The sequence below is a fragment of the Streptomyces sp. NPDC045026 genome (assembly GCF_056432625.1).
This window is the reverse complement of record NZ_JBWKIS010000004.1, coordinates 451,656-506,205: the sequence shown is the minus strand read 5'-3', so window position 1 is coordinate 506,205 and position 54,550 is coordinate 451,656. Positions and strand designations below refer to the sequence as shown.

Annotated in this window: 69 protein-coding genes, 1 other RNA gene and 2 pseudogenes (2 of these 72 only partly in view); 64 read left to right on the top strand and 8 right to left on the bottom strand. The window is 66.3% G+C overall.

Going from position 1 to position 54,550, the window contains the following annotated elements; all coding sequences use genetic code 11:
- The 35 genes from AC07EJ_RS12945 to AC07EJ_RS12775 all read left to right on the top strand — a co-directional run.
- Positions 1-400, top strand: the 3' portion of a protein-coding gene (locus AC07EJ_RS12945) for a DNA primase (protein WP_478884249.1). Its footprint begins 113 nt before the window's first position; only the last 400 of its 513 coding nucleotides appear in the window; the start codon falls outside the window, past its left edge; the stop codon is at positions 398-400.
- A 1,244-nt stretch (positions 401-1,644) separates the two neighbouring features.
- The gene (locus AC07EJ_RS12940; protein WP_478884248.1) at positions 1,645-2,106 is read left to right on the top strand and encodes a phage terminase small subunit; all 462 of its coding nucleotides are present in this window, start codon (positions 1,645-1,647) and stop codon (positions 2,104-2,106) included.
- Between the two features lie 22 nt (positions 2,107-2,128).
- Positions 2,129-3,823, top strand: a complete 1,695-nt coding sequence (locus AC07EJ_RS12935; RefSeq protein ID WP_478884247.1) for a terminase — start codon at positions 2,129-2,131, stop codon at positions 3,821-3,823.
- 13 nt (positions 3,824-3,836) lie between these two features.
- Positions 3,837-5,363, top strand: a complete 1,527-nt coding sequence (locus AC07EJ_RS12930; RefSeq protein WP_478884246.1) for a phage portal protein — start codon at positions 3,837-3,839, stop codon at positions 5,361-5,363.
- The gene (locus AC07EJ_RS12925) at positions 5,344-6,153 is read left to right on the top strand and encodes a hypothetical protein (RefSeq protein ID WP_478884245.1); all 810 of its coding nucleotides are present in this window, start codon (positions 5,344-5,346) and stop codon (positions 6,151-6,153) included. Before AC07EJ_RS12930 ends, AC07EJ_RS12925 begins: the two co-directional genes overlap by 20 nt.
- 40 nt (positions 6,154-6,193) lie before the next feature.
- Positions 6,194-6,736 carry a hypothetical protein gene (locus AC07EJ_RS12920; RefSeq protein ID WP_478884244.1) on the top strand — a complete coding sequence of 181 codons (543 nt, stop codon included), beginning with the start codon at positions 6,194-6,196 and terminating at the stop codon, positions 6,734-6,736.
- A gap of 22 nt (positions 6,737-6,758) precedes the next feature.
- The gene (locus tag AC07EJ_RS12915) at positions 6,759-7,157 is read left to right on the top strand and encodes a head decoration protein (protein WP_478884243.1); all 399 of its coding nucleotides are present in this window, start codon (positions 6,759-6,761) and stop codon (positions 7,155-7,157) included.
- A gap of 10 nt (positions 7,158-7,167) precedes the next feature.
- Complete coding sequence (locus AC07EJ_RS12910; RefSeq protein ID WP_478884242.1) at positions 7,168-8,184, top strand: major capsid protein; 1,017 nt, start codon at positions 7,168-7,170, stop codon at positions 8,182-8,184.
- A 23-nt stretch (positions 8,185-8,207) separates the two neighbouring features.
- A complete protein-coding gene (locus AC07EJ_RS12905; RefSeq protein WP_478884241.1) occupies positions 8,208-8,426 on the top strand; it encodes a hypothetical protein in 219 nt (72 codons plus the stop codon).
- A complete protein-coding gene (locus tag AC07EJ_RS12900; protein WP_478884240.1) occupies positions 8,427-8,807 on the top strand; it encodes a hypothetical protein in 381 nt (126 codons plus the stop codon). It abuts the gene before it with no gap.
- The gene (locus tag AC07EJ_RS12895) at positions 8,804-9,157 is read left to right on the top strand and encodes a hypothetical protein (RefSeq protein WP_478884239.1); all 354 of its coding nucleotides are present in this window, start codon (positions 8,804-8,806) and stop codon (positions 9,155-9,157) included. Before AC07EJ_RS12900 ends, AC07EJ_RS12895 begins: the two co-directional genes overlap by 4 nt.
- Positions 9,158-9,517 (top strand): hypothetical protein, encoded by a 360-nt coding sequence (locus tag AC07EJ_RS12890; protein ID WP_478884238.1) that lies wholly within the window; start codon positions 9,158-9,160, stop codon positions 9,515-9,517.
- A complete protein-coding gene (locus tag AC07EJ_RS12885) occupies positions 9,510-9,875 on the top strand; it encodes a hypothetical protein (protein WP_478884237.1) in 366 nt (121 codons plus the stop codon). Before AC07EJ_RS12890 ends, AC07EJ_RS12885 begins: the two co-directional genes overlap by 8 nt.
- Positions 9,876-9,938: 63 nt before the next feature.
- Positions 9,939-10,538 carry a phage tail tube protein gene (locus AC07EJ_RS12880; RefSeq protein ID WP_478884236.1) on the top strand — a complete coding sequence of 200 codons (600 nt, stop codon included), beginning with the start codon at positions 9,939-9,941 and terminating at the stop codon, positions 10,536-10,538.
- A 106-nt stretch (positions 10,539-10,644) separates the two neighbouring features.
- Positions 10,645-10,968, top strand: coding sequence for a hypothetical protein (locus AC07EJ_RS12875; RefSeq protein ID WP_389942033.1), 324 nt, complete (start codon positions 10,645-10,647; stop codon positions 10,966-10,968).
- A 44-nt stretch (positions 10,969-11,012) separates the two neighbouring features.
- On the top strand, positions 11,013-11,381 hold the full coding sequence (locus AC07EJ_RS12870; RefSeq protein ID WP_478884235.1) for a hypothetical protein: 369 nt from the start codon (positions 11,013-11,015) through the stop codon (positions 11,379-11,381).
- Positions 11,381-16,321: an aggregation-promoting factor C-terminal-like domain-containing protein gene (locus AC07EJ_RS12865; protein WP_478884234.1), complete on the top strand. Its 4,941-nt coding sequence runs from the start codon at positions 11,381-11,383 to the stop codon at positions 16,319-16,321. Before AC07EJ_RS12870 ends, AC07EJ_RS12865 begins: the two co-directional genes overlap by 1 nt.
- A 1-nt stretch (position 16,322) precedes the next feature.
- Positions 16,323-16,514: a hypothetical protein gene (locus tag AC07EJ_RS12860; RefSeq protein WP_478884233.1), complete on the top strand. Its 192-nt coding sequence runs from the start codon at positions 16,323-16,325 to the stop codon at positions 16,512-16,514.
- Positions 16,514-18,709: a hypothetical protein gene (locus tag AC07EJ_RS12855; protein ID WP_478884232.1), complete on the top strand. Its 2,196-nt coding sequence runs from the start codon at positions 16,514-16,516 to the stop codon at positions 18,707-18,709. The genes AC07EJ_RS12860 and AC07EJ_RS12855 overlap by 1 nt, the downstream gene beginning before the upstream one ends.
- A 62-nt stretch (positions 18,710-18,771) precedes the next feature.
- Complete coding sequence (locus tag AC07EJ_RS12850) at positions 18,772-19,815, top strand: DUF5047 domain-containing protein (protein ID WP_478884231.1); 1,044 nt, start codon at positions 18,772-18,774, stop codon at positions 19,813-19,815.
- Positions 19,812-20,390: a hypothetical protein gene (locus AC07EJ_RS12845; RefSeq protein ID WP_478884230.1), complete on the top strand. Its 579-nt coding sequence runs from the start codon at positions 19,812-19,814 to the stop codon at positions 20,388-20,390. The genes AC07EJ_RS12850 and AC07EJ_RS12845 overlap by 4 nt, the downstream gene beginning before the upstream one ends.
- A 39-nt stretch (positions 20,391-20,429) precedes the next feature.
- Positions 20,430-21,035 (top strand): hypothetical protein, encoded by a 606-nt coding sequence (locus AC07EJ_RS12840; protein WP_478884229.1) that lies wholly within the window; start codon positions 20,430-20,432, stop codon positions 21,033-21,035.
- A 67-nt stretch (positions 21,036-21,102) separates the two neighbouring features.
- Positions 21,103-22,017 carry a peptidoglycan-binding protein LysM gene (locus tag AC07EJ_RS12835; RefSeq protein ID WP_478884228.1) on the top strand — a complete coding sequence of 305 codons (915 nt, stop codon included), beginning with the start codon at positions 21,103-21,105 and terminating at the stop codon, positions 22,015-22,017.
- Complete coding sequence (locus tag AC07EJ_RS12830) at positions 22,014-22,313, top strand: hypothetical protein (protein WP_478884227.1); 300 nt, start codon at positions 22,014-22,016, stop codon at positions 22,311-22,313. Before AC07EJ_RS12835 ends, AC07EJ_RS12830 begins: the two co-directional genes overlap by 4 nt.
- Complete coding sequence (locus tag AC07EJ_RS12825) at positions 22,314-24,533, top strand: SGNH/GDSL hydrolase family protein (protein WP_478884226.1); 2,220 nt, start codon at positions 22,314-22,316, stop codon at positions 24,531-24,533.
- Between the two features lie 534 nt (positions 24,534-25,067).
- The gene (locus AC07EJ_RS12820; RefSeq protein WP_478884225.1) at positions 25,068-25,649 is read left to right on the top strand and encodes a deoxynucleotide monophosphate kinase family protein; all 582 of its coding nucleotides are present in this window, start codon (positions 25,068-25,070) and stop codon (positions 25,647-25,649) included.
- A gap of 12 nt (positions 25,650-25,661) precedes the next feature.
- Positions 25,662-25,907: a hypothetical protein gene (locus AC07EJ_RS12815; protein ID WP_478884224.1), complete on the top strand. Its 246-nt coding sequence runs from the start codon at positions 25,662-25,664 to the stop codon at positions 25,905-25,907.
- Positions 25,908-26,028: 121 nt separating this feature from the next.
- Positions 26,029-26,655 carry a hypothetical protein gene (locus tag AC07EJ_RS12810; RefSeq protein ID WP_478884223.1) on the top strand — a complete coding sequence of 209 codons (627 nt, stop codon included), beginning with the start codon at positions 26,029-26,031 and terminating at the stop codon, positions 26,653-26,655.
- Positions 26,656-26,748: 93 nt separating this feature from the next.
- Entirely contained in the window at positions 26,749-27,498 is a 750-nt protein-coding gene (locus AC07EJ_RS12805) for a hypothetical protein (RefSeq protein WP_478884222.1), read from the top strand.
- A 241-nt stretch (positions 27,499-27,739) separates the two neighbouring features.
- Positions 27,740-28,543, top strand: coding sequence for a PD-(D/E)XK nuclease family protein (locus AC07EJ_RS12800; protein WP_478884221.1), 804 nt, complete (start codon positions 27,740-27,742; stop codon positions 28,541-28,543).
- Positions 28,540-28,842: a hypothetical protein gene (locus AC07EJ_RS12795; RefSeq protein WP_478884220.1), complete on the top strand. Its 303-nt coding sequence runs from the start codon at positions 28,540-28,542 to the stop codon at positions 28,840-28,842. The genes AC07EJ_RS12800 and AC07EJ_RS12795 overlap by 4 nt, the downstream gene beginning before the upstream one ends.
- Positions 28,839-29,045: a hypothetical protein gene (locus AC07EJ_RS12790; protein WP_478884219.1), complete on the top strand. Its 207-nt coding sequence runs from the start codon at positions 28,839-28,841 to the stop codon at positions 29,043-29,045. The genes AC07EJ_RS12795 and AC07EJ_RS12790 overlap by 4 nt, the downstream gene beginning before the upstream one ends.
- Positions 29,046-29,350: 305 nt before the next feature.
- Positions 29,351-29,548: a hypothetical protein gene (locus AC07EJ_RS12785; RefSeq protein ID WP_478884218.1), complete on the top strand. Its 198-nt coding sequence runs from the start codon at positions 29,351-29,353 to the stop codon at positions 29,546-29,548.
- The gene (locus AC07EJ_RS12780; protein ID WP_478884217.1) at positions 29,545-29,736 is read left to right on the top strand and encodes a hypothetical protein; all 192 of its coding nucleotides are present in this window, start codon (positions 29,545-29,547) and stop codon (positions 29,734-29,736) included. Before AC07EJ_RS12785 ends, AC07EJ_RS12780 begins: the two co-directional genes overlap by 4 nt.
- Positions 29,736-29,918, top strand: a complete 183-nt coding sequence (locus tag AC07EJ_RS12775; RefSeq protein WP_478884216.1) for a hypothetical protein — start codon at positions 29,736-29,738, stop codon at positions 29,916-29,918. Before AC07EJ_RS12780 ends, AC07EJ_RS12775 begins: the two co-directional genes overlap by 1 nt.
- A 131-nt stretch (positions 29,919-30,049) precedes the next feature.
- Here AC07EJ_RS12775 and AC07EJ_RS12770 read toward each other — a convergent pair.
- Positions 30,050-30,592, bottom strand: a pseudogene (locus tag AC07EJ_RS12770) (hypothetical protein); the annotation flags it as partial.
- Between the two features lie 921 nt (positions 30,593-31,513).
- Between AC07EJ_RS12770 and AC07EJ_RS12765 the strand changes: the two are divergent.
- The 22 genes from AC07EJ_RS12765 to AC07EJ_RS12660 all read left to right on the top strand — a co-directional run bounded on the left by AC07EJ_RS12765 (position 31,514) and on the right by AC07EJ_RS12660 (position 46,301).
- Positions 31,514-32,083 (top strand): hypothetical protein, encoded by a 570-nt coding sequence (locus AC07EJ_RS12765; protein ID WP_478884215.1) that lies wholly within the window; start codon positions 31,514-31,516, stop codon positions 32,081-32,083.
- 259 nt (positions 32,084-32,342) lie between these two features.
- Positions 32,343-33,089 carry a recombination directionality factor gene (locus AC07EJ_RS12760; protein ID WP_478884214.1) on the top strand — a complete coding sequence of 249 codons (747 nt, stop codon included), beginning with the start codon at positions 32,343-32,345 and terminating at the stop codon, positions 33,087-33,089.
- Positions 33,090-33,188: 99 nt separating this feature from the next.
- Positions 33,189-33,692 (top strand): DNA cytosine methyltransferase, encoded by a 504-nt coding sequence (locus AC07EJ_RS12755; protein ID WP_478884213.1) that lies wholly within the window; start codon positions 33,189-33,191, stop codon positions 33,690-33,692.
- Positions 33,693-33,753: 61 nt separating this feature from the next.
- Complete coding sequence (locus AC07EJ_RS12750; RefSeq protein ID WP_478884212.1) at positions 33,754-34,278, top strand: DNA (cytosine-5-)-methyltransferase; 525 nt, start codon at positions 33,754-33,756, stop codon at positions 34,276-34,278.
- Positions 34,256-34,531, top strand: coding sequence for a hypothetical protein (locus AC07EJ_RS12745; RefSeq protein WP_478884211.1), 276 nt, complete (start codon positions 34,256-34,258; stop codon positions 34,529-34,531). Before AC07EJ_RS12750 ends, AC07EJ_RS12745 begins: the two co-directional genes overlap by 23 nt.
- On the top strand, positions 34,531-35,265 hold the full coding sequence (locus AC07EJ_RS12740; protein WP_478884210.1) for a phiSA1p31-related protein: 735 nt from the start codon (positions 34,531-34,533) through the stop codon (positions 35,263-35,265). Before AC07EJ_RS12745 ends, AC07EJ_RS12740 begins: the two co-directional genes overlap by 1 nt.
- Positions 35,266-35,346: 81 nt before the next feature.
- On the top strand, positions 35,347-35,520 hold the full coding sequence (locus AC07EJ_RS12735) for a hypothetical protein (protein WP_478884209.1): 174 nt from the start codon (positions 35,347-35,349) through the stop codon (positions 35,518-35,520).
- Entirely contained in the window at positions 35,517-35,714 is a 198-nt protein-coding gene (locus tag AC07EJ_RS12730) for a hypothetical protein (RefSeq protein ID WP_478884208.1), read from the top strand. The genes AC07EJ_RS12735 and AC07EJ_RS12730 overlap by 4 nt, the downstream gene beginning before the upstream one ends.
- Positions 35,711-36,205 (top strand): HNH endonuclease signature motif containing protein, encoded by a 495-nt coding sequence (locus AC07EJ_RS12725; protein WP_478884207.1) that lies wholly within the window; start codon positions 35,711-35,713, stop codon positions 36,203-36,205. The genes AC07EJ_RS12730 and AC07EJ_RS12725 overlap by 4 nt, the downstream gene beginning before the upstream one ends.
- Positions 36,189-36,593: a hypothetical protein gene (locus tag AC07EJ_RS12720; RefSeq protein ID WP_478884206.1), complete on the top strand. Its 405-nt coding sequence runs from the start codon at positions 36,189-36,191 to the stop codon at positions 36,591-36,593. The genes AC07EJ_RS12725 and AC07EJ_RS12720 overlap by 17 nt, the downstream gene beginning before the upstream one ends.
- Before the next feature lie 49 nt (positions 36,594-36,642).
- On the top strand, positions 36,643-37,125 hold the full coding sequence (locus tag AC07EJ_RS12715) for a hypothetical protein (RefSeq protein ID WP_478884205.1): 483 nt from the start codon (positions 36,643-36,645) through the stop codon (positions 37,123-37,125).
- Positions 37,126-37,219: 94 nt separating this feature from the next.
- Positions 37,220-39,715: a phage/plasmid primase, P4 family gene (locus tag AC07EJ_RS12710; RefSeq protein ID WP_478884204.1), complete on the top strand. Its 2,496-nt coding sequence runs from the start codon at positions 37,220-37,222 to the stop codon at positions 39,713-39,715.
- Positions 39,712-41,634: a DNA polymerase gene (locus AC07EJ_RS12705; protein ID WP_478884203.1), complete on the top strand. Its 1,923-nt coding sequence runs from the start codon at positions 39,712-39,714 to the stop codon at positions 41,632-41,634. The genes AC07EJ_RS12710 and AC07EJ_RS12705 overlap by 4 nt, the downstream gene beginning before the upstream one ends.
- Positions 41,631-42,026, top strand: coding sequence for an HNH endonuclease (locus AC07EJ_RS12700; RefSeq protein ID WP_478884202.1), 396 nt, complete (start codon positions 41,631-41,633; stop codon positions 42,024-42,026). Before AC07EJ_RS12705 ends, AC07EJ_RS12700 begins: the two co-directional genes overlap by 4 nt.
- 245 nt (positions 42,027-42,271) lie before the next feature.
- Complete coding sequence (locus tag AC07EJ_RS12695) at positions 42,272-42,856, top strand: DUF7169 domain-containing protein (protein ID WP_478884201.1); 585 nt, start codon at positions 42,272-42,274, stop codon at positions 42,854-42,856.
- A gap of 182 nt (positions 42,857-43,038) precedes the next feature.
- Positions 43,039-43,812 (top strand): RNA polymerase sigma factor, encoded by a 774-nt coding sequence (locus AC07EJ_RS12690; RefSeq protein ID WP_478884200.1) that lies wholly within the window; start codon positions 43,039-43,041, stop codon positions 43,810-43,812.
- Positions 43,813-43,840: 28 nt separating this feature from the next.
- Positions 43,841-43,987, top strand: a complete 147-nt coding sequence (locus AC07EJ_RS12685) for a hypothetical protein (protein WP_478634192.1) — start codon at positions 43,841-43,843, stop codon at positions 43,985-43,987.
- Positions 43,988-44,035: 48 nt separating this feature from the next.
- The gene (locus AC07EJ_RS12680; protein ID WP_478884199.1) at positions 44,036-44,566 is read left to right on the top strand and encodes a hypothetical protein; all 531 of its coding nucleotides are present in this window, start codon (positions 44,036-44,038) and stop codon (positions 44,564-44,566) included.
- 258 nt (positions 44,567-44,824) lie between these two features.
- A complete protein-coding gene (locus tag AC07EJ_RS12675; protein ID WP_478884198.1) occupies positions 44,825-45,004 on the top strand; it encodes a hypothetical protein in 180 nt (59 codons plus the stop codon).
- An RNA gene (locus tag AC07EJ_RS12670) (hammerhead ribozyme type II) lies at positions 45,003-45,066 on the top strand. Before AC07EJ_RS12675 ends, AC07EJ_RS12670 begins: the two co-directional genes overlap by 2 nt.
- Positions 45,067-45,075: 9 nt before the next feature.
- Positions 45,076-45,207 (top strand): hypothetical protein, encoded by a 132-nt coding sequence (locus AC07EJ_RS12665; RefSeq protein ID WP_478884197.1) that lies wholly within the window; start codon positions 45,076-45,078, stop codon positions 45,205-45,207.
- Between the two features lie 107 nt (positions 45,208-45,314).
- Positions 45,315-46,301, top strand: a complete 987-nt coding sequence (locus tag AC07EJ_RS12660; protein ID WP_478884196.1) for a hypothetical protein — start codon at positions 45,315-45,317, stop codon at positions 46,299-46,301.
- An 11-nt stretch (positions 46,302-46,312) separates the two neighbouring features.
- Here the strand turns inward: AC07EJ_RS12660 and AC07EJ_RS12655 are convergent, their stop codons facing one another.
- Positions 46,313-46,483: a hypothetical protein gene (locus AC07EJ_RS12655; protein WP_478884195.1), complete on the bottom strand. Its 171-nt coding sequence runs from the start codon at positions 46,481-46,483 to the stop codon at positions 46,313-46,315.
- Positions 46,484-47,165: 682 nt separating this feature from the next.
- Here AC07EJ_RS12655 and AC07EJ_RS12650 point away from each other — a divergent pair.
- Together AC07EJ_RS12650 and AC07EJ_RS12645 are read left to right on the top strand one after the other, a co-directional pair.
- Positions 47,166-47,702, top strand: a complete 537-nt coding sequence (locus tag AC07EJ_RS12650; RefSeq protein ID WP_478884194.1) for a hypothetical protein — start codon at positions 47,166-47,168, stop codon at positions 47,700-47,702.
- Positions 47,703-47,774: 72 nt separating this feature from the next.
- On the top strand, positions 47,775-47,990 hold the full coding sequence (locus tag AC07EJ_RS12645) for a hypothetical protein (protein ID WP_478884193.1): 216 nt from the start codon (positions 47,775-47,777) through the stop codon (positions 47,988-47,990).
- A gap of 102 nt (positions 47,991-48,092) precedes the next feature.
- On the opposite strand, the gene AC07EJ_RS12640 is transcribed toward AC07EJ_RS12645, so the two are convergent.
- Positions 48,093-48,383 (bottom strand): hypothetical protein, encoded by a 291-nt coding sequence (locus AC07EJ_RS12640; protein ID WP_478884266.1) that lies wholly within the window; start codon positions 48,381-48,383, stop codon positions 48,093-48,095.
- Between the two features lie 278 nt (positions 48,384-48,661).
- Here AC07EJ_RS12640 and AC07EJ_RS12635 point away from each other — a divergent pair, with 278 nt between their 5' ends.
- Entirely contained in the window at positions 48,662-49,333 is a 672-nt protein-coding gene (locus AC07EJ_RS12635; protein ID WP_478884192.1) for a DUF2637 domain-containing protein, read from the top strand.
- A gap of 23 nt (positions 49,334-49,356) precedes the next feature.
- Here the strand turns inward: AC07EJ_RS12635 and AC07EJ_RS12630 are convergent, their stop codons facing one another.
- Positions 49,357-49,761 carry a hypothetical protein gene (locus AC07EJ_RS12630; protein WP_478884191.1) on the bottom strand — a complete coding sequence of 135 codons (405 nt, stop codon included), beginning with the start codon at positions 49,759-49,761 and terminating at the stop codon, positions 49,357-49,359.
- A gap of 197 nt (positions 49,762-49,958) precedes the next feature.
- On the opposite strand from AC07EJ_RS12630, the gene AC07EJ_RS12625 reads away from it, so the two are divergent.
- The 3 genes from AC07EJ_RS12625 to AC07EJ_RS12615 all read left to right on the top strand — a co-directional run bounded on the left by AC07EJ_RS12625 (position 49,959) and on the right by AC07EJ_RS12615 (position 51,242).
- On the top strand, positions 49,959-50,204 hold the full coding sequence (locus AC07EJ_RS12625) for a hypothetical protein (RefSeq protein ID WP_478884190.1): 246 nt from the start codon (positions 49,959-49,961) through the stop codon (positions 50,202-50,204).
- Between the two features lie 52 nt (positions 50,205-50,256).
- Entirely contained in the window at positions 50,257-50,841 is a 585-nt protein-coding gene (locus AC07EJ_RS12620) for a hypothetical protein (protein WP_478884189.1), read from the top strand.
- A gap of 62 nt (positions 50,842-50,903) precedes the next feature.
- Entirely contained in the window at positions 50,904-51,242 is a 339-nt protein-coding gene (locus tag AC07EJ_RS12615; RefSeq protein ID WP_478884188.1) for a DUF6233 domain-containing protein, read from the top strand.
- A gap of 8 nt (positions 51,243-51,250) precedes the next feature.
- Here AC07EJ_RS12615 and AC07EJ_RS12610 read toward each other — a convergent pair whose 3' ends face one another.
- Together AC07EJ_RS12610 and AC07EJ_RS12605 are read right to left on the bottom strand one after the other, a co-directional pair.
- Complete coding sequence (locus AC07EJ_RS12610; RefSeq protein ID WP_478884187.1) at positions 51,251-52,102, bottom strand: helix-turn-helix domain-containing protein; 852 nt, start codon at positions 52,100-52,102, stop codon at positions 51,251-51,253.
- Positions 52,103-52,121: 19 nt separating this feature from the next.
- Positions 52,122-52,850, bottom strand: coding sequence for a DUF6879 family protein (locus tag AC07EJ_RS12605; protein ID WP_478884186.1), 729 nt, complete (start codon positions 52,848-52,850; stop codon positions 52,122-52,124).
- Between the two features lie 380 nt (positions 52,851-53,230).
- Here AC07EJ_RS12605 and AC07EJ_RS12600 point away from each other — a divergent pair, with 380 nt between their 5' ends.
- Positions 53,231-53,449, top strand: a complete 219-nt coding sequence (locus tag AC07EJ_RS12600; protein ID WP_478884185.1) for a hypothetical protein — start codon at positions 53,231-53,233, stop codon at positions 53,447-53,449.
- Between the two features lie 584 nt (positions 53,450-54,033).
- Here the strand turns inward: AC07EJ_RS12600 and mug are convergent.
- Both mug and purB read right to left on the bottom strand, forming a co-directional pair.
- A pseudogene (mug, locus tag AC07EJ_RS12595) lies at positions 54,034-54,438 on the bottom strand (G/U mismatch-specific DNA glycosylase); the annotation flags it as partial.
- On the bottom strand, positions 54,435-54,550 hold the final stretch of the coding sequence (gene purB, locus AC07EJ_RS12590; protein ID WP_362908886.1) for an adenylosuccinate lyase. The gene runs 1,327 nt beyond the window's last position; 116 of the gene's 1,443 nt are visible here — the last part of the coding sequence; its start codon lies off the right edge, out of view; the stop codon is at positions 54,435-54,437. The gene purB and the pseudogene mug, both read right to left, overlap by 4 nt.

The following is a 54,550-nucleotide window of genomic DNA, read 5'->3' as shown; positions in this document are numbered from 1 at the left end:
AGCGAGCAGCACCAACCCGCGGACCTGGAGCACGCACAAGGAAGCCGCCGCTTCGACGGCCGGCGTCGGTCTGGGCTTCGTCCTCTCGGACGTCGACGACATCGCCTGTCTCGACCTGGACCACTGCTTGAATCCGCTCACCGGGCAACTTGCCCCGTGGGCCGCAGCCATCGTCCGCGACGCAGGCGCCACCTACGTAGAGGTGTCTCCGTCCGGCGATGGACTGCACATCTGGGGTCGCGCTGACGTCCGCCATGGACGGAAGATCCGGCGCCCCGACGGTACGGCCGTAGAGATCTACGGAACCGGCCGCTACATCGCGATGACGGGGCGCCGACATGGCAACGCCCCATCTGTGTTTGCTGACTTGTCCGCGGCTATTCAGGCTTTCGGGGCCTAGGCTCCAGCTCCGGCGGACTACTACGAAGCTCCTGCCTCAGTGCGCGAACCGAGCGCACGGCCTTCGCTGCCTTACGGCAGATCACGGGCACCTGATCAAGTGCATGCCCTACAACCCACGTTGCTCCACTGAGAACGCCGATGATCGCGGCTGCCCAGCCAACGGTCTCCATGTGCTTGGTCCGCTCCCCAATTATGTGGACAGACCAAGCAAAGAGAAGGCGCAGCTCGGCCCAACCACGTTCGCGCAGTTGAGTACGAGAGGCCCCCACCTCTATGTGACGAACCCTAGCAGTGAGGAAGTGGGCGCCCAAATCGCTGCATGTAAGGGCTAGTTGGGCCCCTGAGGAGCAGGAGTGTCGATTGTGGGGTAAGGGACTGTCCCGCCTGAGGTTGCGCTTCCTAGCGACTCGTCCACCATGCGACGCCGGAGCCGGCAGCGGTAGTGATGAGCGTGAGGAGCCATGCGGGAATCCGCTGCACGGTTAGGTGCAGTCCACCGCAACGAACTTCGAGTTGTGGTGGACGAGTTGAAACCTCGGAATCTGGCGTCATAGCACCCCAGCATGCCGAAGAGTACCGTCTGCTTTCAGCAGTTTGCGCCGAATAACAGAAGCTGTTCGCATGAGTGGCCGAAGTGCGGTAAGTAGGCCCGCCGACCTGCGGATATGCACGACGAAAGGTGCCCCGTGGCCGGACGAGGCCCCGCCCCGAAGGACCCGACCAAGCGCCGCCGGCGCAACACCACGGCGGTGCTTGCTTGTGTTGCAACGTTGGCGGGTTGGCTCATCGCGCTTCCGTAAGGGACTTGCGCAGGCACAGGGTTGATGCATGTTCATCGCGTTGTGATCCATGCCGTGAGCGCAGATCCAGCGCAGGTGATCAACGCCGTCAGCAGGCGCACGGGGACGCGCTGAAGGGTCATGCGGAACCCGCCGATTCGGATGTCGAGTGCGGGGGCTGTTCGTTCGATCTCCATGGGCTGACCCTCCATCAAGTCCCTTGCTCTGCCTGGCCAATCTGGTTTCGTGCGACGTCCTCAGCATGCCCCAGTTGGCCCAGCAGAGTGCACTAGGGGTCGACCGTTGGGCCTATTGGCGGCACTGAGTGCCGTCAACCTGCTCATGGTGTCCCTGAATATCCCCAATGGGATGACGTTGGTTGAGGTTTCACACCCGCCAACCGTCACCGGAATTACCAACTCCAGTTCAGGCCCGAGACGTCGTAGCGGTGAGAGGAGGCCCCATGGCCGGACGAGGTCCCGCCCCGAAAGACCCCGCGAAGCGCCGTCGGCGCAACGCCGGTGACCCAGAGACCGTGATCACCCCAGACGACGAACTCCGCGGCCCTGAACTCCCTGCGGGCGTTCTCGGTGACGAAGACGGCGTCCCCGTCGAGTGGCACCCCATGACTCAGCTGTGGTGGGACTCCTGGCGCACGTCGCCGCAGGCTCAGACGTTCGTTCAGACGGACTGGCTCTTCCTGATTGACACCGCCCTCATGCACCACACGATGTGGGCAAAGGGCCGATGGGAGTTCGCCTCCGAAGTGCGGCTCAGAGCGGCCAAGTTCGGCGCCACGCCGGAGGACCGGGCGCGCCTGAAGCTGAAGGTCGATGAATCCCCAGCGAGTAGGAAGAACGTAGGCCCCAGCCCTACGGGCAACGTATCGGACATCAACTCGCGGCGAGCCCGCCTCACAGGTTAGGAGACCGATGCCGCGCGCAATCGTGCGCGCCCCCGGTCATGACCGCTCCCGCTCGCTTGGGTGGATGGCGGTCGCATGGATGGAGTATTTCGTCGTGCACGGCCCTGGCGACGTCCAGGGCGAGCCGGTACGCCACGGCGACGAGTACACAGGCTTTGTCGTGGACTGCTACGCCGTCGACGACGCTGAGGGCCGCCTCCTCTACGACTCCGCTTTCTTCAGCCGCCCGAAGGGCTGCGACAAGAGCGGACTAGGCGCCCGCATTGGCCTCTTCGAAGCCTTCGGCCCTGCGCGCTTCGCCGGCTGGGCGGAGGGCGGAGAGGTCTACCGCGACCCGTGGGGGCTGGGCTTCGAGTACGTCTATGAGCCTGGCGAGCCGATGGGCCGTCCGGTCAAGGTCCCTTACCTCCGCATCATGGCGACGGAGGAGGGCCAGACCGGCAACGTCTTCGACACCATCCACTTCAACCTGACCGACGAGGCGTCGCCGCTGAGTCAAGTCCCCAACGTCGACGTGGGACTTACCCGAATCATCCTCCCTGACGGTGGAGAGATCACGCCGTCGACCGCCTCGTCCTCGTCGAAGGACGGCGGTAAGGAAACGTGGGTCTGCTTCGACGAGACCCACCTGTACAACACGCCTGAGCTGCGGCGCATGTACGCGACCGTGACTCGTAACCTCCGCAAGCGCAAGCGCGGCAGCGAAACGTGGTATTTGGAAACAACGACCATGTTTGCCCCGGGGCAGGACTCCGTGGCGGAGCGCACTTACGAGGAAGCCGAAGCCATACGCGACGGCCGTAAGAAGCGCGGTCGCGCCCGCCTCATGTACGACCACCGATGGGGCGAGTGCAAGAACCTGAAGGACGAGCAAGAACTCCGAGCCGCACTCCTGGACGCCTACGGCGACGCAATGGAGTGGATGGACCTGGAGTCGCTCGTCGATGACTTCTACGACCTGCGCAACGACTCCGCGGACGGACGGCGCTACTTCCTGAACTCCCGTACCGTCGCCTCCGATGCGTGGATGGACCCCGACGCGTGGGCACTGTGCCGGCGCTCCGAAGAGATAGCCGCGGGCGAACTCGTGACGCTGGGCTTCGACGGATCCATCCGCGACGACGCGACGGCGCTCACTGCCTGCCGTGTCTCCGACGGCCACTTGATGCTGCTCGGGTGCTGGGAGAAACCGGAAGGGCCCGAGGGCGACGGCTGGCAGGTGGACCGTGAATCGGTTGACGCAGCTGTTGCCCGAGCCTTCGACCGCTTCGACGTCTGCGGTTTCTACGCCGACCCGCCGCACTGGCAGGACTACGTGGACCGCTGGACTGCGGATTTCGGCGAGCAGCTCCAGGTACGCGCCACACAGGCCCGTCCGCTGGAGTGGTGGACCAACCGCCCTACGGCCATGGAGTCGGCGCTAGATCGCTTCATGGAAGCCGTCGACGACAAAGCGCTTTCACACACGGAGACGCTGGACCCCGACGAGGTGTCGCACTTCCTGACGCTGGGCTCCACGCTCTCCCGTCACGTGAAGAACGCGCGCCGCCGGCCAATGGGCCGCAATCACATGGGCATCGGCAAGGAACACGCGAAAAGCCCAAAGAAGATCGACGCTGCCATGTCCGCCGTACTCGCCTACGAGTGCCGCGCTGACGCCGTGGCGGCAGGCATCACCAAGCGTAAGAAGAAGTCTGGCCGTCTAGTTGCCTTCTGAGGGAGGTCCATAAGTGCCTATCGATGCAACGAAGGTGGAGTCTCCCGGTTGGTGGCTTCAGCGACTCGGGAAAAAGCTCCTAGACGAGCGCCCCGACAGTCGACCCGACTGCGACAACGAGGTGACGCCAGGTCTCAACACCCTGCGCCGCTACGCCGAAGGGAAGGCGCCGCTTCCGCACGTTCCCGGCATCGACCCGCGAGAGATCGCGGAGTGGATGAAGGACGCGCGCACGAACTGGACGTCACTCGTCCTGGACTCGCCTGTCGAGCGTCTCGGTGTCGACGGCTTCCGCTTCGGAGGAGCCGACGGCGACGGGGACAGCGTCAAGGCTGACGAGGACGCGCACCGCATCTGGCGTGAGAACGGTATGAAGGCGGACTCTGGCCTCGTCCACTACGGCGCACTCTCGCAGCGACGTGCCTTCGTCCTCGTGGAGCGTGGCGACGACGGCAGACCAGTCCTGACGCATGAGACGCCGCGACAGTTGGTCGTCGAGCACGCGCAGGGCAGTCGCCGGAAGCTGGCCGCCGGCCTGAAGATGTGGCGCGACGACTGGACTGGCCACACCCGCGCAACGCTCTGGACGCCTGACCAGATCTACGACTTCACGACGAAGTCTGAGGCTCCGGTCTTCTCCGGTCGTACGGCGACGCTCCGCGGATGGGACGCCTTCGCCCTCCCGACCACGCCCGACGGTGTCCGCCCGAACGACCTGGCGGCCGTCCCTCTCGTCCCCTTCATCAACCGGCGCAACCGCCGGCCGGAGGGCTTCGCCGAACACGAGGACGTTCTAAGTGTTCAGAACCGCATCAACCTCTCGCTGATCAACCTGATAGCCGCCATGAAATACGGCGCGTTCCGGCAGCGATGGGCCGCGGGTCTACAGGTCGACGAAGACCCTGTCACCGGCGCCAAGATCCAGCCCTTCCAGCTCGATATCCGCAGGCTCTGGACGACGGACGACGCAGACGTGAAGTTCGGCGAGTTCGCCGCTACGGATCTGGCTCCGTACGTCCGCGCCGTAGAAGCCGCCGTGCAGGATCTGGCAGCCATCAGCCGGACGCCGCCTCACTACCTGATCGGCGCCGTGGTCAACGTTTCCGGCGACGCACTGAAGGCCGCGGAGACGGGCCTCGTGGCGAAGGTGAAGGACCGTCAAGCGGGCTTCGGTGAGAGCTGGGAGAACGTGATGCGCCTTGCCTTCCGCGTCATCGGCGACACGGCGAAGGCCGACGCCTACGACCTGGAGACCGTGTGGCGTGATCCTGAGTCCCGCACCGTGTCCGAGCTGGCTGACGCTGCCGTGAAGAAGTCTTCCGCCGGCGTCCCTTGGCGTCAGCGCATGGAGGACATGGGTTACACCCCGTCGCAGATCTCCCGCATGGAGATCGACCGTGCAGCGGACGCGATGAACGCCACGCCAGTGACGGACCCGCAGTCCGCCTCTCTTCCGGCAGCGCGCGACGCACGTAATCAGCCGCCGCAGGACCCGCGGCCCGTGATCGGACGGAGCACGGATGAGCCTGTCGCCGCTTGACCGTCGCTACGGCACGGCAGTGCGCGTCGTGTGGACGGGCGTTCTCGGGCGTGTGGGCAGCTCCTGGACCGATCTCGGTTCATGGCGCGGCTCCGACGTGAAGGCGTTCCAGCGCAAGGCGCTCCCGGTCATCCTGGCCGGCGAACGTCAGGTAGCGACGCTCACGGCGTCCTACCTGGAGCAGCTCTACAAGGACGTTGACGGTGGCGCACGCCGCGTGAAGCTGGACCTTGACGCCGTTACGGGCAACGCCCTGCGCGACGTGCACCCCGCTGAGGTCTACGAGCGTCCGTTCAAAGAGGTGTGGACGGCGCTCTCGAATAGTGAGTCCGTGGACGCCGCAGTCGGTCGCGGAGGTCACCGTCTGGAGACCATCGCGAAGACGGACCTCCAGCTAGCCCGCACGCACACCGTGCGCCAAGTCGCCGCGGACATGCCGCGCTTTGAGTACACGGTGCGCGAGCTACAGGGCGAGTACGACTGCGCTCTCTGCATGATCGCCTCCACGCAGCGCTACCACAAAAGGGATCTCGCCCCGATCCACCCTGGCTGTGACTGCCTCGTCAAGACGGTCACGGCCGACTACGACCCGGGGCAAGTCGTCGACGAGCAGCGGCTAGAGCAGATTCACGACCTCGTGGAGGAGGCCCTAGGCAGGGCCGACCGCGGAGGCCGCGCAGTCGACTACCGAAAGATCATCATCGCCCGGGATCACGGGGAGATTGGCCCGGTCTTGGGCTTCGCAGGGCAGAGGTTCATGGGCCCTGACGACATTCACCTTCCGACCTGACGCCCGCCATGGGCCGACGACTCCCGACAGGGGAACACACATGCCTGAGCCAGCGACCCCGCCTGCCGTCAACGAGCATGGCTACCCGGACAACACTCCAACTGCGGAGATGACGCCCGAACATCAGGCGGCGTACTGGAAGTTCCAGTCCCGCAAGCACGAGCAGCGGGCCTCGCAGGCTCCTGACGCTGCGGAACTGGAGCGCCTGCGAGCCGCGGAGGCGGAACTCACCACCCGCAAGACGGCTGAGCTTTCCGAGACACAGCGACTCCAGAAGGAGCGCGACGACGCGGCGGCTCTCGCTGCGACGAACGCGGCGCAGGCTGCGGCTGTGACCGCGGAGCTTCTGAAGCTCCAGGTGATCGGCGAGAAGGAGCTGACGCCGGCGCACGCCGCCTTCCTGACCGGGAGCACCCGCGACGAGCTGGAGGCCAGTGCCGACGCGCTGAAGTCGCTCACGGCTCCGGGCACTCCTCCGCCCGCTCCTCGCTCCGGTGGCAACCGGGGGAGCGACGCAGGCGGCGAAACGAAGACCGTGAGCGCGGGCGCGGACCTGTACCGCGAGCGCCACGCGAAGAACTGACCATCCCCTCACAGGAGGATCCATGAACCTCGGCCTCATCACTGAGAGCTTCTCTCAGGACAAGCGCGATTGGCTCCAGGGCGAGCACGGTACGGACATCGCCGTCAGCGTGTCGCTCGACGTAAGTAAGTTCACCGCCGGTACCCACTACCCGGACGGCTACATCAAGAGCGGCATCCCACTCGGCAAGATCACGGCGGGTGGCAAGTACGGCCCGTACGACGACGCGGCGAGTGACGGTCGTCAGACCTGCGTCGGCTTCCTCTTCACGGGCGTGGAGGTCGTCACCCGACGGGGCGCAACGGTCGCTTCAGCGGTCGGCTCCATGCTCGTCCACTGCGCGGTGCGGGAGTCGAAGCTCCCCGTCGCCGTCGACGCCGCGGGCAAGGTTGATCTTGCCTCCCGAGTCATCTTCGTCTGAGAGGTAACCCATGCAGCTTATCGACGAGTTCGTCACCCCGGCGGAGCTCACTGGCTACGCGCGAGCAGCGCTCGCCGACCGCCCCGAGAACGCGTTCACGCTCGACCGCTGGCTTCCCAACCGCACCGTCAACGACCTCAGCTACCGCTTCACTCGCGGTGGCGGTGGCCTCACTGAGGCCGCGAACTACCGTGCGTACGACGCGTCTGCGGACGTGGGCGTCCGTCCCGGTGGGGCGCGCGTGAGCGGCGAACTGCCGCCCATCTCGCGGAAGGTCCCCGTCGGCGAGTATGAGCGTATCCGGCGCCGGAACGTGGACACGCAGAACGCGGAGATCCGGGACGCCATGCTCGACGACGGCGTCCGCCTGGCCCGCCAGATCGAAGCCCGCATCGAGCTGGCTCGCGGTGAGGCCATCTTCAACGCCGGCGTGGCCCTGAACGAGAACGGTGTTCAGGCATCGGTCGACTTCGGCCGCAATGCCGCGCACAACGTCACGGCTGGGACCGTATGGTCCAACCCCGCGGCCGACGTCATCGGCGACTTTCAGACGTGGTTGGAGGTCTACAACGACACCAACGGCGGCGACCCGGACTCTGTCCTGATCTCCCGTGCCATCTGGACCGCGCTCAAGCGGAACACGCAGCTTCGCGGCCTGTCGACGACCGGCGCGACCGCTCCGTCCATCCTGACTGACTCGCTCCTGGCCGCGATCCTGGCTGACCATGGCGTCCCGCCGCTCGTCCGCTATGACGCGAAGATCAGCGTCAACGGGGTCTCGACGCGAGTCACTCCGAACGACAAGCTGGCTTTCGTGCCGTCGCAGGGCGACGCCCTCGGTCAGACCCTGTGGGGCGTGCCGGTGGAGGCCGACGACCCGCGGTACGGGCTGGGCGGAGACGCTGCGGGCGTGGCCGTCGGCGGCTACAAGTCCGAGGACCCACAGACCGTGTGGACCCGTGCAACGGCCATTGCCCTTCCTGTCGTTGCGGCTCCTGATCTGACCTTCGTCGCCGACGTCCTCTGACCAGAAACGCGAGGCACTCACGCATGCCAACTCTGGCAACGCACGTCCACGTGACGGACGACTCCGGCGCGGCCCACGTGTTCGGCCCCGCGGACGAGGTCCCGGAGTGGGCGCAGGCGCTCATCACGAACCCGAAGGCGTGGGCTCAGGCGCCCACCGTGAATCGACTCGCGGAACCCGAGCCTGAGCCTGCGAAGAAGACACCCGCCAAGCGCGCAGCTCCGCGGCGGAAGGCGGCGTAAATGATCCTCTTCACGTCGGCCGAACTCCGGACGCTGCTTGCGAAGCCGCTGACTGACGCTCAGTGTGAGATGGCGCATGACACCGCACTTGACGTCATCACCGGGGAGGTGGGGGACCGCCTGACGGAACCCCTACAGCGCGGCGTGAAGTCGATCGCCATTGCGGTCGGTGCCCGCGTCCTGACCAACCCCTCCGGCGTCAGGTCGGAACAGGCGGGCGGAATGATCGTCTCCTACGCCGACACACAGACCGGCGTGGCTCTCTCCGACGACGAGCGCCGCCGGCTCCGACGCGCTGTGGGACTGGCTGCGGGGGCTTCGTCACTCGACATCGCACCCGCGGACCTCTGGCCACGACGTACCGCCAGGCGGTGGCGATGACGCTGCTAGCCGCGCTCATGTCGGAGACGATCCAGATCTCCCGCCCCGGTCCGCCGGTGCGCGACTCCACGGGATCCGAGACCCCGGGTCCGCCCGTGCTGATCTCCGTGGAGGGGTGCGCAGTGGCGAGCCCGTACGGCGTGACCGTGGGCAGCTCCTCGGAGGCCCATGACGCGTCGACGACGATCACCACACGGCGCGTTCTCTTCGCCCCGCTCGGGACCGACGTCCGGGCGTCGGACCGCATCATCCGCGGTGTCGAGACATACGAGGTCGTGGGGCGCCCACTGGTATTCCCGCTGACATCCATGGCCCACATAGAGGCATCGCTCCAGGAGGTGACTGGCTGAGTGTCGTACCGATCGAAGTACACAGGCCGGTACTCCGGCATTGGCGCGATGCTCTCGCGTCCCTGGCTCCAGGCTCCGTGCCTTGCGGCAGCCGCGAGGATCCAGACGCTTGCGGAGGCAAGGGCCCCCGTCGGCAGCCCCAACGAGGACAACCACCCGGGCCTGTACAAGGCATCGTTCGTGACGGTCCCGCACACCAAGAACGTGCCCTTCCGCGGCAAGCCCCGCATCCGCGCCGGAGCACGCGTCATGAACACAGCCGCGCACGCAACGATCGTCGAATACGGCAACGGCCGGACGCCGCGCTACGCGGTGTTCCGCGGCGCCATCGACGACGCTAAGGCGGTGCACGGTGGCTGACGTGGAAAGCGTCCTCGCGCCGTGGGCTGAGGCCGAATTCGGCGTGTTCAGCGCTGCCGAGACGCCCGCAGACCTGGAGAAGCGCCTCCCCGTCATCCGTGTGGAGCGGATCGGCGGAGCGGACGACCGCTTTAGCATGCACCCTCGCGTGGCCGTCGACGTCTTCGCGGCCACGGAGGACGAGGCGCGCACACTCGCCGGCCGCGTAAGGGACGCGCTTGTTCTCCTCCGCGGCCCTGTGCAAGGCGCCGTCATCCGCGACATCCGCTGTGACTCCGGACCAACGCGCCAGCCGTGGGCGAACGAGCTTGTTCACCGACGTGGCGCCTCGTACACCGTGAGCCTCCGGGCCGCGTAACCCCTGACCTCTCTGACCCGACGCCGACGGCGAGCGGGTCTTTTCGCATGCCCTGGAGGGCCAATGGCGGACACCCGCAATGCCGATCTGACGTTCGGCGCAACCGACTACCTCGTCCACATCGCCGCGATGAACACCGTGGCGCCGACCGACTTCACCGACCCCGCAACCCCGTGGATGTGCCTCGGGTGGGTCACCACGGAAGGCGGCCTCTTCAAGGTGGAGGAGGAGTCGAAGGACGTGGAGGCGGCCGGTTCCCTGGAGCCGATCCGCACCCTGATGACCAAGAGCACGAAGAGCCTTCAGGTCACCTTCCTGGAGGGTCTGAACCCGCTCGTTCGCTCCCTGTACGACAACGTCTCGATTGCGTCGCTGAAGCCTGAGACCACGTCCGGCATCGCCTCGTACAGCCTGCCTGACAAGCCGAGCGACCTCAGGTACGCGTTCGTCTTCGACACCCTCGACGGTGACAAGCGCATGCGCCTGTACATGCCAAACGGCAAGGTCGTGGAGCGCGGCGACGAGCAGCCCCAGACCAGCGACGTCATGCCAGTGGAGATGACGTTCCGCTTCTACAAGGGCGCCGCGTCGGCCCCTGCCGTGAAGCGCTCCATCGACTACGGCTCGGTGGACGTGAGCGGGTTCTTCCCCGCCGGCGGCTGAGCGAGTCACTCACGATCCAGCGGGGCCCGTATCTGCGCGGGTCCGGGCCCCGCTTCAGCTCCACAGCGACCCGCGCAAGACAACCTGACATAGGAGACCCGCGCGCATGACTGAGACCACCACCCCCGCTGAGGCCCAGGAGATCGAAGCCGCGGAGGAGTACACGACGGCGACTCTCGCCGGCGTGGAACTGCGAGTGAAGCCCATCAACAAGTGGCGCCCCTCGTACATCCGAGCCCTGCGGAACGGCGACTACGACACGTGGGCTGTCGGCGTTCTCCACGAGGATGACGCGGAGACCTTCGTCGAGCTGGACGCCACCTTCGACGAGATCAACGAGTTCACGTCCGCCGCGATGGAGTCCGCCGGGGAGGCCCCGGGAAAGTCCTCTGGACGTGCCAAGTCCTCGCAGACCAGGCGGAAGCGCTAGAGGCTGACCTCCTGCGGTATTACCCCGGGACTGACCTCCTGGAGGTGTACCGCGGGAGCCTCTCCCTCCGTCGGCTCCGGATCCTCATCGAGCATCTGCCGTCGGAGTCGGCCACGAAGACGGCCCTCCGCAATCTGGTGACGCCGGAGGAGATGGAGCGGGCGACGGGCGAGCACCGCCCCGACCTGGCCCCGTGGAGCGGCGTGGAGTTGCTCCTTGCAGGCATCAAGGACGAGATCACGCTGAGCCGCTACGTGGCCGTGGCAGCCGCTGGCGCGCCCGCTCCCGAGTTCACGCCCACACCACGCCCCGGGATTCCACCGAAGTCCGCGCAGAAGAAGCGAGGGCTGACCGACGAGCAGCGCCGCGCCCTTGACCCGCGGTTGAGAAATCAGACGCAGAAGGAGGCGTGATGGCCGGAGACCTTGACATCGTCGGTGGGGCAGCGGTCGACGTCGTCCCCGTAGTTCCCAACTTCCACCGGAAGCTGAAGGAGGCCATCCTCCCCATCGCCGATGAGGTCGGCGCTGAAGCGGGCCGCAAGATGGGCGAGAAGATGGGCGACGCGATGCGCGCGTCTCTCGTCGACGACGGTCAGCGCATCGGCAACGCTCTGGGCGACGCGATCGGCGACGCACTTGCGCGCCGTGTGGCGGACGCGATCCCTGACGCGATCACACGCGGGGGGCAGCGTGCCCGGGGCAGTGCCGCCCGGCAGGGCAACAACAACGCTGGCGCTTTCGCCGACTCGATGCGGCGTCGCCTGGAGGCTGCGTTCCGCGCGATGCCCAAGCTGGACATTCGTCTCGGGGACACGGGGGTCGACGCCGAACTAGCCCGCATCCGCGCCAAGCTGGAGCAGCTCTCCAACAAGCGCATCGGGATCGACGTCAGCGCGGAAGCGGCAGCCGCTGAAGTGGCCCACCTGGAGGAGCAGCTCCGCCGGCTGGGCGCGGCACACCCGAACGTAGCGGTGCGGGCAGACACTGCCGCCGCGCGTGCGGCCCTCGCAGCGATGCGGGAAGAGATCGCAGTCCTGACGGCCGACCCTGCCCGCATCCGCATTGAGACGGACGGCGCGCTCGGGGCCAAGCTCCGTGCTGCCGTCACGGCCGCGGAGGCGTCGCTCCCCAACATCAACATCGGCGCCGACACGAGCCCCGCGCAAGCGGAGATCGCCAGCCTTCGCGGCCGACTGACGGCCCTGCGGGACGTGAAGATCGGCGTCGACATGTCCGCGGAGGACGCACTCGCGCAGGTCCGGGAGATTCAGCTCAAGCTTCGGCAGCTCTCGGCGCAGCGTGCATCGGTCGACGTCGACACGAACCGCGCCCGAGCCGCGATTACGAACCTGAGCCTCGCGATTGACCGGCTCCGGGGACGTACCCCGACCGTCGACGTCCGGGCCGACGCAGGCCAGGCGGAGGCGGAACTAGCCGCCGTGCACGCCATGGTCAACAGGCTGGACCGAGACGACGTCCGCATTGGCGTCCACGTGAACTCCGCGCAGGCCACAGCCGCGCTACTTCAACTCTCCATAGCGGCCGGCGGAGTCGCGGTAATCCCAGCGCTCCCCATCATCGCGGCAGGACTGGGGGCCGTCGCCTCCGCAGGTGTCGCCGCCGGCGCAGGTCTGGGCGCAATTGCGCTCGTCGCCATCCCCGCCATTAAGGGCGTCACGAACGTGATGCAGCTTCAGAAAGCTGCCGCGGACGAGTCGGCACAGGCGACGACCAACGGCGCAGCCGCACAGGTCAAGGCCGCTCAACAGGCGCTGACTATGGCCAATGCTCAACAGGCGCTGACGTCCGCCCACCGTCAGGCAGCGCAGTCCATCGCGCAGGCCAACCGGCAGGTGGAGGACGCCGAACGCGCCGTTGCACAGGCGGCGCAGCGTGCCGCGGATCAGCGACGCCAGGCAGCGGAGAACGTGGAGCGCGCAGAGCGAGCCCTCTCCGACGCCAAGCGTCAGTCACGCCAGGCTGAGCAGGATCTGACGCAGGCCCGTAAGGACGCCGCGCAGCAACTGCAAGACCTGAACGACAAGTTGGCGAGCGGTGCCCTGGACGAACGGGACGCGACTCTCCGCGTCCAGGAGGCGCAGCTCGAATTGCAGCGGGTCATGGCAGACCCGCGGGCGACAGACCTTCAGCGCCAGCGTGCTCAGCTCGCCTATGACCAGTCAGTGCAGAGCGCCAAGCAGCAAAAGAAGGATTACGCCGACCTTCAGAAGGATGCCGCCGCACAGCGGAAGGCGGGCGTCGACGGGAACGCCGACGTCAAGCGCGCGACACAGCAACTGTCGGACGCTCAGCGTGGCGTGAAGGATCAGACGAAGGCAGTCGCCGAAGCGCACCGCTCAGCCGCACAGACGCAGATCGACTCTGCGCAGGCCGTGGCCGACGCTCAGCGTGGTCTGTCGGACGCGGTGCAGAACGCCGCGAACACGCAGGTCCAGGCATCGGAACAGATCAAGTCCGCAGAACGAGGCGTCGAGTCGGCGCGGTTGTCGGGCATCGACACCACGGCGAAGGCGATGTCTGCGCAGGAGAAGTACCGCAAGGCACTCGCGAACATGACCCCTGCACAGCGGAAGCTGTATGACTCCATCGCCGGCCCCAAGGGTCTTAAGGCGGCGTTCAAGGATTGGTCGACGTCCCTTCAGCCCGACGTACTTCCGATCTTCACGCGCGGCTTGGATGGGATGAAGAACTCGCTCCCTGGCCTGACGCCGCTCGTGAAGAACTCCGCTCAGGCCGTCCGGGAATTGCAGAAGGATGCATCCAAGGAACTGAAAACTCCGTTCTGGAAGCGCTTCAAGAAGGATATTTCCGATAGCGCAAAGCCTGCGATCAAGGGTCTCGGGAAGGCATTCGGGAATGTGATCGAGGGGATTGCGGGCGTCATCGACGCCTTCCTCCCGCACATGGATGACATATCCAAGTCGCTGGGGAAGATCACGAAGAAATTCGCGAACTGGGGCAAGAACCTGAAGGGGTCTCCCGAGTTCGAGAAGTTCCTCGACTACGCGAAGGAGAATGGCCCTAAGCTGGCCTCCACGCTGAAGAAGATCGCGGACGCATTCTTCCAGGTCGGTAAGGACCTGTCGCCGCTCTCCGGAACTGTGCTCGACGTCTTCGGGAAGCTGGCCGACGGAATCGGCACGGTCGCGGAACACGCGCCGTGGCTCATTCAAATGATCTGGGGTCTCGTCATCGCCACGAAGGCGTGGACCCTCGCGATGTTCCTCTTCAACTTCGTCATGAAGCAAAACATCCTGGTCAAGGTCATCCTTCTGATTGCGCTCCTGGCCGCAGCCGTCGTCTACGCCTACCACAAATTCCCCTGGTTCAAGGACATCGTGGACAAGTGCTGGAAGGGGATTAAGACCGCAGTCTCCTTCGCTTGGGAAAAGGTCCTGAAGCCCACGTTCGGCTTCATCTGGGACAAGCTGAAGTGGGTCGGCGACAAATTTAGCTGGCTCTGGAACAGTGCCGTCAAGCCCACAGCGAAGTGGATTGGCGACAAGGTCAAGTGGCTGTGGGAAAAGGCGATCAAGCCATCCCTTCACGGGATTTGGGACGGGCTGAAGTGGCTCGGCGACAAGTTCAAGTGGCTCTACAACGTAGGCGTAAAGGGACCGGCCAACTGGATTGCCGACAAGGCGTCGTGGCTCTACAACAAGGGTCTGAAGCCGGCGTTCGAGCGGATCAAATCCGCGGTGAAGCTCGTCGGTGATGCCTTCGGTAAGGCGAAGGATGCGATCGGGAAGACCTGGAGCAAGGTCTCTGACATCGCGAAGAAGCCGATCAACTTCATCATCAAGTGGGTGTACACGAAGGGCATCAAGGCCGTTTGGGATAAGGTGGCTGGCTTTGTCGGCCTCTCGAAACTCCCTGAGGCTCCGAAGCTCCTGGAGGCCGGCGGAACGGTCGGCAACGGCTGGGGTCCAGCCCGCCCGATGAAGACGAACCGACCCACGGCCATCGTCGGCGAAGGCAACCCGCGGTACCCGGAGTACGTCATCCCGACGGATCCGAAGTACCGCAGCCGTGCACTCTCTCTTCACCGCGCTGCGGGGACGCAGCTCCTGGAGAGCGGCGGCGTGATCGGTGGGCTGTCGTCCGCGTGGGACTGGACGAAGGACACCGTGTCTGACGTCGTCGGCAAGGGCATCGACTGGGCGAAGACGGGCGCTGACCTCGTGTCGCACCCGTCGAAGGTCTGGAACAAGCTCCTGAAGCCCGTCCTCGGCAAGGTCGCAAAGGGCGTCAGTGTCGCTGGCAAGTGGGGCGCTGCCGTCGGGAAGATCCCGCTGAAGATGGTGACCGGCCTGAAGGACAAGATTGTCAACGCCGTGGCGTCGATGATGTCCAGCGGTGACGGGGGAGGTGGAGGCCAGTGGTTGAAGCCTGTCAACGTCGGCTACGGAACACGCTTCGGAGTCACGGGCCGTATGTGGTCCTCCGGGCATCACACCGGGCTCGACTTCCCCGCGGCCGTCGGCACGGCAGTAAAGGCAGTCGCTGACGGCACCGTGTCTCAGGTCGCGAGCGGCGGCCCGTACGGCAATCACGTGATGGTCAATCACGGTGGCGGACTTCAGTCCCTGTACGCCCACATGAGCCGCATCATGACGAAGCTCCACGCGCACGTCTCAGCCGGACAGCAGATCGGCAAGGTAGGCGCGACGGGCAACGTCACCGGTCCTCACCTTCACCTGGAGGCGCGACGGAGCGGCCGTGCCATTGACCCGATGCCGTTCCTTCAGTCGAAGGGCTTCAGCGGTACGGCTGTGGGCTCTGCGCAGAAGTACGCGAAGAGCATCCTCGGCAACTACGGGTGGGGCGCTTCGCAGTTCGGGCCACTTCAGAAGCTGTGGAACGGCGAATCCGGCTGGCGCTGGAATGCCAAGAACCCCAGCTCCGGCGCCTACGGCATCCCGCAGGCGCTGCCCGCGTCGAAGATGGCGTCCGCCGGCTCCGACTGGAGGACGAACCCTGCGACGCAGATCCGTTGGGGCCTGAACTACATCAAGCACCGCCCCGACTACGGGTCGCCCGCAGCGGCGTACTCGAAGTGGCTCGCCCGCTCGCCGCACTGGTACGACGACGGCGGATACCTCCCGCCCGGCTTGAACCTCGTGGCCAACGGGACGGGACGCCCAGAACCCGTCTTCACTTCCGGCCAGTGGGACACGCTCCGCGCGAGCAAGGGCGGAGGGACGACGCAGGTCCACGCCGACGTGAAGGTCTTCGTCGGTGACCGCGAGATTACGGAGATCGTGCGCACGGAAGTGACCGCACGTGAGTCCGCCACGGCTACGGCCATTGACAACGGAAGGTGGGGCTGACATGGCCGACGAGACCGAAGAGCCGACAGGCGAGCCCGAGCCAGGCGGCGAAATGGTACCGCCCGTCGTCGCGTACGAGCCGGAGTATGTGGAGCCCGCTCCTGCGGATGTCCCCAGCACTCCGGAGAGTACCGACGGTTCGTCCATCGTGGGTGGCCCGACGTACCCGGCTCCGGGTGAGGTCGACGGCTGATGGCTATTGCTGGGAACCTACTGCCGGTCAACGCGGAGAGCATCGAGACAGATGCCTCCGCGTGGTCGACGCTGGTCAACGCAGGGTCCCTTGCGCGGGCGTCCTCAGGGACCCTTGGTGCGTTCTGCATGTCCTTCAAGGCAACGGCCGCAGGGGACAGTCAGGTCGGTCTCGTGACGCGCGTCGCTGTGACGGCGAACGCGGAGCACTGGGCGTGTGCCTCGATCTTCCCGCCGGGCATCGGAGCTCAGTCCCGGATCGAAATCCGCTGGTACAACGCCGGCGGGACACTGATCAGCACGACTCAGGGACCCGTGGTAACTGCACCCGCGGGGACGTGGCATCAAATCGCAGCCGTCGGAACGGCACCGGCAACTGCCGTTACGGCCAACGTGGTACTTCGCGTCACGGCGACGGCAGCGAATCAATCGTGGTTCGCAGACCGGATCTTCCTCGGTCTGACGACGCCATCAACGGGCAACCTCCTCCCGTTCAACACGGAGACGGTGGAGGCGGACACCTCCGGGTGGTTCGCCGCGACGAACTGCACGCTCGCCATCTCCTCAGCCGCGTACACGTGGTATCAGTCGCTCCTCATCACTTCGACGGCCGCGGGCGACGCCATGGCTCGCACGGCGCTCGCTCAGGCGCCGGCAGTCACGCCGGGGGTGGAGTACGTCGCGTACGCCTACGTCACTCCGAGCGTGGGCGGGCTGACGCTGAAGGCGCAGATCTATTGGCGTGACGCTGGCGGGACGGAGATAGGAACGTCCTCGGCAACGTGGACGCCACCGTCCGGGCAGTGGACGCGGGTCGTCGTCGCTGGCAAGGCACCGACCGGCGCAGCCGCCGCACGCATCGCCATCTCCCCAACTGCCACGGCCGCGGGACAGCAATGGGCCGTGGACCGGGCCGCACTGACTCCGGCGAGTGCGCTCATGGTGGCGGGCAACCTCATGCCGTACAACGTCTCTGATGTGGAGGTGGACACCAGCGGCTGGACAGTCACAGGCGCCACAGCCACACAGACCACAGAGCAAGTGCTAGACGGCGCCTACGCCATGAAGCTCGTTGCCACCGGCGGCGACATCGTGGTGACGACCGCGACGCCCATCACTCCCGTTCAGCCGGGACTCGGGTATCAGTTCGTCGCCTGTCACTATCGGCCCGGGACGAGGATCACACAGACCCGGATCGAGTGGCTGAATGCCGCAGGGGACGCCATCCGAACCCGTTGGCAGTCATGGGGTGGCACAGCCGGGAGTTCATGGGGCGTCATGACGATGGGGGACCTGGCGCCAGAGGGCGCGGTGTCCGCCCGGCTGAGCTACGTCGTCCCGGGTGCACCCGCGGGGGAAACCTGGTACGTCGACCGCGCCGAGTGGCGGATAGGTGGCCTGACTGTCCTCGCTGAGCCGGCGAGCGGACGAGGCGCGGCGATAGTGGTTCGTGGCCTCACCACGGGCGGCCCTACGTGGAAGTGGTCCCTGGAACGGATCGTTGCCGGCGAGCAGCCACAGCCCGTGCGGGGTTGGTCTGGGGACATCACCTCCCAAGTTCTCGCGGGCGACGTCGCGGTGATCACCGACTACGAGGCGCCGCTAGGGGTCCCGGTCCAATGGCGGGCAACGATCCAGGCGCCTACAGGGAGCCAGCGGCAGTCATTCACGTCCGACGCTCTGACGTTGGACGCGGAGACGCTGGACGTGTGGCTGAAAGATCCTGGGCTCCCTGCCCGTAGTTGCAGCGCCACGGTGCAGACGCTTCCCGACTGGCAGCGTTCCGCGCGACAGGGCGTGAATCAGGTGCGGGGACGAGCGCGCCCCATCGTCATTAGCGACGTGCGTACGTCGCGCACCGGCTCTCTCACTCTCGTGACCCACACGGAGGCGGAGCGGGATGCCCTGTGGTGGGTGCTCGACAGTGGGCGGACGCTGCTCCTTCAGTGGCCTCCCGGGTGGGGCGAGCGGGACGTGTATGTCTCCATCGGCGAAGTCACAGAGGCTCACATCACGGAGCTCGCTGAGCACAGTGACCGTGCGTGGACGCTGGCGCTGACGGAGGTGGACCGGCCCTTCGGCGGCATCGTCGGCAGTGCTGACCGCACTTGGCAGACGATCGCAGACTCCGGCAGCTCGTGGAGCGCAGTCCTGGCCGGCGCGACCACATGGCTCGACCTGTACACGGGGGCGTGATGCAGCCGATATCAGATCTGTTCCGTCAGGCACTCACGTCTTCACACCAGATCGTGACGCGGGTGGACGCCTACTACAACGGGCAGTTGACCGCGTCGGACATCCCCATCGCGGACGGGTCGGTGTCCGTCGACCGCGGGAGCAAGACCCGGCGCTCACTGTCCCTGACGGTGGCCGACGTCGGGTACCTCCCGTGGAAGGCGGACGACCCGCTCGCGGTCTACGGTCAGCGGCTCGTCGTCTCTCGCGGGATCCGTTTCACGCATGGCGACGAGATGGTCCCGCTCGGAACGTTCCGCATCGGAGAACCGAGCGGCGACGTCCACGAAGGCCCCGTGACGCTGACCGGTGTCACGGAGGAAGCGACGATCGCTGACGACTCGTTCATGGTGCCGACGTCGACGGCGGGCTACGGCAACTGCCTCCAGGCAATCGAGTTCCTGATCCGCCAGACAATCCCCGGCGCACCCATCGTCAATCTGACGTCCGATGGCCGCAATCCGGTGTGCCCCGTTGCCACTTGGGACGCGGGCAATGACCGGTGGGACGCTGTTATTCAGGTGGCAACGGCAATGCGGGCAGAGGTATTCGTCGACCCAATCGGACGTTTCTGCATCGTCGATCTTCCCGACCCGTTGACGTCTCCCGTTGTGTGGGACATCGCGGAAGGTGATGGAGGAACGCTCGTTTCTGCCTCTCGGCAGATGTCACGCACGGCCGTTTACAACGCCGTTGTGGTCTCAGGTGAGAACTCATCGTCGGACAGTGCACCCGTTGGCGCCGTTGCCTACGACAACGACCCCTCATCGCCGACGAGATGGAACGGGCCATACGGCAACATTCCCAAGCACTATTCCTCAGCGCTGCTCATCACGCAGGGGGATTGTCAGGCGGCAGCGAATTACATGCTGGCCGATCTGACGGCGCCGAATGTGCAGACGTCCATTTCGACGGTTCCCAATCCCGCATTGGAAGCCGGGGATTGCATCCGCGTCAGCTATGCGGGACGAAAGGAACTGTTCATCGCGCAGTCCTTCACCGTACCCCTGACCGCTGAAGCGGACTTCCCGATCACGCTCCGCGGAGGAAAGGAGGAGGTCGCATGACGAAGCGACTGGCGGACGCAGTCCAGCGCACCGCGCAACGCACAGTGACGCAGGGCAGCGCCGCGTGGCTACTGGCCACGGTGACCGCCTCCTACACCGACGGCACGTGCGACATCGTGACGGCCACGGGCCCTGTACAGCGCGTCAGGCGCCTGCGTAGCTACGGAGCACCGCAGGTGGGGGACCGGGTCAAGGTGGCCCGGAACCCCTCCGGGAACTGGGTGGTGGAGGACGCGACGGCCAACGCCGGCGACGCGTGGCAGCCGCTCGCTCTGCGCTCCGGATTCACGGCCAGCGGCACCGACGGTGACGCTCCGCCCATGTGCCGGCGTAGCTCTGACGGCCTCGTCCAGCTCTCCGGAATGATCACTCCGACGGGCCTGACGACGTCGGACTCCATCGTTATGGCGGACATGCCCGCAGGAATTCGCCCCCAGTTCCGGGGCGCCTGCATGTGCGTAGGAGATGCCGTCGCTGTGCGTATCTACATCAACCGCGACGGCACCGTCAGCGCGCGCCTGATTACCGGCTCGTCCCCGTCATGGGTTTCTCTCGACGGCGCACAGTGCCGCTAATCGACGCCCTGATAAAGCGAATTCGACTGAGGAGTCTCAATGCCTAAGAGTGACGGATACGCTCAGAACGTCCAATACCCAGTACTTGCCGACGCACCCAACATCGAAACAGCGCTCCAAACGCTCGTAAATGGCGTCGTTCCGCTGACCGTAATGAGGTTCGCCAACGCCAACGCCAGAGCGGCGGCACTCGTTGCCGGCTATCCCGCAGTTGCGGGGATGGTGACATACCTCGTTGCGGAAGACCGGTACGAGGGACGAATGCACGACGGGAGTTGGCAGCCGTTGACTCCGGGTCCGTGGCAGCCGCTGACGCTGAAGTCCGGGTTCTCCGTGCATTCCGGGTCACCCGGATATCGAGTGGTGAACGGATCGGTTCAGCTCCGCGGGCGCGTCAAGCGAACGAACAACGGCCAATTCTCCACCGGAACTGACTGGACATTCGCGACGCTGCCCGCGTCCGCCCTCCCCGCGACGTACTCCTACTGGGTCACGCCCGTGGAGATGGGCGCCGGCATCTACTACGGCCGGACGCAGCTCAACAGCGACACGGGAGAGCTGATGGTGCAGACCCCGCCCGGAGCAACGTCGACGACGAACGGGCTCAAGTGGAGCGGTCTGGACGGCTTGAGCTACAGCCTCTGACGCATACCGCAAGACATTCACGCCCCGCAGCGCCGGGGCCTTTTTCATGCCCTGGAGGGGATCACACATGGGTGAAATCTGGATCAAGGAAGCGGAGCGGCTGGGGGACGGCAGCATCGGCGGTGCGATGGACTCGCCGTCAGCGCAGGGCCGCGTCGTCTGGCACACCACGGAGAGCGGCCACGGGAACTCGTCCTTCACCAACGTGGGGAAGTACCTCGGTTCCATCGCTGCGGAGCCGCACATCCTCTACGACCCGACGACCGACAGGCTCGGGCAGTACGGCCCGCTGAACCAGAGCGCGCGAGCGCTGAAGAACGACGGCCTGACGAGGACGAACCGCACCGGGCGCGTTTGCATTCAGATCGAAGTCCTTGCTCGCGCGTCGACGCCGTTCACCGGCTACTGGAAGCCAGGCCCGAACTTCCAGGCGCTCATGCGCGCCATCCGCTCGTGGGGCGTTCCGGACTCTTTCCCCATGGGGACGCCGGCTGCAACCTCGTCCGCGACGAAGCGCAACCGCACCACGTGGGCGACGAAGGGCGGGCACTACGGACACTGCAACGTGCCGGGTAACGACCACTGGGACCCGGGCGCGATCTCGACGGCAGCCCTCTTCAAGGCGGCGCCGAAGGAGTCGGCCCCTGCGCCGTCGAAGCCTTCCACCCCGGCGAAGCCGTCGACGAAGCCGACCGTCTCGCTCGCGCACATCCTGGCCGCACGGAAGGCGGATGTACCCGCGCCGACCGGCCACACCACGTACCCGGCAGAGGTCAATGTCGTGGAGGCCGCGTTGAAGGCGGAAGGCTTCCTCTCCTCGACCTACGCGAGCGACGGTTCGTGGGGGACGAGCACTGACGCCGCGTACGACGAGTTCCGGCGCAAGGTCATGAAGCTGTCCGGCGCCGATGCGGCCGGAGCCCCTGGCTTGGAGTCCCTGAAGAAGCTCGCCTCTCGCCACAACTTCACGGCGAAGGCGTGAGCCCTGAAGTCCTCGTCTCCCTGATCACGGCTGCGTCTGTCATAGGCGCGGCCGTGATCGCGGCTGTCCCGGCACTGCTCGCTCTTCAGCGGCGCATGACGGGGGCCGTGGAGGCACAGGGGACCGTCACCCGCGACCACCTGAACGAACTGAAGCGCGGCATCGATACGCGCATTGACGACGTCCGCGACGACATCGACGGCGTCCGCGAGGACATCACGCACGTGCGCGAGTGGCAGGCAGCCCACGACGCGGAGCACCTGCTTATAGGCCGTCAGCCACCACGAGGAGAGTAAATGCCCGCAATTCCACCCGGCATCACCTCCGTGATCCTCACGGGCCGGTACATCCGCCCCGACGGAACGCCCCTGCGCGGCACGCTGAAGGTCTCGCCGCCCGCGTCGCTCACGTTCCCGAGTGCCGACACGATCAGCACTGGCGCCGCCTCGATCCCGCTGGACGAGAACGGCGCCTTCAGCGTCGCTCTGATAGCCACGGATCAGCCGGGCATGAGCCCCGCGGACTGGACGTATCAGGTCGAGGAGACGTTCAGCCAGGCGGAGGGGCGGACGTACTCCATCAAGCTCCCGTCGACGGCTCCCGTCGTCGACATCGCCGACATCGCCCCGACGGATCCAGACCATGGGGACTACGTCCTCGTCCCGGGGCCGGCGGGTCCCGCAGGGTCGCAGATGTACAGCGGCACCGGAGCGCCTCCCGGCGCGACGGGCGTCAACGGGGACTACTGGATCGACACCACGACCGGGGCCGTGAAGCTCTACGGTCCGAAGGCCGCGGGCGCCTGGCCGTCAACCGGCGTCGCTCTCGGTGGCGGCTCCAGCGCCGTGACCTCCGTCAACACGCAGACGGGAGCGGTGAATCTGACAGCCGCGGACGTCGGCGCGTACCCCGCGACCGGGGGGACGCTGAACGGCTCTTTGACTGCTACCGCGGGTCTGCGGGTGAACACCGCGGACGTGAACGTGAACGCAATCATCACGGATAGCCCGGCTGGCTCCTCTGCTCGCGTCGCCGTGATGCGCGTGGGCGGCGTCGATAAGTTCTCGCTTAACTCCAGCGGTGACCTGACGATCCCCGGCGGCGCCAATACCGGTGGGACGAGCACGTTCCCGAACATTCGACTCGGCAGCACCTCCGCCAACTTGGGAGGCGCGGCGGGCGGCGCACTGGCCATCCCCAATGTCACGACCGCCCCGACGTCGAACCCGACCGGCGGCGCCGTGGTCTACGTGGAGGGTGGTGTCCTGAAGGTCCGGCAGTCCGACGGCACTACGGTGCCCGTCGTGAACGCCCTCACGCAGACTGCGGCCGACCTCCGGTACCCGCTCCAGACCCGCAGTGCCCGCATGGACAAGGGCATTTATGTCCCGCCCGGCTGGGGCGCCAACTGGCGGGCGAAGAGGGACGCAGCGGGAAGCGCTCAGGCGAAGATTGCAGTCGTCGGTGGCAGCGCAAGCCAGGGCTTCTACGCTTCCAACCCCCACACGAAGAGTTGGCCCGGCGTCGTACGGACCGCGCTCCAGTCGGCCTACGGCGACGGCGGATCGGGCTTCATGTCCTCGTCCATGTCGTCGACGGTCCTCAGCGCCAGTGATGCTGCGGCCCTAGCCGCGTGGACGTCAGCCGGCGCAGTGATCGGGCAAACGGGCGCGTGGCTCCAGGGAGGAAGCAAGTTCGGCCCCGGCATCAACTACCTGTACGCCGACACGACGAGCGCCTCCCTGACATTCACCGTCCGGGGCACGACGGCCAAGATCTACACCGTGAGTGGCGGAGGCGCACGAGCTGCCTTCACGTATCAGATCGACGGCGGCACGGCCGTGAGCGTTGCTGACTCCGGCAGTCCCGCGTCGAACATTCAGGTCACGACGATCACGGGGCTGTCGAACGCCTCGCACGCAGTCAAGATCACGTGGGCCGGGACGGCGACGGGGACGGGACAGAACCTGAGCGTCTGCGGCGTCAGCGGCGAGAACTCCACCGGCATCATCGTGCACAACCTGGCGTTGGCCGGCGCGGCGTCCGCCAGCTATGCCAACAACGCGACCACGGCACTCAACTCCACGTACAACGGAGGCGTTGACTTCCCCGCGGACCTCGTCATCTTCACCGCCGGCCCGAACGACGCGACGGCCAACACGACGGGCGATCAGTGGGCCGCGAACGTGGCGAAGTACCTGAAGGCTGTCCGCGACACGGGGACGGCCAACGGATCCACTGACGTCATGTTCCTACTGCCGCACCTCGGCACTCACGACGTCACGAACTTCAAGTACCAGGACTACGCGCGGGCAGCGCTCGCCCTGGCCCACACGTACAACGCGGCGTTCGTCGACATGTGGACCATCGGCAACAACTCGTGGCAGGCGTGGAACTCGCTGGGCTACTGGGGGACGAGCGCCGGAACCGGCGCCGCAGGTACGGACTCTGTGCACCTGTCGGACGCCGGCTTCGCGTTCATGGCTAACCAGATTCTCCCGATCCTGACGGCGTAGGCGACGACTCGTCGCCCCGGTTCCTCCAGGCACGCCGTGCGCGGTGCCAGGACTCGAAGAGGTCGGGGAGGGCATCGAGGAAGCCCTTCATGCAGAAGAGGGCGACTGCGAGAACTCCGAACGCCCCAAGCAGCCACAGAGTGATGTCGTCACTCACCGGTTCTGAACCCTTCAGTGGAGGGCGGCCGAACAGGGTCGCAGCGGGCAGACCTCAGCTCGACCACCACGAATGTCGTGTTGGCATAGAGCTGAGGCTCTGCCGACGTCAGAACTCCAGTGGCTGCGTGGCTAGCGCGGCTGAGCCATCCTCCGATTTACATCAAGTTTCAGAGACTCACCCCTGCAAGGGCTCACCCGCTTCGTCGGCTGCGGGCTCTCTTGAACGCGGTTGACTGCGGCACGTTGAGTCCGCTGGGCAGAGTAACAGGCCTCAACGCGAGGGAGGTTGGGCTCCCATAGAAGTCGACACCCCGCGTCACAGCCCGCCGTCTCCGGCCCATTACCCCTCTGACAGCACCTGGAGGAGGAGACGGCATGGGAAACATCGGCATCATCGGCCGCGCACGGGTCGGCAAGGACACGGCGGGGGAGTGGCTCGTCGACAAACGCGGATACCGGCGGCTCGGGTTCGCGGACCCGCTGAAGGAAGCAGCGTTGCGGCTGGATCCGTACACCGACGCGGAGAACAGCAACGAGCGTCTTTCTGAGCTGGTGAAGGTCGTCGGATGGGAGCACGCCAAGGACCAGTACCCCGAAGTCCGCCGCGTCCTCCAGGAGCTGGGCGCCTCAATCCGCGCCATCGACCCGGAGTTTTGGCTCCGTACCGCCCTGAAGAAGGTGACGGCCGCGAACGAGGCCGGCGTCCCCTGCGTGATCACCGACGTCAGGTACCCGAACGAAGCGAAGAGTCTGCGCCGCGCGGGCTTCCACCTGATCTACATCGACCGCCCCGGCGTTCCCCAACTCGACCACGAGTCGGAAGGGGCGCTGACGCAGAGGGACGCGGGATACGCCGTCGTCAACGACGGCGACATCTCCAAGTTGCATGCCCACATGGCCACGATCGCAGACGACGTCTGCGGCATCGAGTCCCGTCGCCACGCTAACCGCCTCTAACGAAAGGCACTCATGAAGCAGATCCTCGCGCAGCTCCGAGCGCTTCCCCTCCGGGCCTACGTTCGGCTCCAGGTCTTCGCTGCGACGGAGCCTGTCCGCATGCGGGCGCTGCTCCTGTCGCTCTTCGGCGCCCTGGCCGTCTTCGTCCCCGCCCTGGCGAACCAGAACGCCGCGCAGATGCTGGCCAGCGTCGGCGTCGTAGCTCTCCCCATCCTCGTGGGGGAGTCGACGCGAGACAGGGTGACGCCAGTCGAGTAGTACCCCGAAGCCCCCGTCTTCCTGGTAGCCAGGAGGGCGGGGGCTTTTTGCGTTTCCGTTGCGTAAAGCGATTCACGGAGGAGTTGTGTCGGCCGCCATAACTCACGTAGCGTCCTGCCCCATGCCGACAACACCTGGCCCCTTGCTCCAGGCGCTCGATGCGCTGTGGACGACGCTAAGGGCTGACCACCCAGAGCTGCCAGCCGCACAGATTGCCGTGTCCCCCCTGCCTCCGAGAGCGGACCACGGCCCCGAGCGATGGGTGTGGGTGGACGAGGGAATCGTGTCGGGCCTCGTCGTCAGCGCGGAGACCCTGGCTGCCGGCCCGGCAGACGTCGTGACGTTCCTCCGACACGAGGCGGCGCACCTTCTGTGCTGGCGCAGGGACGTCAAGGACACCACGATGCGCGGCAGCTACCACAACGCCTCCTACCTGGCGGCTGCGGAGGAGGTCGGGCTCCAGTGGCCGGAGGGCATGGAGCGCGTAAAGGGACGTGGCTACAGCGTCCCGGAACTCACCCCCGAATCCGCAGCGGCACACAGCGCGGACATGGAGGCGCTGGCGGCAGCGATCCCGCTCGTCCTCCCGCACCTGACGGTGGCCGCCACAGCGTCACAGCCGCGACGATCGCGGATCACTTTGGAGTGTCAATGCAAGCCGACGCCGCGACGCGTTCAGGTAGCGCCTACCGTCGCTGAGCTGGGCGGAATCACCTGCGACGTCTGTGGGGCACGGTTTACGTCGTGATCAATGTCCGGCGTAAGGTCTGGCTAAGGCAAGTACTTCACGGTAGCCTGTCGCCGAATGCCGTCGCTGTGAGAGGTCCCAATGAGTCAAGACGTGGCACGAACGCGTAGGGCTGAGCCCGTCCGCGTCGACGCTGAGGGTCTTCCCGCATTGCAGCTAGAGGACATTCAGGAGGAGTCGGACGCTCAGCTCCACGCCCGCGGAATCGCGTACAGCCGCGAGTACGCCCGCGTGGAGGGGCAAGCGACCGTCCTCCTGAAGAACCTTGCGACGGTCATCCTGGCTATCCGCCGCAGGCATGACGACTGGCTCGGGCGCACACACGAGTACCGGCAGGAAGTCGCGGAGATGTACCGCGCCGCTGGCCTGGCGGACGACCAACTCACCCGGACACAGAACTCCGTCCGCTACCACGTCGGCAACCTGTTGCGTCAGACGCTGACCCCGCGCCAGCTTCAGCGGCTCGAACTACTCGACACGTCCCCGCTGGAGCGCTTGCAGGACGCCCGCGCCACGAACGCCGCGATCCTGAAGGCGACGAAGGCCAGTGCTGACGCCGCCACTTCCACGCCCAAGCCGGCCAAGAGCGGCGGACGGAAGTCGGGCAAGGGGAAGTCAGAGGTCGAAGGGGTCACGGAGAAGGGGCTCGCTGTCAGGGCGACCGCTGACAACCTCCGTTTGGCCACCGTCGCCCACAACATCGTGAGCCAGTTGGACGCGGATGTCGTCACCCGCGACATGACCGACGGCCAGCGCGCCAAGCTTGATGAGGAGTTGGCCGCGCTTCAGAAGGAGATCACGGCACTCCGCAGGCTCACGCGAAAGCCCAAGGCAGGGGCCTGATCGTCCTCCCCGTCAGCCGCCACCACGCCAAACCTGCGGCCAAAGTGTCAAACTAACCCCTTATTTCCATAACTCTCTAACACGCGTTAAGGGTTTTGGAAATAAGGGGTTAGTTCGCGTTTTTGGCTCAGGTCTGGCCGCGGGGGAGGAGGCAGAACCCGGCTGACGATCGGCGTCACATCGCGCTTCCTCCGGCCCATAACTCCAGTGTCAGAACGAACGCACCGACACAGGAGGCCACATGGCCGGAGTAAACACGATCAAGCGGGGTGGCTCCCGCTTCTACATCGATCCGGACGACGGGGACATTAAGGTCCCGGGCGTGACGTCGGTGGGTGGCATGCTGCCGAAGGACTTCCTCACCTTCTGGGCGGCGAAGGAAGCGGCGGAGGCGGCCGTGAAGAACTGGGACATCGTCTCTGAGCTCGTCCAGCGCGACCCCGCCGGCGCCGTCGACTACCTGAAGAACGCGCACCGGCGGAAGACGAAGGCCGCGTCCGATCTGGGCAGCGCCGCTCACGACCTCTTCGAGCGCCTGGCGCGCGGTGAGGTCATCAACGACAGGCACTTGCACATCGACGTGAAGCCTCACGTCAGGTGGTTCAGGGAGTTCCTTCAGGAGATCCAGCCGGAGTTCCTCCACCTGGAAGAGACCGTCTGGAGCGACGCCCACCACTACGCGGGCAGCTTCGACGCCATCGCGAAGGTAGACGGGGAGGTCGTCGTCCTGGACTGGAAGACGTCGAAGTCGGTCTACGACTCCGTGGCTCTCCAGCTCTCCGCGTACCGCTACGCAGACCGCATCATCCTGGCGGAGGACGGCACGTCCATCCCCATGCCTGAGACGGTCGGCGGCGCCGTCCTCCACGTCCGTCCGGAGGGCTGGGCGTTCGTCCCGGTCAAGTGCGACCGGAGCGTCTTCGACACCTTCCTCCACCTGCGCGGCGTCTTCGACTGGGAGGCCGGCGGGAAGAAGGAGGTCGTCGGGAAGCCCATCGCCAAGGGTGGAGAGGCGCAGACCGGCACTCAGAGGCGGGCCGCATGACGGCGCTGGAGCGTGCGCGGGATTACTTCGACCGTATCGATGCCCGGTCAGGTTCCGATGACACCGTGAACCTGACTGCCACCGTTGGCGCGCTGCTCGGTGCGCTGGAGACGCACGAGGGGATGGGCGAGCACACGTCAGTGCCGCCCGCCATGTCTCGTGTGGAGGCCCTGAAGATGGCGCGCGAGCACGTCGAAGCCATGAGTACCAACTCCCGCGGCTATCAGGACGGCGTGAAGCTGTCCGACAAGGTCCAGGCCATGGACGCGTTCGCACGATTTCTGATGGGGGAAGCGTGAAACGACTCGCGCCCCAACTCGCGGCAGTCATGGTCCTGACGCTCCTCTTCGCGAGCCTCTTCCTCCTCGCGTCCTGCGGCCCCGCGGACTCCGGCCCGTCGACGTCCGTGGAGATCGACGTCGATCACCACAAGCAGCCGAGGACGAAGGCGCCTGCCTACCGCAAGCCGGCGACGCCGCCGCGCATGACGAAGAGGAGATGACGTGGGGGACCCGCTCAGAGCCACGGAAGAGGAGATGCGGGACCCCGCATTCTGTTGGACCTGCGGCCGTAAGTGCGGCTCGCAGCCTCACAAGTAGGGAGCCCTGATGTTGGAGGAGGGACCGACGGAAGTGTCTGGAGTCCGTGGGGAGGCCGAGTGCCCGTGCGCCCACGACGACACGGAGGACTACCCGTGTCAGGAATGCGGCGCTGACGTGTAGCGCCAGTCACACACGCATTACTCAGCCCCCGGTTGCTTCGGCGCCGGGGGCTTTCGGCGTGTAACCACACGAGAGGAGAGGCCCCGTGTTCAAGGGCGGAACCACCATCCACACGGCCGACGGCTCGTCGGTAAACATCACCCCGCGCGGCATCGAGTTCGACCTCCACGTCCGTAACGCGAAGGGCGAGACCATCGCCACGGTGGAGATGACTCAGGACGACGTCGACGCCCTGTACGAGGAGCTGGACGAGCACACCACGGTTGAGTGGGAGGCCGCGTGAGCGCCCGGGAGACGCTCGAAAACCTCTGGGACCGGGCGACGCCCGTTGGGCCGCTGCTTGACGCATACGCGCACGAGTTGGCGGAGAAGATCCGCGAGGCGGACCGGGCGGTCTCGTTCTCTGACGCGTTCTACGTCGGGACCGGCATGCGTGACGCCGCAGACCTGATCGACCCGGAGGTGCCGTGATGGCGCTCCGCATTGGCACCGTGCACGCCCTGGCCGTGGTCGAGGCGGGAGCGTGCTACATGGGCCGCGACTCCCGCGGAAACCTCCCCATCCCGCGGGAGTTGGCGACGTTGCTCGTCGCCCTGACAGAGGAAGTCGCGCGACTGAGCGCGCGCGTGAAGGAACTGGAGGTAAGGCGGTGAAGTACCGCAACGCGAACGGCACTGTCTGGGAAGAGAACCACCGGGGCCGGAACAGCCAGGTCAGAGGGGCCGCTTCAGATAACTAGCTATATCGTGACAGGGCGTTGAGATGATCCATCTTCGACGTCAGCCAGCCAAGCAGTCAGCGGCCCGTTCTTCGCTGCACCGGTCACCTGGCGAAATCCCTCAGCAGGGATGCCCGTGAACCCGTGCCGCACAGTCCCTTGGTACACGGAGTCGGAGACACACAGGGCGAGATCACCATTGCGCTCACTCAGCGATGCCCGCAGAAATTCGGCGTCCAGTAGCCGACAAGCATCGTTGAGGTCGGAACCGACCCACCCGTCGTGCTCGTCGACCGCCACGTCTCCCGTTGCGAGTACCGCCCGCAGCCTGAGCTGTGCCGAGTGCGACGCCATCCGGTTCACTGCGCGAAGTTGTGTTGGCACCTCGGCGAGTAGGGCGCGCAGTAGTGCGGTCAGCGAGGCGTTGGCGTCGATAAGCTCAATGATCGAGTCGCCTCGGTCGGCGCGCAGCCGCTGCGTCTCTCCGATGCCCGCACTGTCCAGTGTCAGGTCGGTGATGTCGTAGAGCATGCGCCGAAGATAAGCCTGCTCGACGTCGTCGCGGTCGCTGTACTTCTCGATGTCGAGCAGCAGGATCGTGCGGCCCACGGAGGCGGACGCGAGCTCGGCCGATGGTGCCGCCGCAACCAAAGGCGGTGCCTCCACGGCTGCATGCATCCAAAGGCCATGCATGCCGATGCGCTCATGCGATGCCGTGAGAACCGGTGCCTTGGAGGCGAGGATCTCGACCAACGCCTCCACAACATGCCATTGCGGAAAGCGCGTACTGCAGAAGGCATCGTGAATCGAACTGCGAGAAATTCCAGCCCCGTTCAGCATTCGGGCCATCACGCTAAGGCTGGGACGGCCGGCCTGCAGGTGCAGGTGATGGAGGGCATCGTTCAATGCACGGCGCCCACCGTCAGCCAGATCTGGCTTCCGAAGTACCCCCGGTCTGCCCACGCCCGCCCCTCCGTCCAAGACCGTCCAGAACTGTCCAACAGCATGTCATCTCAGCCGAACTCAGATGGCGGCATCCGTAGATGTTCGGGGCTGGCCTCTACCTGTCCAACGGGTCATCGCCCGCGGTGATGCTTGACGCCACGCTCGGAGGAGCCGGGCGGTACAGGGGAGGGCAGAGCATTATGTGGACTAAGAAGACAGCCCGACGGCTTGCGAACACGGCGTTGTTTGCGGTGATCCGCGGTGCCGCCACTGCGGCGGGCGGAGCGGTGGTGGCTGGCGGTGTGTGGTGGTTGCAGCACCGCTAGAGCTTCGGCGACAGTGGCGACGAGGCACCGCCCTCGGGTGAAGAGGGCGGTGCCGATCTCGTCGGTAAGGCACTCAGCTGCGCCAGAGTTCACCTCCGGAGATAGCTCCGCCACCGCGACGACCCGACGGCGCTGCCTTGCGTCAACTGCCGCGGGAGCAAGCCATGTTCTGACCCTCTACGAACCGCGCGAGGGGGGTCCTACTAGCGAGAAGGAGGAACTGACTCCCGCGGCGCCCCGGCCCTGCTTGGATGTTGGTATGAGCGAGGCATTCTATGCGCTGGTGGGCGCGGCAGTTGGCGGTGTGATCGGCGTCTTCGGAACGATCGGTGCCGCATGGATGGCAGGTCGGGATCAAAAGCGCAACCAGCACGACCAGTGGCGCCAACAGGTGCGGAGGGATGCCTACGTCCTGTTCATCACACGCTCCTCTGAGGCCAACCGTGCTTGCAAGGCGGCTCATGAAGCGATTCGCGACGGTCGTGACGACGCGGTCACTCTCTTCGAACAAGCCAGAGTCAGCGTCCAGTTGATCGATGAGACTGAGGCCGCCGTGCTACTGGCGGGGCCCCAAGAAGCTGAGTTTGCCGCCGGAGACGTCGGCGATAACTTGCGAGCTTGGGTGTGGTGGCTGTCGAACTTGAATGACTCTTCGGCTGTCATGACTTTGAGGAGGCAGGCATCAAGCCGTGCAGATCAGGCTGCCGAGTCAGTTCTAGATGGGATCGACGACTTTGCCTGGCGGTGCCGCAAGATACTCGACAAGCGTGATCCGGAATTCGACCCGGAGGTAGGACGGCACCCACTAGTGCGAGTCGCTTCGCCTTGACTGCACCGAGCGCCGGCAGGAGCACGACCGTTACCGCCTGGCCTGGCTCGCTGCCCGCCGGCGTGCCGCGGATGAGGCCAACTTCGGCATGGAAGCGCTGGAGCTGAAGGCCGCAGTGGTCGCACGCCTGAAGTCGGATCTCCGTGAAACGACTCGCGAACCTCGCGTCACATCCGACGACGGCCGACCCATTACAGAGATGTAAGGCCGAACGGCCAAGCACACCACCGCACACACCAGCTACGAGAGGCACTCACGTATGGGCAACCACCTGCGCAAGATCTGGGACGCTGACCCCGACGCCGCTCCGAAGGAGCGCACCAACTTCGCTGACGATGTCGTCGGGCGCTTCCGCTCCGGCCGCCTCGTGAACCTGGGAGGCAAGGACGTCCCCGAGTCGCTGAACGAGTGGCGGGTGACGACCGGAGATCCGTCCGTCGCCGCGAAGATCGCGGAGCTTCTGGGCGGTGAGGCTGAGGAGTGGGAGACGGACAAGGAAGACAACCTCCAGATCCTGACGGACTCCCCGACCGTCTCCATCGTCATCGAGATGGACGGCGTGGACGCCTCGTTCAAGCAGTTCGTACCCGGCGCGGGCATGACGCACCACTGCGACGGCTTCGAGTACCTGTCGCCCGAGGAGGACAAGGGGACGCCATGCGGCTGCCCCTCGCTGATCGCTGAGCGGAAGCTGAAGGCTCAGCAGATGCGCGGCCCGAAGCCGTCCGTCGACGTGAAGTTCCGGATGTCGGAGGCGCCGGACCTCGGCATCTTCCGCTTCAATTCCGGCAGTTGGAAGCTCGTCGAAGTCCTCGGCCCGCTCTTCGCGGAGCTGGACAAGCACGCCGGCCAGGCGGTGCGCGCGACACTCACGATTGAGAACGTGACATTCACGCCGCAGAAGGGTCCGCGTGCTGGCCAGGAGGTCAGCTACAACAAGCCGGTGATCAAGATCCTCGGTGCCTACGAGGCCGCGGAGACGGCGGACCTGGCGAAGGCCGCCTAGCACCACCCCACCACGCAGAACGCCCGCTCCTCCCGAATTGCGGTCGGGAGGGGCGGGCGCTTTCACGAGTCTACGCACACTGAAGGAGACCGATGCCCCATGCCGATCCTGGAACTCTGCGCCGGTTACGGCGGACTGGGAATCGCGGTTGAAGCCCTGACGGGCGACAAAGTCACCGTCGTCGCGGAGGTTCACGGAGCTGCCTGCCGAGTCATGGCGCACCGCTTCCCCGACGCCCCCAACATCGGCGACGTCAGGTTCCAGAACTGGGGCGCGCTGATGGACGAGGAGATCGACACCATCACGGCGGGCTTTCCCTGCCAGGACATCAGCAACGCGGGACGCCGGGAGGGAATCAAGGGTGAGCGCTCCGGAATCTGGTTCAACATCGCCGACGGGATACGGGTTCTTCGACCGCGACACGTCTTCCTGGAGAACGTGGGAGCACTCCGAAATCGGGGACAAAGCCACGTGCTCCGTTCGCTTCACGAGATCGGGTACAGCGCTTCGTGGCTATCTCTACGAGCTTCCGACATCGGGGCTCCGCACCATCGCGACCGGTGGTTCTGCTACGCCACACCTTCCGACGCCGACGGTAGCTGACGCGACCCGCGGGCCGGACTTCGCGAAGAGGGAACGGGAGGGCTCGGGCGGTGATGACCTAGTGACGGCACTCGCCCGCCTTTTCCCGCGGGAGCGGGCAGAGAAGTTGTTCAAGACGCCCACTGCGAACCTGGCGACGAACGGGAGCGCACAGCACCCGGACAAACGGAAGGCCGGGGGGCACGGGCCGACGCTGGAGGACGAGGTCTGTTTCCTCCTGAACGTCGACCCGGACGACGTGGCGGACGACGGGCCGCACTCGCCGGCTGAGTGGTGGGGCCAGTTCGCGACAGCCGTGTACCGGTGGGAGATCTTCATGGGCCGACAGGCTCCGGTCCCCTTGGTCCGCGGACCCCGGGGCGGCTTGAAGCTCGCCCCGAAGTTCGCCGAATGGATGATGGGCCTCCCCGACGGGTGGGTTACCGACGTCCCTGACCTCACACGCGAAGAGCAGATCGGCCGCATCGGCAATGGGGTCTGCCCGCAGCAAGCACACCACGCCTTCGGCTTCCTCAGGGAGCAACTACACCAGTCATTCACGGAACTTCTGGAGGAGAGCACACATGGGGAAGGCACGGCTGACTGACTACACGGGTGCGGAGATCCGCCCCGGCGTCGTCGTCTCGTACGCGTCGCGACAGGGCAACGTCGTCCGTCTCTCGGAAGCCGTCGTCCTGGAGCTGGAGAGCAACAAGTCCGCGGGCATCGTCGTCCCGCTGGTCAAGGTGAAGCCGACGGGGCGTGACTCCGGCTTCATCGGACGCAAGACACTCGCGGTGCAGACAGTCGCCGCGGACCGCATGGTCGTCATCGGAGACGCGCAGGGGGAGAGTAAGTGATGGAGACGTTCAAGGTCGGCGACAAGGTAGAGCAGATCGCGCACGGGAAGGTGGAGATCACCTACGGCCCGTTCACGGGATCGTTCGGCCAGCGACGATACCTCGTCCGGATCGAGGGTGGCCGGGAGTACGCGGTCGCTACTAACACCCTGTCCGCCATCCCCGAGCCCCCGAAGTTCGCCGTCGGCGACAAGGTGAAGGCGGACAACATCGGGCTGAAGGGCTCGCTTGTTGCCGGCCCCTTCATGAACCGATGGGACGACGAACCGTTCTGGGTCGTGGAGCACACCGACGGCAAGCACACGGCTCCGCGGGAACACATCCTCACGAAGGCCAACGAGTCGGAGCCCGTCAAGGTCGGTGACCGGGTCCGCGTGCGACGTGCGACGTACGCGGAGGCCGAGCACGGCGGGAGGGGGACGGTCACCTCAACGTCTGAGACCTGGCGAATCAACAAGGACGACACGCACCGGTACTTGGTGCAACTCGACAGGACAGGCGAGGAGATCTACGCCGCGGAGGTCGAGCGCGTCGACTACCCCAACACCTACACGCACGACGGTGTGACGTACGAGCTCACCGCCCGCTACCAGGACCGTGACGGCGACGTCTGGAAGTTCGCCCGCATCGACGGTGAGGTTCACGGGGACTTCGGAGAGGGCGCGCGCCCGACGATCGAAGGCCGCACGCTGCGCAACGTCGTCGACACGTACGGCCCCCTCATCCGCGTCTGACGCTCCACCCCTCAGCCCCCGGTGACTTCGGTCCCGGGGGCTTTCGGCGTAGGAGCACCACCCGGCTTAAGGAGAGAACACATGGCGAAGGTCATCGCGAACAGCGGCGTGACGGTGGAGCTGAGCGGGCGAGAGGCCGACCTGATCCGTCAGGCGCTTCAGTATTCCGTACGTAACAACACTGCGTGGGACAGCCCGGAGGACTCGGACGCGAACGAGATCGTCCGAGCCCTTGCACGGGGCGTCGACGAGTGAGCGCACTCCACGTCATCGACGACGCCAACGCCCCCGCACTGGGCGACATACGCGACGCCGGCCACGGTGACCTGATCTACATCCGCCCCGCAGCGACGTCGAGGCGCGACTTCCCGAAGTATTGGGAAGCCGTCGGCGTCGCGCTCTCGCGGGGCGCGAGCGTGTACGTGCTGAACCGAGAGGAGAGCGGATGACGAGAAGCCGCAAGCCACTGCGCGCAGTTCCTACCGAGGGCCTACACCCTGTTCCGGACTTCCCTGGGTACTACGCGACCGACGACGGGAGCGTCTTCGTGCTTCGTGAACTGACACCGTCGTTCCGGAAGTACGCACAGGTCAGTTACACGGACCGTGGAAAGACGGTGTGGACGACAGTGCACCGCTTGGTGTGCGCTGCGTTCCACGGCAGGCCGTTTGATGGGGCGCAGGCGGCTCATGTCAACGGAGATCCGTGGGACAACCGAGCATCGAACCTGCGGTGGGCAACGCCGGCTGAGAACACTGCGGACAAGAAGCGTCACGACCGATGGGGGCGCCGGTTCACCACCTCCGAAGTAGCAGCCATGAAGAGCATGATCGCGGGCGGTGCTCGCGGAGTTGACGTCGCCCGCGCGTTCAACACGACGACAGGCTTCGTGAGCGGGCTGAAGAGCGGGAAGCGGTGGGCGCATGTCGAACTCCAGTAAACGGACCGGCTCCGCGTGGGAGTCGACGATTGTCGGCTACCTCCGCGAGCACCACAACCCCGCCGCGCACCGCAACGTACAGATGGGCGCGAAGGACATCGGCGACGTTGACGGCTATTACCTGCACGCCCTGGAAGCGAAGGCGGAGAAGTCGATCACCCTCTCTGACTACATCCGCCAGGCCAACCGGGAGGCAGTCCACGCCGGCCAGCCGTTCGGCTGCGCCGTCGTGAAGCGACGCAACGCCAACGTGAGGGACGGCTACGTCGTACGCGACTTGGCAACGGACTGCCGCCTGATGAACCGACTGCGGGACGCGGAGAAGTTGCTCTACGAGCTTTCACCGAGGGCTTATGCCGTACATGTGAACGTGCACGAGCCCACGTGATCGGCCAAGCAGAGTGCCGCGATCGAGATCGGCGGGCATCATCCCGTGCATGGATGCGGCAATCGGTGCAGCAGTGTGGGCCACTGTCGGGAGCTTTGTTGGCACGCTCGTGACTGGTGGTGTGGCCGTCGCGGTGGCCGTTCATCAGACGAGGAGGCAGCACAGCACAGCCACTTGGCGTGACCGGGTCGAGGCGTACGACGGGCTGGAGAACGCTGTACACCGCCTTCTAGAGATACACCAAGTTCGGTGGGCTGAGCAGGAAGGGCAGAGCGTTACCGAGCAAGACCTCCGGGACGTTGACTTCCGTAAGTGGGTCCGGCGGCAGCGGTACACGGCGAACAAGAGGGCCTTTCGCTACGCCTCAAATTTGGAGCTTGCTGTCCTGGAGCTGGTGCAGTTCCCAGCGCTGGGAGCCGGCAATCCGTATCAGGATTCGCCTCGTAGACAGAAGCTGGAGTTGGCGATGGCCATAGATGCGCACTTCGCCGCGTACCTGGACGCCGCGAGATCCGACACGCGCACAAACTGAGACTGAACAAGCGGCGAGACACATCCGAACACCGAAGCGAAGGGGCGTCCTCCGGGGCGCCCCTTCCGCATGCACAAGAGAGAGGGGAGAGACCTTGCGACTGACGGAGATCCTGGGGCGCCTGCGTGGCGTGGAGGAGGACCACGACGGGTACCTAGCGCTGTGCCCGGTGCACAACGACCAGAACCACCCCTCACTGAAGCTGACGCTGAAGGACGACGGGAAGCTTCTGCTCGTCTGCCGCACCGGCTGCGACCGCGCGGAGATCCTGGCGAAGCTGAACCTGTCGACGAGCGACCTCTTCGACGTCGACGGCCAGGGCGTGAAGACCGTCAGCGCGAAGGCCCCGGAGTCCGTCGGCGTCGCGGAGATTGCCGGCCTGCGGACGGCCGTCGACCGGTGGGCGGAGGCTCTCCAGGACACGGAGGGCGTGGCGCCGCTCGCGGAGGCCGCTCAGAAGTACGCAGCCGACCGGTTCGGGCTCACTCCCGAGCAGTGCGCAGACCTGGACGTCGGTCTCTCGACGCAGACGGAACAGTCGCGGCCATGGCTCTCCCGCTCGTTCACCCGGTACCCGCGTCTGACGGTCCCGCTCGTCGGGTTCGACGGCATCGTGCGCGGCCTCCAGGGGCGTGACCTGTCCGGCAAGTGCCCCGCCCGCTGGGTCTCCCTGACGAACGTCGACGGGAGGACGTGGGCGAAGTACGGCATCCTCTCCGCTGGCGCGGGCTATGACACCATCCTCGTCACGGAGGGACCGGGGGACGGACTGACTTCCGTCGGAGTCGGCTACGACGCGCTCATCATCCGCGGCGCCGGACTGGCTCGGAACGCGGCCCTCGTCGCGGAACTCGTCGAACATCTCCGCGGCCGTGACGTCGTTCTCGCCTTCGACCCGGACGAAGCAGGAGCGCGAGGGATTGGCGCACTTGCGACTGCGCTTGCGGCGGACGGAAACCACCCGCGTCAGCTCGCCTTCCCCAACACGGGGGAGGACTTGACGGCGTGGCGCGAGCGGACGCCAGAGGCGTTCCCCGCGGAGCTGCACCGCGCGGTCCGTGCTGCGACTGTCGTCGAGCTGGACACTCCCGAGCTGGCCCCCGCGCCGTCGGCGGAGGCGGACGTATCGGAGACTGACGCCGCCCTCCAGACGATGTCGCAGTCCGCGCGCGAGGCTTTCGACCTCACGGACGTGGGCGTCGCCGTGCGCCTGCGCGACTACATGGCGCGCACGGGCGGGGGAGTGCGCTACGCGCCCGGTCTCGGCTTCCTCGTCTGGGACGGAACGGTGTGGGCTCCGGGCAACGACGAGGTACGGACGGCGCTCCTTCAGATGGGCGCCGAACTGATCGCGTCGGGCGACAACGGCTCCCGCAAGATCGCGTTGAAGGCGCTCACGAACCGAGCGATCGAAGACGTGATTAAGACGCTGCCGTCAGTGCCTGGGGTGCCGGCATCGGCCGCGGACTTCGACGCGGATGCACACCTCCTGAGCGTCGCCAACGGGACGATCGATCTCCGCGCGGGGTCCATTCGTCCACACTCGCCGGCCGACATGATCACGCGCCGTCTCAACATCGCGTACCGCCCCGACGCTCCGGCGACGAGGTGGGAACGGTTCCTCGTGGAGATCTTCCCCAACCATGCGGAGATGCCGGCCTTCATGCGGCGGCTCGTCGGGTACGGGATCACGGGGTCGACGGCAGAACAGTGCTTCGTCTTCATGCACGGGCAGGGGGCGAACGGGAAGAGCGCGTTCCTGGACGCGCTCCTATACGTACTGCGCGGCGTCACCAAGTCCACGGAGTTCAGCACCTTTGAGCAGCGGGTGAACGTGGGCCAGGCGTCACCAGAACTGGCCGCCCTCCGTGGTGCGCGGCTCGTGACGGCGAGCGAGACGGAGAAGTACAGCCGCCTTGCGGAGGCTCTCGTCAAGCAGCTCACAGGCGGAGATCCGGTGACGTGCCGTGCGCTGTACGGAAGCCCGTTCACCTACGTTCCGAACTTCCTTCTCATGGTGGCCGGCAACTACAAGCCCGCCATCTTGAGCCAGGATCTCGGGGTCTGGCGGAGGGTCAAGCTGATCCCGTTCGAAGCCACGTTCCGCGGTTCGAAGGTCGACAAGACCCTTCCGGCCACGCTCCGGGCGGAGGCGGAAGGCATCTTGGCGTGGGCCGTCCGCGGCTCGCAGGAGTGGTACGCGTCGGGTCTCGAAGAGCCGAAGTCCGTAGCCACGGCCACGCAGGACTACCGCGAATCGGAGGACAGGCTCGCGGAGTTCATCGCCGCTCGCCTCGTCCAGGAACCTGACGCCCGCGTCGCACCTATGGCCGTCCGCCGTGCGTACGCGGAGTGGGCAGAGGACGCGGGCCTGAGCCGGAAGGAAGTCCTCTCCGGCTGGGCGCTTGGCGTGGAACTGGAGTCGCGGGGCTTCGCGAAGGACAAGCGCGGCGGCCGATGGGGCTTCCACGGGATCCGCCTCATGACGGACGAGGAAACGCAGACCGCGCGAGCGGAGGCGGAGAGCACCCCCACGGACGACACCACACCGACCGACATCTTCGGGCAGACACGAGAGGAGGCAGCGTGAAGTATTTCCCCTACACCATCGCCGGGGACGAGACCATGACCCGCGTTCCGGAGACGGCCGCGGACCTGGACGAGTTCCGTCGATGGGTGGAGCGCAAGGCATCGACGGGCGAGATGATCGGCGCCGACACGGAGACCACGGGGCTCGACACGTTTTCCCCCTTCTACCGCCTCCGCACGGTCCAGTTCGGCGACGCTCGGGACGCGTGGGTTCTTCAGGTGGAGTACCGCCCGGAGATGCAAGAGGCCGCACGCTGGGCGCTTTTGACGCTGCCTCGGCTCGTCTTCCATAACGCCACCTTCGACATGCTCGTCCTGGACCGACACCTCCGGGTCCCGCTGGCGACGCTGGCCCCGAAGGTGACGGACTCGAAGATTATCGCTCATCTGTTCGATCCGCGACCCCGACACGAGGGCGGATACGGACTGAAGCTGAAGGAGCTGTGCGCGAGGGACGTCGACCCCAACGCCCCAGACACACAGGAAGACCTCACGCAGGTCTTCCACACCATCGGGGAGAAGAAGGAAACCGGTTGGGCGAAGATCGATATCAACCACCCGATCTACCTCCAGTACGCGGGACTTGACGCGATCCTCGTGTCCCGGGTGCTGCCAGTCCTGGAGGCACGGCTCCGCAAAGCCGGGGTCCGTGAGTCCCTCGTGGACTTCGAGCACGCCGTGATGCTTGTCTGCGCCAAGATGGAGCGCCGCGGAATGCTCGTGGATCAGAACTATGTGCGCCCCCTCGTCGCGCGCCTCCAGGAGGAGGCTGCACTCCACGCCGGCAAGGCAGCGAAGTACGGCGTGACGTCGGTCAACGCCCCGAAGCAGGTGAGTGCGGCTCTCGTTGGCATGGGAGAGACGCTAACGGAGACCACTGACAGTGGCGCTCTGAAGGTGGACAAGGAGATCCTTCAGGCCCTTGCCGACGTCGACCGGGATTGGGTCCGCATCGGCTCGCGCGCACCGAACCCCCTGGCGGACGCGGTACTCCGCAGCAAGAGGGCGGGGAAGTGGGCGAAGTCCTACGGAGTCGCTATGCGCGATGGGCTCGACAACGCCGGACGCATCCACCCGAAGATCAACAGCCTTCAGGCGCGGACGGCACGGATGTCCATCTCCGGCCCGCCGCTCCAGCAACTCCCCTCCGGGGACTGGACGATCCGGCGTGCACTGCTCGCCGACCCGGGGCACCGGATCTTTAGCGTGGACTACTCCGCGGTGGAGATGCGCGTCCTAGCCGCCCTGGCGGACGAGCGGACGATGAAGCGCGCCATCGCGGAGGGCCGCGACCTCCACGACTTCACGGCCGAACTGATCTGGGGTCCGAAGTTCACGAAGAAGCACCGCAAGATGGGCAAGGGGGTCGGCTTCGGCAAGGTCTACGGGGGAGGAGCAGCAACTCTCTCCCGCCAGACCGGTGCGCCTATCGCCGAAGTGAAGGCGGCCATTGCGGCGTACGACCGGGTATACCCGGGGATCCGGCGCTACTCGAACAAGGTCCAGCGCGAGGCTCGCGGGCACGGCTACGTCGTATGGACGCCCGTCGGCCGACGGCTTCCGCTCGACCGGGACCGCGTGTACGCGGCGACGAACTACATGGTCCAGAGCACCGCGCGCGACGTGCTGTGTCAGGCGCTACTCGACATGGACGAGAGGGGTTTGACGGAGTACCTCCTCCTCCCCATCCACGACGAGTGCCTAGGGTCGGCACCCGTCGACGTGGTGGAGGAGGTGGCGCGGGAGGTCGGTGCCGCTATGCGGATGGACTTCTTCGGCGTCCCGCTCGACACGGATCCGGAGGTCGGAGGCCGCTCGTGGGGATCGCTCTACATGAAGACGCCCGACGGGAAGCAGTACGACGAGGCCCTCCGTGAGCGGGAAGACGAGTGGTACGCCGGCGTGGGGCTCGCAGCATGACGCCCGCACGTCTCGCGCCACCAACGGTGGGGCGTGTGAGCGCAGTTGATCGGGCGGTGACCGGAAACGGTCCCCGCGTTGCCCGGCATGTGTCGCGTCCCATGCGAACCCTGCCCCTCTTGCGCCCCGTTGAGCCACCGCTCTACCCCTCCCGTCGTGACGTTCTGCGACGGTGGGAGGAGCTGGAGTGGTGGTCCTGTGCCTACTGTGACGCGGCGTTCAGCGAAATGGTTGTACTGGAGGTGGACCACGTTCGTCCGCTTGCGAAGGGCGGGCGCCACGAGTGGGCCAACCTCGTTCCGTCATGCGGCAGTTGTAACCGTTCCAAGTCGGACACGGATGTCACGGTCTGGCTCACTAAACCGCTGGCGAGAGCCTTACGGAGTGAGTGACTCCGGTAACGCAGAGACACGCGACCCGCCTTCACGACTCATCACATGACCTTCACAAGATAACGAGTTGGTCACGGGGATTCGTTGAACTCTCAGTTATGTCGGCTGCCATAACCGCAGGTGAGATTGGGCGGGCGCCATAAGTAGTACAAACGCTGCCGCTGTGAACGTCGGGGCAAACCGACGCAAACCATCCGACACGCACGTCTCGTTCTAGCCGTCTGGCAATTGCCGAAGGGGTACCTGTGACCTACAGTTCCGAACACGTCGCAGACGGACAGCATCTGACAGCCCTTGCACACGCTCTACAGCGTGACTTGGACGAGCTTCGTCACTTCCTGTCCATCTACGACGACGCAGTGACCATGCCGGGGATCCGACCCGACGTGGACGCGGACGGTACAGGCCGGCAGGCGACGCACGGACCATCCCGCCCGACTGAAGGCACGGCCCTGGACTCAACTCGGGGCGCGCTTCAGGCAGAACTCAAAAGCGGCACCGTGTGGCTTCCGCGAGCAATCGCGATCGTCCGCGGTGTCGTCGCATCGATGGACCGTGCGCTCTCCACCTGGGAAGGGGAGGGCATCGACGCAGCCGGGGGGCATACCTTGATCATGATTACGGGGCCGCAAAAGACTCACGACGAGGTGGGTCAACTGGCGGAAACGGCGGGCTTGTTGGGCGCCCACACCGCAACGTGCCCCGATCTTCAGTGGTCCGACGTCACTGACGTCTACGTCCTGACCGGGTGGGAGTCCTGCCCGCTCGCGACGGCTGATGTGGGGATCGCCGAACAGCTTGGCGTCCCCGTGCACCACCTAGCTCCGTAAAACGACTCACGCACTGAACTCCCAGCCCCCGTTCCCCGTGCGGGACGGGGGCTTCGTGCGCTCTGAATCACGTCCGCGGGGCCTCGATTCCCGCCCTCTGAGATTAGTTCAGATCCACGCGTCACAACCGGTCCTCTCCGACCCACTACGTAAGTAACACAAGTCCTTCACGAGGAGACACGATGTCGCGCATTGAGGTCACAGACGCTCAGATCACCGCCGCTCAGGCCGGAGACCAGGATGCAATGTGGGCCATCGTCCAGGCTTTCGACCCGATGATGACCAACATCATCCGCCAGTCCGCGCCGTCGGCCAGTGCGGTGGACGTGGAGGACTTGCTCCAGGACGCACGCGCGGTCCTGATCCAGCACGTGCACGACTACAACTCGGAGTCGAGCAGCGCCGCTCTCTCGTCCTTCGTCTACCGTGCCGTGCGACGGACGGTCCAGGAGACCCACGTCTCCATGACGTCCGCAATCACGGTCGAGCCCGGGGCGGCCCTTCGCGTGAAGCGCGCTCTGTGGGAGCACGCCGGCAACGTGGAGGAGGCGTGGACGAGCGTCAGCCGAGACGCCGTCGGCTCCCGGAACTCCATGTCGCGCGAGCGTTTCATGGCCACTGTCGACGGACTCGGGTCGACGGAGAGCCTGAACGCACCCGCCGCGGGGGAGGACGGGGACGGCGCCAGCCTCACACTCGCCGATGTCCTAGCCGATCCGAACACGCAGGTGACCGACCCCACCGAGCGCCGCGACCTGGCCCGCTGGCTCATGACGCAGATCCCCGCCCGTCAGGCGCTCGCTCTGCGCGCGTTCTACGGCGTCAACATGACTCAGCAGGACTACCGCCAGACATGCGCGGACCTCTCGGTGAGCGGCGCCGCGCTGCGTCAGCTCCGAAGCAAGGGCACCAAGAGCGCCCGCGGTGTAGCCACTACACACGGCCTGACTGCGTGAGACACACACGCATCGAAAGGGACCAACCATGAAGCGACTGCCCAGCCTGGACGACTACGACCTCCAGGGCGTGCGCCCCGAAGAGGCCGCCCTCTGGGGTGACGACGTGATGCACGCCGTAGAAGCCCGCAGCGACGCGGACCCCTTCGAGGGATTCACCGTCGACGCCCTCTGACCGACCTCCGTGAAACGACTCGCGCACCATCAAGCATGAGGAGAGAACATGACTGAGTACGTAGCCCAGTGCCGTTGGTCCTCCGGTGACCGCATCGCAGCGTACGTCTCCGGCGACGCCGTCCACTTCGACGCGTACAGCGACAACGAGAGCGCCGCGGACGCATCCCTCCGCCCCGACAAGGCCCGTGAGTTCGCCCGGGGCATTCTCGCCCTGGCCGACGAGATCGACGGGGGAGAGCCGGAGGAGTCGGCGCCCGTCAAGGTGGGCGACCGGGTGGAGATTCTGCCGTCGGCCCACAATCCGAACTCCGCCGGCGGCGTCGGCATCGTGAAGAAGATCGACGCATTCGACTACGACGACAACGTGCCGTACTTGATCTGCGAAGAGGGGACGGACCGGTTCATCGCGTGGGCCTCACTGGTCCGCCACGTCGACGCGCCGGCCGACATTCCCCGCGTCCCCGTCGTCTCCGTGCGCGGCGACTTCGTCACGCAGGCGAAGGCGCTCCTCGCGGGCACCGACGCGACGGCCGCGGACATCGTGCGCGCCGCGGAGTTTCTGGCAGCCGGCGAGTAGCTGCGCGAGTCGTTTCACGGAACCTTCCCGTAAGCCGTTGTGGTGCGCACCATAACCATGCCATAGTTGAGCCACGCCAGGGGCTCACGAAGCGCCCCGCGGAAGGGGGAGTCATGCCGGAGCTTCACAAGCTGATCTGTACGGCACACGGCAAGGCGTGCGACGGCAACGTGAGGCACGCGCACATCTTCCGGTGGATCACGGTCAAGTAGCTAAGTCGGGGCGCCTCTTCGGGGGCACCCCAGAGGAAGGGACGACATGAAGGTCGCGGCACTGAAGCGGACGTTCCTCCGTACGCACCGGTACGGCGTCGTTCCCCAGATCGGCGAGAAGCGAGCGCACGGAGCGTCGCGCAACTACCGCAGCCCCGAAGGTCGCGAGCTGATCGCGTCCAACCGCGCCTATCTCACGCTCCACCCGGAGTGGCGGACCCGATAGCCGAAACGCCCTCCGGGGCGTCCGCGGGCAATGGCCTACCCGCGCTGAGGAGGCAGGCCGTAGGAGGAGACATGTACGTACTCAAGATCTCGGACGACGAACGCACGTGGACGTGGTTCAACACATACGACCGCGCGTACGACTACGGCCAGAGCCTCAGCTCGCGCCCGACACCGGAACTCGACCTCGTCAAGCGCCCCTGAGCACCACGCCCCGCATGGGAAAGCCTGGAACCCCCTGGCACCTGCCATCGAGCGCGCGGTTCGAATCCGCGGCGGGGCACTCGATGAGATCTGAGCGAGGAGACACAATGAGTCTGAAGTTCAGCGTCGACGATGTGGTCCACGTGCGCGACGACGTGGCGGGCTATCGGTGGGACACCACCGGCGTCATCACCGCCGTGTTCCCGGACAGCCCGTACCCCTACGGCGTCGACATCCCCGGGCAGTTCGGCTACGGCCGGTTCGCGGCGAACGAGGTGTCGGACGCGCTCGCCTACACGGGCCGTACGTACCCCACGGAGACGCTCGCCGGCCGCACGGCCATGTTCGGGAAGTCGTACATGTGGGTGCGCGTCGGTGGCCACCTGGAGCTGCACCCCGACGTCACTCAGCGGCACGTGTTCAGCAACGGGGAGCGCCGTCTCATGGAGCGGTGGAGGGGGAGCGGGCAACTCGCTCACACGGGCCGACCCTCCCGCGCCGGCATCCGCGCGGCAGCCGTTGGCGCGTCCGTCGCCACCGTGGCGGCCCTGGCCGTAGTCCTCGCGACGCCGGCCGACGCACCGACCGCGCTCGCTGACGTGGCGACGGCCCCCGTCGTCACGCCTTCCCCGACGCGCATGAAGCCGTACCGTCCGACCCCGCGCCCGACACCGCACACGACGAGGGCGGGGGAGCGCAAGACACTGACGCCCTCTCCGCGCATCGCCTCTCCGTCGACGACGCCGCGGACGAAGCACCCCATCGCGACGCCTCCGGCGGACATCAGAATCAGCTACTACCGCGACTGCTCGGCCCGCGCGCAACCCTGCATCGACGCAGGCGCGTTGACGATGTACGCCGGGCGGATCCTCGCTGGCCACAACTACATGGGTTACCAGTGGCTGAGCCGCGTCCCCGTCGGCCGCACCGTCCACGTGATCTCCGGCCCTCTGGCCGGCACGTACAAGGTCTACGGACATCTTCGGATCAACCGTCAGGGCGGATCCATCCCAGCGTTCGCCGGGTCGCCTGCGCTCGTCCTCCAGACCTGTGAGGGGAGCGGGACGGGGTTCTCGCTCCTGCATCGCGTGTAGTACCGCGCCAGTCACTTACGGTGCCAGAGCAGTGCGCGGACGAACTCGACAAGCTCACGGATGATGCCGGGGCGCGCATCCTCCGACGTGTCGCGCAGGGCGATACGTAGGCAAACGGCACCCCCGGCGAAGATGACGACGAGTGCGAGCAGAACCAGGGCGACGAGGGCCCATGGGCTCACAGCGGCCAACTCTTGCGCCACTCCAGAAAAAGACACAGCTCTCCTCTCAAAAGGTATGAGCCGTCCTTCGAGAGGCCGCCGCCACATGGCGACGTGACAACCCCAACGAAGGACAGACGGTGTCTGCCTGACACGGTGCCCGCTAGACCGTGCCCCGCCGGAGCGGTGTTCGTTGGGGTCGTTAGACCCTGACGCGTAGTGCGGTGCTGCATGTCGTACACAGCGGACTGATCAGCGCTGCCGGCTTCTGGTGTGAGCCGCTAGAGAGCGCACTGACCACTCGGGACGTTAGAAGCCCCGCTCATCCCGCAGGGCAATGCCCCCGGAATGGGAGAAACAAGCGTCCCTGTACCCCGGCCACGGGGCTTGGCGGAGACGCCTGTCCATGCCGAGGACGCTAGCGGCCCATCGCGAGATACGCCAACTCGGTTGACGTGCGACCCAGTTCTGTGGGAGGAGCGCACGCGCGAGGCTCCGCGAGTCGTTTCACGGAGGTTGCCGTTGGGTGTTGTGCTGCGCACCATAACTGTGTCATAGTCCAGTCATCGCAAGGGACTCACGAAGGAGTCGAGATGGACACGCGATCTGCACCGCTACTCACCGCCTGATCGTCCGCTCCTGGGGGACCGCCACTGAGTTCGGTCATCCGGCGTGCGGTGCGCCGGCGACGAAGGTTCGTCAGGTGAAGCAGACTCACGGTGACTACGACTGGCCGGTCTACCGCTGCGACGAGCACGCCCGCACCACGGACGCCGCGATCGTCGGCGACGAGCCGGCGGAGGTCGAGCACCGCGAGACGACGATCACCGTCGCCAGCGTCGAGCGCGTCGTCCGCACGGAGGTTGGAGGGAAGATCCGCACCGTCAAGCAGCTTGAAGCGGCGCACACGAAGGCCGTGAAGGCAGCAATCATCGAGATGCGGATTGCGGCGGCGCCCGACACCATGCCGCACGAGATGGCGGAGCGGCTCGCGAAGCGCGCCACGCAGTTCCCCGCGTGCAGCTGGGACGCCGCTCGTCGTCCGCTCCGTCCGGTAACCACGGAGGACCCGACGACGTACCTCGTCGAAGTCGAGCCCGGTCACTACGCGACGCACGACGCTGCGGAGATGCTCCGCACCTTGGAGGCCGAGAGTGTCGACGAGCTAGCGGACGTCGAGCACGCGACCGTGGGTGGCGCTGAGTTCCTGGCGTTGCTCCTCGGCAACGTCGCGGCCTGAATCTGCCCGGAGTCCCTGCGAATTGCGGTCGCGGGGACTCCTCCATAACCGTAAGACACGCATGGAGGAGTCATGGAACCGATCACCTACGAAGTCCCCGTCTTGGCCCATGAGATCCGGTTGGGCGACGTCTTCACGCTCCACGGCCACGAGCGCACGGCCGCCGACGACCCGTGGCCGGCGGGCACCGGAAACGTCTCGCTCGCGTTCGTGGGCGGGGGATTCGCGATCATCCCCCTGTACCGACCGTTGACCGTCCGACGTGCCACGACGCGGGACGCGGCGTGAACTACAGCCTGACCTTCGAGGGAGGGGTGACGTGCCTCGTCGACGACGTGGCGCAACGCCACTTCCTCCGCCAGGCCCTACGACGCGGGGACGAGATCGGAGTCAGTCGCGAACGATCTCGTCGTCTGCGGCGTGTGCGACTACATATACGGAGTCTTCCAGAAAGATTGCTTGGTAGTGGCCCGGGCCAGGATTGCACTTCCCTCCGTCAGCGCCTACCAGCTCGTGCCCGTCGACGTTGATTCGCCCTGACGTCACATACATCACGGAACCACGGGTGTGCCCATGAGCGGGCACTTCCTCCCCGGCCTTACCACGGACGATGGTCAGCGTTACGCCGTTAGCGCTGAGGCGTGCCGTCTCTTGGCCCAGCTCGTTTCGGGTCCATGCCATCTCGCTAGCCGGAAGGGGGACGTATCCAGGCATCTCAGTTCTCCGTCTCAGCTTGAGTGGGGAGACGTTAGCGCTGTCTGGCTACTGAGTCCGGGCCGACGCTCCCAGGCAGCAACACCAGTGCCTCGAATGGGCCAGCAGCGGCAACAAAATGGCCGTAGGTCGACGTCCGGGCCCGACAACCCTTGCGGAGTGAACTCCCTTGGGTCCCCTGCCAATTGCGGAGGCAAGGGTCCACTAACCATTCACATACTCTCGCAGCACACGAACGAGGAGTCATGAGAGCCCACCTGCGTCGCTTGGACCCGATCCTGATTCAGGCCGTCATCGCTGCCGCCCTCTCCTTCGCGCACATCCACGACATCGCGGAGGCCGCGGGGCAGGGCGGATGGAAGGCGTGGGCCTATCCGGTCTCCGTCGATCTCCTGATGGTCATGGCGTGGAAGCGGATCCGGACGCCTGACGTCCCGAAGCGCGCCGCGTGGTTCTGGTTCCTGACGTCCCTGGCCGCCTCACTCGCCGCTAACGTCGCGACGGCCGGAGTCCTGGACATGGAGAACCTACCCACGGCGCTCCGGGTGCTCGTCGCAGGTTGGCCGGCGGTGGCGTTCCTCGGGGATTCGCTCCTCGTGCACGCGCGGAAGACCCCGGCGGACGAGGGTGGCGTCCAGACCGTCGACGACGAGCCGCAGGCGCCCGCTGACGCGCCGCCAGCGCCCCCGGTGGACGAGGAGTCCGCGCCGCCCGTGAACGAGCCGGAGCGGCCCGTCCTCGTGTCTTACGCTGATGCTGCCGACGCGCTGGGCGTGGCGCCCGAGACGATCCGCGGCGCGGCCAACGGCCCGAAGGCGCGGCTGACGAAGTACAGCGGGCTGACTCCCAACACGGTCCGCGTGGACCTGAACGAGGCCCGTAGGGTCATCAACGTCAAACGCGCCGTGGGCGTATGAGGCGAGCCCCCGTCATGGTGCAGTCACCCCGTTGCGAACGCCTTGCGGCACTCTGCGTGCATCACACGGGCCGCGTTCTTGACGTCGGTGTGATCGGCGTCCGTGAGCGTGGCGCCCGTTGTGTCTCCCTGGTCTGCGGCGCCCTGGAAGATCATCGCGATGGTGTTGATGGAGTCGGCGAGGCGTGTCCAGCGTGGGTCTGCGTCGGCGGCGGCTGCGGCCTTGTCTGCAAGGGAATTACCCTCCTTGGCCGCCTCTGCAAAGTCGGTGGTCGTGGAGTCGTCGGGCGCCGTGTCGGAGGGGCCGCCGGGTTTGAGCCCCAAGCCGACGCACACATCTTTCGCCCGACCGCGGGCGACGGTGGCCGTGGCGTCGTCACCGGACGAGCAGCCGGCGAGCAGGACGGCGGCCACGACGACCGCTGCCATGGTGGCGCTTCGCAAGATCCCCCCAGGGCCGTGTGAGCTAGAAGGCCATCATGCGCTACGTGAGGGCTGTGTGCCGATCGTGTGGCCAGACTGTGATTGTGGACTCTGAGCCCAGGAGGTCCGCACGGCTAACGTCGGCATCGACGCCCATAGTTCGTCGGGGGCTTTGTCGTACCCGCGTCGTAGGATCCGGACACGTGACCGACGAACCCACACCTGAGATGAAGCGCCTGATCGATCTGGAGCGCGCGGCCGTCGCCGCCTTCGCCGCTGTACGGGGAGAGCCATACTCCGCGGAGGCATGGAAGCCCTGGTATGACGCGACGTGGACCTTCCAGAAGGAGGTTACGGCCTACGCGAAGCAAGACGGCGTGGGCATGAGCCGCTTCGAAGTCGAGATGGCCGCGAAGGCTGCGGCTAGGCGCGTGGCGCCTGCGGAGTGACCGCCATCGGCGTAGCGTCTCACCGTCGACCGCGTGGGGGAGTGGGGGAGCGTTGGACACCTCGGACTGGATAGCTTCGTGCAGCGCAGTTGCTGCGTTCGGATCTGTCGCCTTCGCCTGGACGCAGGGTCGCGCCGCCAAGCGGGCGAACCAGACTGCTGACGCGGCTAACGTTCTCTCTCATGAGGCCAACGAGACCGCTCGGCAAGCGTTGGCGCTGGCCCGCACGCAGTCCGCCGCAGAACAACGGGCCCAGCAAGAGGCCGCCGGCCCAGTGTTCAAGATCGTGTCAGCGAAGAAGGAAGAGTTTGGCGAGTGGTTCGCCACGATCAAGATCCAGCAAGAGGGCGGTGCGTCTCTGTTGGACGCGGGCGTCACCGTGTCGGGTCCTGTGCGTGGTGTGCGGAGTTCGGTGGGCAGCCACGAGGACGTGCCACAGCCTGTGTTGTGGGCGTCGCCCGCCCCGGGCGCCGTCTTCGAACTGTGCATTGAGTTGGAGTGGGACCATGCGGACCCGGTGAACGTGAGGATCGGCCTGGAGTGTCAGGCAACTGACGGCCGTACCTGGCGCAGGGAGTGCACGGCGACGCCGACTCCTTCCCCGGAGCCAAGCCGGGACCACCGTTTCCGCATGTAGCAGCTCGCCGCCCCCGTCACATGACGGGGGCTTTTTTTTTTGTTTGACCTATTATCGAACGTGTGAACGATAAGCCGTCGCCGTCTGAGCTGGACATGCTCCGCTTTCTGGAGCGCGTCCAAGAGCGCGACCTCTGGCGCACCCGGCGATGGATCGAGGAGGCGGAGCGCCGCGAGGACGAGCGCACGCGCGGCGAGCGGGGCCGTCCGCCGGCCCCGGAGTGGCTGATCGAGATGGGGCTCGGGGGACGGGCGCCCGTATACGTCCACGTGGGCGAGTGCCACATGGCGGGCAAGCGCTCGCGCGGCGTCGACCGTGACCAAGCCCTCCGCGCCGTGACCGAAGGCGTCCCAGCCTGCACGCACTGCCGGCCGGATACGGAGCTTGGTGTCCTGGAGTGAGTCGCGGGCTATCTGGCGTGAAGGGCGCGACGTGCTGCGTTGATGACGTTGTGCGCGTCGGCGCCGTAGACCGCGGACTCTTCCAGCGTCTTCCACGCACGCATGTACGTGGCGACACTGTCCGCGTCCTCTAGCCACAGCTCGGAGTGCCATGTCTCCGTGACGACCTGGCGTTCGTCGTAGATCCAGAACCCGGACCCCGGCGGCAGCTTCAGTGATGCGCCGAACGGCACGATTCCTAGCTCCACGGTGTCCATACCGACGACGCCGGCAAGCCTGTCGAGCTGGGAGGCGAGCACGGAGGGCGGGCAGACCATGGCCCGGAGGACGGCCTCCCACATGATGATTCGATAGCGCCGCGTCCCGGTGTAGAGCAGTTCCTGACGCTTGATCCGCGCCCGGACGGCATCCTCCACGTCGCGCGGCGACCGGTGCAGCTCGCTGAAGCGCGTGAAGATCGATCGCGCGTAGTCGGGCGTCTGGAGGATACCGACGACCCACGACGACTCCCATGCGTGTAGCACCGTGGCGTGAGCCTGAGCTGTGTTGTGGGCGTCCTGTGCGGCGCGGTGTCCGGAGGCGAGTTGACGGCGCCACGAGCGGATGTGTGACTCGAAGCCAGCGAGCCGGGAGCGCAGTTCCTCGAACGCTTCAGGCTGGCCTGTTGCGTCCGCCCACGCTCGGAGGTCGTCGGCGGTGGCGGTCTGCCGGCCATTCTCCAGCTTGGAGACTTTGGCCGCAGACCACCCAAGCCGTTCCGCGAGCTGTGCCCCGGTGAGCCGCCCGTCAGGGTGGCTGAAGCGGAGCTCTCGGAGCCTCTCCCCGAGAGCCTCGCGCGATTGCTGATAGTCGGTCGTCACCGGTCACGCTCGTTCGTGGCTAGTCGTTGAACTCTTGGTACGGCACGGCGTAGTGCCAGGCAGCGTCACGGAGCTGTGCATACCGGTTGACGGCCGCAGGCTCCGTGATCAGTTCGGCGCTCGTGAAGTTGTCGTCCTCGTCGAACACGAGGCGGGCGACGATGCGGGAGTCAAAGATCCAGAAGTCTTCGTCCCCGAGGAGCAGACGATCCGCGTCAGCGCGGCTGAGATTGCGGATGTCCTCCCCAAGCGCCACGTTCTTCACGGCGTGGGCGGTCAAGTAGCGCTGCCCGATGGTTGAAGGGGAGTCGACGAGGCGGACGCGTTCGACGCGGGCGCCGTCAGCGGTCTTTGCCTTGATCGTCTGGCACCACGAGGACGAGTAGTCCCACGCCGGCTCTTCCTCGGCGACGAACTGCGCGTAGGTCGACGTCGCCTCATCCGACGCGTACCGCCCGCGCGTCTCAAGCCTCCACGCCGTGTGCTTGAAGTTCTCGAAGAGTCGGCCGAACGCGTCCAGGTCGATGACGCGGGGTGTCTCGTCGCGCGGGCCGAAGTCCACGAGCGTGTTCCTGGGAATGACGACCGCTACCTCCCCTGCGTCGAGATGCTGCAACTTCGCGATGTCCGTGGGGTCTTCGAGCGGTGGGCCGTGGACGATGACCTCTCCGGAATCCAGGTCTTCGTGTACCGCGGGGCATCCGCCTTCGCCTGATCCTGTGCCGTTGAACCGGAGTCGTCGTGGCATGGCCAAGTCCTCTCGTTCAGGTTCGGGTCCACAAAGGATCGCCGGGCGTGACGGCGCTGAGCCACCGGCTACCAATAGCCTCGTGAGAAATAGGGCGAAAGACAAGAGGGCCACCGCGAAATTTCGCGAAAGGGGGCTCCCGCTGCACCGGGTGACGTCCCTAGCGTCCCTTTCATGGCGAAGACACGAGAGCCGGATAACGCCGAAGCGAGGGAAGTAACTGAGTCCCTGCGGGCGGCACTTGATGAGGCGGGAATCGTATTTCCGTCCCTTGGCGTCGACGACGCGTCATTCGGGCCCGGCCTCGTGAACCTGGGGCGGGTCCGGGCGGACGTCGCCTCTCGACTGGCCGACGTAATCCGACGAGGGGGCCGCGCGGCATGACAGTGAGACAGGAGATCGGCGCTCTCGTCGTCGACGCGGAGACGAACAAGCTCGGGCGCGTCATGGGACGTGTGGGCATCTACGTCCAGCTCCGCGCCCCAGGTGGCGGACGTGAGTGGGACGCCGACCCCGCTCACCTCCGGCCGGCGGACGAGGGCGAATGTCGCCGCGCAGCCATCGCGGAGAGGTCACTCGTGAAGCGGGTGACGTCGTGACGGCCGCCATCGAGGCGCCCGATGTACGCCGGCTGAACGGTGATCAGCTCCGGGGCTGGGCGTGTGCTTTGTGTGGTGCCAGGCTCTACGAGGACCGTGCGCTCCCTCCGGTCACAGAGGTCCGTTACGGGCTGAAGGTGCGCATCGAGCTGTGGGCGTGTGCCCCGACGTGCCTGGAGGCGAGCCAGAAGGAGAGGCGGGGTCCCTGGCTATGACGACACCGCCCGTGTGCATCGCCGTGTCCACGATCCCGCATCTCCTGGCGCGAAGCCTCTTGGCGGTGTGTCAGCGCGACCTCTCGTCCCTTATCGTCCGATGCGCCCTCCATGACGGCCACCACCCGAGCCACGAGGCCGCTCTCCCCGGCGGAGGCATCTTCTACTGGGAGTGATCTCCCACCACAGACCCGCGTGCCAGGGGCTCCCACTCAGGCGCGCGGAGGGGCGGCAGGGTCCCGGCGTCGCCGTTAGGGACCCTGCCCGCTCCGGCGGTGAAGACCCCCGTCCACTCCCACGGTGCTGGGGGAGTGGACGGGGCTTCGTCGTTTGTGCAGGTCAGGCGGCGAGCTTGAATGACTGGGTATCTCTACGGCTTGCGAAGGCCGACCGGTACGCCGTCACGCCCACGACCGCGAGCCAGCGCGGCCGCAGCCGCTCCACTTTGGCGGTGAGCAGACGGCCGCCGTCGCGGTACTCCTGCGCGCTCAGCTCGTCCGCCCGCGCCGTGGCCCGCGCGACGACGTTCGTGATCCCGAGCCCGTACGACAGGAGTTCCTCCTGCTCAGCGGGGGCCAGCTGCCGGGGTGTGAACCCGGACAGGTGGAGCACCGGCCAGAAGCGGTTGCCCGGGCGCGCGAAGTGGTGGCCCGTCGCGGCCGTCATCAGGCCCGGGTTGATCCCGCAGAAAAGCACGGAGAGGCCGCTCGCGACCACATCGGGGACGATGCGGTCACGGGCGGCCTCCAGGTCCGCGGGGGTCAGCCTGCTCAGAGGATCGCTCCGGGCGCGTAACCGGCTGCCTCCGGGTGCTGCTTGACGATCTCCTCGATGCGCGCGACGACGGTCGCGACCTGGTCGCTCGCGGCGCCCGTGAAGGACAGCT

Bases quoted from the DNA above. Each gene is read 5' to 3' on its own strand.
- AC07EJ_RS12940 (WP_478884248.1), top strand. From the start codon at position 1,645: ATGGCCGGACGAGGTCCCGCCCCGAAAGACCCCGCGAAGCGCCGTCGG.
- AC07EJ_RS12925 (WP_478884245.1), top strand. From the start codon at position 5,344: ATGAGCCTGTCGCCGCTTGACCGTCGCTACGGCACGGCAGTGCGCGTC.
- AC07EJ_RS12920 (WP_478884244.1), top strand. From the start codon at position 6,194: ATGCCTGAGCCAGCGACCCCGCCTGCCGTCAACGAGCATGGCTACCCG.
- AC07EJ_RS12915 (WP_478884243.1), top strand. From the start codon at position 6,759: ATGAACCTCGGCCTCATCACTGAGAGCTTCTCTCAGGACAAGCGCGAT.
- AC07EJ_RS12910 (WP_478884242.1), top strand. From the start codon at position 7,168: ATGCAGCTTATCGACGAGTTCGTCACCCCGGCGGAGCTCACTGGCTAC.
- AC07EJ_RS12905 (WP_478884241.1), top strand. From the start codon at position 8,208: ATGCCAACTCTGGCAACGCACGTCCACGTGACGGACGACTCCGGCGCG.
- AC07EJ_RS12900 (WP_478884240.1), top strand. From the start codon at position 8,427: ATGATCCTCTTCACGTCGGCCGAACTCCGGACGCTGCTTGCGAAGCCG.
- AC07EJ_RS12895 (WP_478884239.1), top strand. From the start codon at position 8,804: ATGACGCTGCTAGCCGCGCTCATGTCGGAGACGATCCAGATCTCCCGC.
- AC07EJ_RS12880 (WP_478884236.1), top strand. From the start codon at position 9,939: ATGGCGGACACCCGCAATGCCGATCTGACGTTCGGCGCAACCGACTAC.
- AC07EJ_RS12875 (WP_389942033.1), top strand. From the start codon at position 10,645: ATGACTGAGACCACCACCCCCGCTGAGGCCCAGGAGATCGAAGCCGCG.
- AC07EJ_RS12865 (WP_478884234.1), top strand. From the start codon at position 11,381: ATGGCCGGAGACCTTGACATCGTCGGTGGGGCAGCGGTCGACGTCGTC.
- AC07EJ_RS12860 (WP_478884233.1), top strand. From the start codon at position 16,323: ATGGCCGACGAGACCGAAGAGCCGACAGGCGAGCCCGAGCCAGGCGGC.
- AC07EJ_RS12855 (WP_478884232.1), top strand. From the start codon at position 16,514: ATGGCTATTGCTGGGAACCTACTGCCGGTCAACGCGGAGAGCATCGAG.
- AC07EJ_RS12845 (WP_478884230.1), top strand. From the start codon at position 19,812: ATGACGAAGCGACTGGCGGACGCAGTCCAGCGCACCGCGCAACGCACA.
- AC07EJ_RS12840 (WP_478884229.1), top strand. From the start codon at position 20,430: ATGCCTAAGAGTGACGGATACGCTCAGAACGTCCAATACCCAGTACTT.
- AC07EJ_RS12835 (WP_478884228.1), top strand. From the start codon at position 21,103: ATGGGTGAAATCTGGATCAAGGAAGCGGAGCGGCTGGGGGACGGCAGC.
- AC07EJ_RS12825 (WP_478884226.1), top strand. From the start codon at position 22,314: ATGCCCGCAATTCCACCCGGCATCACCTCCGTGATCCTCACGGGCCGG.
- AC07EJ_RS12820 (WP_478884225.1), top strand. From the start codon at position 25,068: ATGGGAAACATCGGCATCATCGGCCGCGCACGGGTCGGCAAGGACACG.
- AC07EJ_RS12815 (WP_478884224.1), top strand. From the start codon at position 25,662: ATGAAGCAGATCCTCGCGCAGCTCCGAGCGCTTCCCCTCCGGGCCTAC.
- AC07EJ_RS12810 (WP_478884223.1), top strand. From the start codon at position 26,029: ATGCCGACAACACCTGGCCCCTTGCTCCAGGCGCTCGATGCGCTGTGG.
- AC07EJ_RS12800 (WP_478884221.1), top strand. From the start codon at position 27,740: ATGGCCGGAGTAAACACGATCAAGCGGGGTGGCTCCCGCTTCTACATC.
- AC07EJ_RS12795 (WP_478884220.1), top strand. From the start codon at position 28,540: ATGACGGCGCTGGAGCGTGCGCGGGATTACTTCGACCGTATCGATGCC.
- AC07EJ_RS12775 (WP_478884216.1), top strand. From the start codon at position 29,736: ATGGCGCTCCGCATTGGCACCGTGCACGCCCTGGCCGTGGTCGAGGCG.
- AC07EJ_RS12765 (WP_478884215.1), top strand. From the start codon at position 31,514: ATGAGCGAGGCATTCTATGCGCTGGTGGGCGCGGCAGTTGGCGGTGTG.
- AC07EJ_RS12760 (WP_478884214.1), top strand. From the start codon at position 32,343: ATGGGCAACCACCTGCGCAAGATCTGGGACGCTGACCCCGACGCCGCT.
- AC07EJ_RS12755 (WP_478884213.1), top strand. From the start codon at position 33,189: ATGCCGATCCTGGAACTCTGCGCCGGTTACGGCGGACTGGGAATCGCG.
- AC07EJ_RS12745 (WP_478884211.1), top strand. From the start codon at position 34,256: ATGGGGAAGGCACGGCTGACTGACTACACGGGTGCGGAGATCCGCCCC.
- AC07EJ_RS12740 (WP_478884210.1), top strand. From the start codon at position 34,531: ATGGAGACGTTCAAGGTCGGCGACAAGGTAGAGCAGATCGCGCACGGG.
- AC07EJ_RS12735 (WP_478884209.1), top strand. From the start codon at position 35,347: ATGGCGAAGGTCATCGCGAACAGCGGCGTGACGGTGGAGCTGAGCGGG.
- AC07EJ_RS12725 (WP_478884207.1), top strand. From the start codon at position 35,711: ATGACGAGAAGCCGCAAGCCACTGCGCGCAGTTCCTACCGAGGGCCTA.
- AC07EJ_RS12720 (WP_478884206.1), top strand. From the start codon at position 36,189: ATGTCGAACTCCAGTAAACGGACCGGCTCCGCGTGGGAGTCGACGATT.
- AC07EJ_RS12715 (WP_478884205.1), top strand. From the start codon at position 36,643: ATGGATGCGGCAATCGGTGCAGCAGTGTGGGCCACTGTCGGGAGCTTT.
- AC07EJ_RS12700 (WP_478884202.1), top strand. From the start codon at position 41,631: ATGACGCCCGCACGTCTCGCGCCACCAACGGTGGGGCGTGTGAGCGCA.
- AC07EJ_RS12690 (WP_478884200.1), top strand. From the start codon at position 43,039: ATGTCGCGCATTGAGGTCACAGACGCTCAGATCACCGCCGCTCAGGCC.
- AC07EJ_RS12685 (WP_478634192.1), top strand. From the start codon at position 43,841: ATGAAGCGACTGCCCAGCCTGGACGACTACGACCTCCAGGGCGTGCGC.
- AC07EJ_RS12680 (WP_478884199.1), top strand. From the start codon at position 44,036: ATGACTGAGTACGTAGCCCAGTGCCGTTGGTCCTCCGGTGACCGCATC.
- AC07EJ_RS12675 (WP_478884198.1), top strand. From the start codon at position 44,825: ATGAAGGTCGCGGCACTGAAGCGGACGTTCCTCCGTACGCACCGGTAC.
- AC07EJ_RS12665 (WP_478884197.1), top strand. From the start codon at position 45,076: ATGTACGTACTCAAGATCTCGGACGACGAACGCACGTGGACGTGGTTC.
- AC07EJ_RS12660 (WP_478884196.1), top strand. From the start codon at position 45,315: ATGAGTCTGAAGTTCAGCGTCGACGATGTGGTCCACGTGCGCGACGAC.
- AC07EJ_RS12645 (WP_478884193.1), top strand. From the start codon at position 47,775: ATGGAACCGATCACCTACGAAGTCCCCGTCTTGGCCCATGAGATCCGG.
- AC07EJ_RS12640 (WP_478884266.1), bottom strand. From the start codon at position 48,383: ATGGCATGGACCCGAAACGAGCTGGGCCAAGAGACGGCACGCCTCAGC.
- AC07EJ_RS12635 (WP_478884192.1), top strand. From the start codon at position 48,662: ATGAGAGCCCACCTGCGTCGCTTGGACCCGATCCTGATTCAGGCCGTC.
- AC07EJ_RS12630 (WP_478884191.1), bottom strand. From the start codon at position 49,761: ATGGCAGCGGTCGTCGTGGCCGCCGTCCTGCTCGCCGGCTGCTCGTCC.
- AC07EJ_RS12605 (WP_478884186.1), bottom strand. From the start codon at position 52,850: ATGCCACGACGACTCCGGTTCAACGGCACAGGATCAGGCGAAGGCGGA.
- AC07EJ_RS12600 (WP_478884185.1), top strand. From the start codon at position 53,231: ATGACAGTGAGACAGGAGATCGGCGCTCTCGTCGTCGACGCGGAGACG.